52 protein-coding genes and 3 tRNA genes (1 of these 55 only partly in view) are annotated in these 57671 nt (G+C 71.8%); 18 read left to right on the plus strand and 37 right to left on the minus strand.

Annotated elements, in window-relative coordinates; all coding sequences use genetic code 11:
- Window positions 1–9: 9 nt before the first annotated feature.
- From HUN59_RS13155 to rplU, 12 genes are all read right to left on the minus strand, one after another.
- Window positions 10–1527, minus strand: coding sequence for an anthranilate synthase component I family protein (locus tag HUN59_RS13155; RefSeq protein ID WP_174778600.1), 1518 nt, complete (start codon window positions 1525–1527; stop codon window positions 10–12).
- The gene (locus HUN59_RS13160) at window positions 1506–2429 is read right to left on the minus strand and encodes an aldose 1-epimerase family protein (RefSeq protein ID WP_174778601.1); all 924 of its coding nucleotides are present in this window, start codon (window positions 2427–2429) and stop codon (window positions 1506–1508) included. The genes HUN59_RS13155 and HUN59_RS13160 overlap by 22 nt, the downstream gene beginning before the upstream one ends.
- Window positions 2430–2564: 135 nt before the next feature.
- Window positions 2565–2637: transfer RNA gene (locus HUN59_RS13165), tRNA-Ala, on the minus strand.
- A gap of 121 nt (window positions 2638–2758) precedes the next feature.
- Window positions 2759–3151 carry a ribosome silencing factor gene (gene rsfS, locus HUN59_RS13170; protein WP_058741657.1) on the minus strand — a complete coding sequence of 131 codons (393 nt, stop codon included), beginning with the start codon at window positions 3149–3151 and terminating at the stop codon, window positions 2759–2761.
- Between the two features lie 126 nt (window positions 3152–3277).
- Window positions 3278–4459 carry a hypothetical protein gene (locus HUN59_RS13175; RefSeq protein WP_144802150.1) on the minus strand — a complete coding sequence of 394 codons (1182 nt, stop codon included), beginning with the start codon at window positions 4457–4459 and terminating at the stop codon, window positions 3278–3280.
- A gap of 308 nt (window positions 4460–4767) precedes the next feature.
- Window positions 4768–5367: a nicotinate-nucleotide adenylyltransferase gene (nadD, locus tag HUN59_RS13180; RefSeq protein WP_083519913.1), complete on the minus strand. Its 600-nt coding sequence runs from the start codon at window positions 5365–5367 to the stop codon at window positions 4768–4770.
- Between the two features lie 11 nt (window positions 5368–5378).
- Window positions 5379–5579: a hypothetical protein gene (locus tag HUN59_RS13185; protein WP_174778602.1), complete on the minus strand. Its 201-nt coding sequence runs from the start codon at window positions 5577–5579 to the stop codon at window positions 5379–5381.
- Between the two features lie 44 nt (window positions 5580–5623).
- Complete coding sequence (locus tag HUN59_RS13190) at window positions 5624–6889, minus strand: glutamate-5-semialdehyde dehydrogenase (RefSeq protein WP_141860745.1); 1266 nt, start codon at window positions 6887–6889, stop codon at window positions 5624–5626.
- Window positions 6890–7005: 116 nt separating this feature from the next.
- Window positions 7006–7824 carry a glutamate 5-kinase gene (proB, locus tag HUN59_RS13195; RefSeq protein ID WP_254629878.1) on the minus strand — a complete coding sequence of 273 codons (819 nt, stop codon included), beginning with the start codon at window positions 7822–7824 and terminating at the stop codon, window positions 7006–7008.
- Between the two features lie 7 nt (window positions 7825–7831).
- A complete protein-coding gene (gene obgE / locus HUN59_RS13200; RefSeq protein ID WP_174778603.1) occupies window positions 7832–9340 on the minus strand; it encodes a GTPase ObgE in 1509 nt (502 codons plus the stop codon).
- A gap of 86 nt (window positions 9341–9426) precedes the next feature.
- The gene (gene rpmA / locus HUN59_RS13205) at window positions 9427–9678 is read right to left on the minus strand and encodes a 50S ribosomal protein L27 (RefSeq protein ID WP_058741646.1); all 252 of its coding nucleotides are present in this window, start codon (window positions 9676–9678) and stop codon (window positions 9427–9429) included.
- A gap of 14 nt (window positions 9679–9692) precedes the next feature.
- A complete protein-coding gene (gene rplU, locus HUN59_RS13210; protein WP_058741645.1) occupies window positions 9693–10001 on the minus strand; it encodes a 50S ribosomal protein L21 in 309 nt (102 codons plus the stop codon).
- A gap of 179 nt (window positions 10002–10180) precedes the next feature.
- Here rplU and HUN59_RS13215 point away from each other — a divergent pair, with 179 nt between their 5' ends.
- Window positions 10181–10453 carry a DUF4031 domain-containing protein gene (locus tag HUN59_RS13215; RefSeq protein WP_058741654.1) on the plus strand — a complete coding sequence of 91 codons (273 nt, stop codon included), beginning with the start codon at window positions 10181–10183 and terminating at the stop codon, window positions 10451–10453.
- Window positions 10454–10600: 147 nt separating this feature from the next.
- Here HUN59_RS13215 and HUN59_RS13220 read toward each other — a convergent pair whose 3' ends face one another.
- Together HUN59_RS13220 and HUN59_RS13225 are read right to left on the minus strand one after the other, a co-directional pair.
- Window positions 10601–11458 carry a hypothetical protein gene (locus HUN59_RS13220; RefSeq protein ID WP_174778604.1) on the minus strand — a complete coding sequence of 286 codons (858 nt, stop codon included), beginning with the start codon at window positions 11456–11458 and terminating at the stop codon, window positions 10601–10603.
- Window position 11459: 1 nt separating this feature from the next.
- Window positions 11460–14369, minus strand: a complete 2910-nt coding sequence (locus HUN59_RS13225) for an Rne/Rng family ribonuclease (protein WP_174778605.1) — start codon at window positions 14367–14369, stop codon at window positions 11460–11462.
- Between the two features lie 359 nt (window positions 14370–14728).
- On the opposite strand from HUN59_RS13225, the gene HUN59_RS13230 reads away from it, so the two are divergent.
- A complete protein-coding gene (locus tag HUN59_RS13230; RefSeq protein WP_254629879.1) occupies window positions 14729–15331 on the plus strand; it encodes a vitamin K epoxide reductase family protein in 603 nt (200 codons plus the stop codon).
- Between the two features lie 338 nt (window positions 15332–15669).
- Window positions 15670–15819: a hypothetical protein gene (locus HUN59_RS13235; protein ID WP_167510028.1), complete on the plus strand. Its 150-nt coding sequence runs from the start codon at window positions 15670–15672 to the stop codon at window positions 15817–15819.
- 92 nt (window positions 15820–15911) lie between these two features.
- Here the strand turns inward: HUN59_RS13235 and HUN59_RS13240 are convergent, their stop codons facing one another.
- The 5 genes from HUN59_RS13240 to ileS are packed head-to-tail and all read right to left on the minus strand — an operon-like array spanning window position 15912 to window position 22393.
- Complete coding sequence (locus tag HUN59_RS13240) at window positions 15912–16760, minus strand: DsbA family protein (protein WP_174778606.1); 849 nt, start codon at window positions 16758–16760, stop codon at window positions 15912–15914.
- 28 nt (window positions 16761–16788) lie between these two features.
- On the minus strand, window positions 16789–17208 hold the full coding sequence (ndk, locus tag HUN59_RS13245; protein WP_174778607.1) for a nucleoside-diphosphate kinase: 420 nt from the start codon (window positions 17206–17208) through the stop codon (window positions 16789–16791).
- Between the two features lie 36 nt (window positions 17209–17244).
- Complete coding sequence (locus tag HUN59_RS13250) at window positions 17245–17661, minus strand: DUF4233 domain-containing protein (protein ID WP_083519912.1); 417 nt, start codon at window positions 17659–17661, stop codon at window positions 17245–17247.
- Complete coding sequence (locus HUN59_RS13255; RefSeq protein ID WP_174778608.1) at window positions 17661–19142, minus strand: bifunctional folylpolyglutamate synthase/dihydrofolate synthase; 1482 nt, start codon at window positions 19140–19142, stop codon at window positions 17661–17663. Before HUN59_RS13255 ends, HUN59_RS13250 begins: the two co-directional genes overlap by 1 nt.
- Complete coding sequence (ileS, locus tag HUN59_RS13260) at window positions 19139–22393, minus strand: isoleucine--tRNA ligase (RefSeq protein WP_174778609.1); 3255 nt, start codon at window positions 22391–22393, stop codon at window positions 19139–19141. Before ileS ends, HUN59_RS13255 begins: the two co-directional genes overlap by 4 nt.
- 240 nt (window positions 22394–22633) lie before the next feature.
- Between ileS and HUN59_RS13265 the strand changes: the two genes are divergently transcribed.
- Window positions 22634–23668 carry a cation diffusion facilitator family transporter gene (locus HUN59_RS13265; protein WP_174778610.1) on the plus strand — a complete coding sequence of 345 codons (1035 nt, stop codon included), beginning with the start codon at window positions 22634–22636 and terminating at the stop codon, window positions 23666–23668.
- A 1-nt stretch (window position 23669) separates the two neighbouring features.
- Here HUN59_RS13265 and HUN59_RS13270 read toward each other — a convergent pair whose 3' ends face one another.
- Entirely contained in the window at window positions 23670–25145 is a 1476-nt protein-coding gene (locus HUN59_RS13270) for a phospholipid carrier-dependent glycosyltransferase (protein ID WP_174778611.1), read from the minus strand.
- A gap of 125 nt (window positions 25146–25270) precedes the next feature.
- Window positions 25271–25870, minus strand: coding sequence for a TetR/AcrR family transcriptional regulator (locus HUN59_RS13275; RefSeq protein ID WP_058742996.1), 600 nt, complete (start codon window positions 25868–25870; stop codon window positions 25271–25273).
- 31 nt (window positions 25871–25901) lie between these two features.
- Between HUN59_RS13275 and HUN59_RS13280 the strand changes: the two genes are divergently transcribed.
- From HUN59_RS13280 to HUN59_RS13295, 4 genes are read left to right on the plus strand one after another with little or no spacing between them, the layout of a single operon-like run.
- Window positions 25902–27569 carry an ABC transporter substrate-binding protein gene (locus HUN59_RS13280; RefSeq protein ID WP_174778612.1) on the plus strand — a complete coding sequence of 556 codons (1668 nt, stop codon included), beginning with the start codon at window positions 25902–25904 and terminating at the stop codon, window positions 27567–27569.
- A gap of 23 nt (window positions 27570–27592) precedes the next feature.
- Window positions 27593–28621, plus strand: coding sequence for an ABC transporter permease (locus HUN59_RS13285; protein ID WP_254629880.1), 1029 nt, complete (start codon window positions 27593–27595; stop codon window positions 28619–28621).
- Window positions 28618–29508, plus strand: a complete 891-nt coding sequence (locus HUN59_RS13290) for an ABC transporter permease (protein ID WP_254629881.1) — start codon at window positions 28618–28620, stop codon at window positions 29506–29508. Before HUN59_RS13285 ends, HUN59_RS13290 begins: the two co-directional genes overlap by 4 nt.
- An 11-nt stretch (window positions 29509–29519) precedes the next feature.
- Window positions 29520–31124: an ATP-binding cassette domain-containing protein gene (locus HUN59_RS13295; RefSeq protein WP_254629882.1), complete on the plus strand. Its 1605-nt coding sequence runs from the start codon at window positions 29520–29522 to the stop codon at window positions 31122–31124.
- Between the two features lie 186 nt (window positions 31125–31310).
- On the opposite strand, the gene proP is transcribed toward HUN59_RS13295, so the two are convergent.
- Complete coding sequence (gene proP / locus HUN59_RS13300; RefSeq protein ID WP_254629883.1) at window positions 31311–32888, minus strand: glycine betaine/L-proline transporter ProP; 1578 nt, start codon at window positions 32886–32888, stop codon at window positions 31311–31313.
- Window positions 32889–33198: 310 nt separating this feature from the next.
- Between proP and valS the strand changes: the two genes are divergently transcribed.
- The 4 genes from valS to HUN59_RS13320 all read left to right on the plus strand — a co-directional run bounded on the left by valS (window position 33199) and on the right by HUN59_RS13320 (window position 38943).
- A complete protein-coding gene (gene valS / locus HUN59_RS13305; RefSeq protein WP_254629884.1) occupies window positions 33199–35820 on the plus strand; it encodes a valine--tRNA ligase in 2622 nt (873 codons plus the stop codon).
- Between the two features lie 97 nt (window positions 35821–35917).
- The gene (locus tag HUN59_RS13310) at window positions 35918–36169 is read left to right on the plus strand and encodes a hypothetical protein (protein WP_174778613.1); all 252 of its coding nucleotides are present in this window, start codon (window positions 35918–35920) and stop codon (window positions 36167–36169) included.
- A 74-nt stretch (window positions 36170–36243) separates the two neighbouring features.
- The gene (locus tag HUN59_RS13315) at window positions 36244–36906 is read left to right on the plus strand and encodes a TetR/AcrR family transcriptional regulator (RefSeq protein ID WP_174778614.1); all 663 of its coding nucleotides are present in this window, start codon (window positions 36244–36246) and stop codon (window positions 36904–36906) included.
- 9 nt (window positions 36907–36915) lie between these two features.
- Window positions 36916–38943 (plus strand): M3 family metallopeptidase, encoded by a 2028-nt coding sequence (locus tag HUN59_RS13320; RefSeq protein ID WP_174778615.1) that lies wholly within the window; start codon window positions 36916–36918, stop codon window positions 38941–38943.
- Window positions 38944–39131: 188 nt separating this feature from the next.
- On the opposite strand, the gene clpX is transcribed toward HUN59_RS13320, so the two are convergent.
- Window positions 39132–40412, minus strand: coding sequence for an ATP-dependent Clp protease ATP-binding subunit ClpX (clpX, locus tag HUN59_RS13325; protein WP_141860723.1), 1281 nt, complete (start codon window positions 40410–40412; stop codon window positions 39132–39134).
- Between the two features lie 180 nt (window positions 40413–40592).
- Between clpX and HUN59_RS13330 the strand changes: the two genes are divergently transcribed.
- Window positions 40593–41309: a YcnI family copper-binding membrane protein gene (locus HUN59_RS13330; protein WP_174778616.1), complete on the plus strand. Its 717-nt coding sequence runs from the start codon at window positions 40593–40595 to the stop codon at window positions 41307–41309.
- A gap of 56 nt (window positions 41310–41365) precedes the next feature.
- Window positions 41366–41980, plus strand: a complete 615-nt coding sequence (locus HUN59_RS13335) for a copper resistance CopC family protein (protein ID WP_174778617.1) — start codon at window positions 41366–41368, stop codon at window positions 41978–41980.
- A 76-nt stretch (window positions 41981–42056) separates the two neighbouring features.
- Here HUN59_RS13335 and HUN59_RS13340 read toward each other — a convergent pair whose 3' ends face one another.
- The 5 genes from HUN59_RS13340 to HUN59_RS13360 form a co-directional block, all read right to left on the minus strand.
- Window positions 42057–42716 (minus strand): ATP-dependent Clp protease proteolytic subunit, encoded by a 660-nt coding sequence (locus HUN59_RS13340; RefSeq protein ID WP_058728413.1) that lies wholly within the window; start codon window positions 42714–42716, stop codon window positions 42057–42059.
- 26 nt (window positions 42717–42742) lie between these two features.
- Entirely contained in the window at window positions 42743–43369 is a 627-nt protein-coding gene (locus tag HUN59_RS13345; RefSeq protein WP_058742932.1) for an ATP-dependent Clp protease proteolytic subunit, read from the minus strand.
- 159 nt (window positions 43370–43528) lie between these two features.
- Entirely contained in the window at window positions 43529–44836 is a 1308-nt protein-coding gene (tig, locus tag HUN59_RS13350) for a trigger factor (RefSeq protein ID WP_058742931.1), read from the minus strand.
- Window positions 44837–44872: 36 nt separating this feature from the next.
- Window positions 44873–44949: transfer RNA gene (locus HUN59_RS13355), tRNA-Pro, on the minus strand.
- A gap of 54 nt (window positions 44950–45003) precedes the next feature.
- Window positions 45004–45327 carry a hypothetical protein gene (locus HUN59_RS13360; RefSeq protein ID WP_114849060.1) on the minus strand — a complete coding sequence of 108 codons (324 nt, stop codon included), beginning with the start codon at window positions 45325–45327 and terminating at the stop codon, window positions 45004–45006.
- Window positions 45328–45383: 56 nt separating this feature from the next.
- On the opposite strand from HUN59_RS13360, the gene HUN59_RS13365 reads away from it, so the two are divergent.
- A tRNA-Gly gene (locus HUN59_RS13365) sits at window positions 45384–45454 on the plus strand.
- A 13-nt stretch (window positions 45455–45467) separates the two neighbouring features.
- Here HUN59_RS13365 and HUN59_RS19770 read toward each other — a convergent pair.
- From HUN59_RS19770 to HUN59_RS13400, 7 genes are all read right to left on the minus strand, one after another.
- A complete protein-coding gene (locus HUN59_RS19770; RefSeq protein ID WP_254629885.1) occupies window positions 45468–45599 on the minus strand; it encodes a DUF1905 domain-containing protein in 132 nt (43 codons plus the stop codon).
- Window positions 45600–45979: 380 nt separating this feature from the next.
- Window positions 45980–46939 (minus strand): endo-beta-N-acetylglucosaminidase H, encoded by a 960-nt coding sequence (locus HUN59_RS13375; protein WP_174778618.1) that lies wholly within the window; start codon window positions 46937–46939, stop codon window positions 45980–45982.
- Window positions 46940–47031: 92 nt separating this feature from the next.
- The gene (locus HUN59_RS13380) at window positions 47032–50031 is read right to left on the minus strand and encodes an alpha-mannosidase (RefSeq protein WP_174778619.1); all 3000 of its coding nucleotides are present in this window, start codon (window positions 50029–50031) and stop codon (window positions 47032–47034) included.
- 39 nt (window positions 50032–50070) lie between these two features.
- Window positions 50071–51402, minus strand: coding sequence for a glycoside hydrolase 5 family protein (locus HUN59_RS13385; RefSeq protein ID WP_174778620.1), 1332 nt, complete (start codon window positions 51400–51402; stop codon window positions 50071–50073).
- Entirely contained in the window at window positions 51402–52361 is a 960-nt protein-coding gene (locus HUN59_RS13390; RefSeq protein ID WP_144802201.1) for a carbohydrate ABC transporter permease, read from the minus strand. Before HUN59_RS13390 ends, HUN59_RS13385 begins: the two co-directional genes overlap by 1 nt.
- A complete protein-coding gene (locus HUN59_RS13395) occupies window positions 52358–53236 on the minus strand; it encodes a carbohydrate ABC transporter permease (protein WP_058740421.1) in 879 nt (292 codons plus the stop codon). The genes HUN59_RS13390 and HUN59_RS13395 overlap by 4 nt, the downstream gene beginning before the upstream one ends.
- Window positions 53236–54531: an ABC transporter substrate-binding protein gene (locus tag HUN59_RS13400; RefSeq protein WP_174778621.1), complete on the minus strand. Its 1296-nt coding sequence runs from the start codon at window positions 54529–54531 to the stop codon at window positions 53236–53238. Before HUN59_RS13400 ends, HUN59_RS13395 begins: the two co-directional genes overlap by 1 nt.
- Before the next feature lie 102 nt (window positions 54532–54633).
- On the opposite strand from HUN59_RS13400, the gene HUN59_RS13405 reads away from it, so the two are divergent.
- The 3 genes from HUN59_RS13405 to HUN59_RS13415 all read left to right on the plus strand — a co-directional run bounded on the left by HUN59_RS13405 (window position 54634) and on the right by HUN59_RS13415 (window position 56429).
- Window positions 54634–55665 (plus strand): LacI family DNA-binding transcriptional regulator, encoded by a 1032-nt coding sequence (locus tag HUN59_RS13405; RefSeq protein ID WP_174778622.1) that lies wholly within the window; start codon window positions 54634–54636, stop codon window positions 55663–55665.
- Window positions 55666–55852: 187 nt separating this feature from the next.
- The gene (locus tag HUN59_RS13410) at window positions 55853–56176 is read left to right on the plus strand and encodes a hypothetical protein (RefSeq protein WP_058740424.1); all 324 of its coding nucleotides are present in this window, start codon (window positions 55853–55855) and stop codon (window positions 56174–56176) included.
- A 100-nt stretch (window positions 56177–56276) separates the two neighbouring features.
- Window positions 56277–56429: a hypothetical protein gene (locus HUN59_RS13415; RefSeq protein ID WP_174778623.1), complete on the plus strand. Its 153-nt coding sequence runs from the start codon at window positions 56277–56279 to the stop codon at window positions 56427–56429.
- Between the two features lie 92 nt (window positions 56430–56521).
- Here the strand turns inward: HUN59_RS13415 and HUN59_RS13420 are convergent, their stop codons facing one another.
- A complete protein-coding gene (locus tag HUN59_RS13420) occupies window positions 56522–57376 on the minus strand; it encodes an EamA family transporter (protein WP_174778624.1) in 855 nt (284 codons plus the stop codon).
- Window positions 57373–57671, minus strand: partial view of a response regulator transcription factor gene (locus tag HUN59_RS13425; RefSeq protein ID WP_058740426.1) — the 3' portion only. The gene runs 364 nt beyond the window's last position; 299 of the gene's 663 nt are visible here — the last part of the coding sequence; its start codon lies off the right edge, out of view; its stop codon occupies window positions 57373–57375. Before HUN59_RS13425 ends, HUN59_RS13420 begins: the two co-directional genes overlap by 4 nt.

The following is a 57671-nucleotide window of genomic DNA, read 5'->3' on the forward strand; positions in this document are numbered from 1 at the left end:
CCCGCACCCCTACCAGCGCCCGACGATCCCCAGCCCGCCGAACACCGACCGCGTCTTCGCCTCGACCTCGTCCGCCTCGTCCGCCGCCACCGAGGACCACGTCACCGCGCCCCCGGCCCCGAACGTCCTCGTCCGCACCGAGCCCGCATCGTCGAGGACCGTCACCAGTGTGCGGATGGCCACCGACAGGTCGACCGAGCCGTCCGCCGAGAAGTACCCGATCGCCCCCGAGTACACCCCGCGCGGCGCCCCCTCCAGCCGGTCCGCGATCGCCGACGCGCTCGGCTTCGGCGCGCCCGTCATCGACCCCGGCGGGAAGGCCGCGCGCACGACCTCGGCCCGTGACGTCCCGTCCGGCAGCACCGCCGTGACCGTCGACACCAGCTGGTGCACGCTCGCGTACGTCTCGACGTCGCACAGGCGCTCCACCCGGACCGACCCCGGCCGCGCCGAACGCAGCAGGTCGTTCCGGAGCAGGTCGACGATCATCACGTTCTCGGCGCGGTCCTTCGCACTCGCCGCGAGCCCGGTCCGCACGGCCAGATCCCGCTCCGGGTCGGGGTCACGCGGACGCGTCCCCTTGATGGGTTCCGCAACGACCCGCCCGGTCGCCTCGATGCGCAGGAACCGCTCCGGGGACCGGCTCGCGACCCGCAGCGGGCCGAGTCGCAGGTACGCGCCGAACGGGACGGGGTCGACGGTACGCAGCCGCAGGTACTCGTCCAGGTGCGGGTCCGTGCCGGACCCGACCCGCGCCTCCAGGCCGACCGCGAAGGCGGTGGTGAGGCAGACCTGGAACGCGTTGCCCTCGCGGATCTCCGCACGGCACACCTCGACCGCCGTCTCGTACGCGGCGCGCGGGACGCGGCCGGTCGCCGTGCCGGACGGGAGGATCGTGGCGGCGTCCGCCGGTCCCGCTGCGGTCGACGGGACCGGCACCGGCACCGCGTCGAGCCACGCCCGGTTCGCCGCGCTGGCCGCCGCCTCCGCCGGGTCGACGAGGGCGAGGGCCCACGCGCCACCGCGCGCATCGACGACGACCGCCCGGTCGACGAACCGCAGGTCGGCGTCGGCGTGGCCGTCGGCGGTCCGGTCGGGGCCGTCGACCTCGCGGCCGAGCTCGTGGCCGAGGAACCCGATCCAGCCGAGCGCGAAGCCGCAGCCGCCCACCGGGGCGTCGAGCCGCGGCGTCCGGTCGAGCAGGTCGGCGAGCACCGCGAAGGCGGGTCGGTCCTCGGTCCGGGTCCCGTCGAACCAGCGCTCGGCGGCCGGGCTGACGGTGATCCGGGCGAGCCGGTCCTCGTGCCGGAAGCGCGTCGCGAACGGCCCGTCCGTGCACGCGACCACCGACCAGCGGGCGCGATCGTGGGCGGTGTCCGGCGCACCGGCCGGCAGTGCCGAGTCGAGCCAGACGACGTCCGCCGGGGTCGCGGCGCACATCGCCCCGAGGTCCGGCGCGGCGCCCGTGCCGTCGGTCAGCCGACGGACGACGACCCGCGCTCCGGTCAGACCGCCGCGATCGTCCACGAGGCGGCGTGGGACGCACCGGGCTCGAGCACGACGAGGCCCGCGTCCGCGCCGGCGTTGAACGCGTCGGGGGCGCAGGTCATCGGCTCGACGGCCAGGCCGGCGCGGTGGTACTCGGGCACGACGTGGTCGGCCGTGTGGACCTGGACCCACGGGCACTCCGGACCGAACGCGACGCGGACCCCGTGTCCGTCGGCGGCGGTGAGCACGATCGTGGCGGTGCCGGCGTCGTCGCGGTCGAAGTCGGTGAAGGCATGGTCGATGAACCGGTCACCGAGGGGCGTGGGGGTGCGGAGGTCGAACGCGTCGTGCACGTCTGCGAGGCCCGTCGGGACGAGGCGGTCCTCGGTGACCTCGAGCACCCGGGCGGCGGGCAGCGTCAGGGTCCAGTCGTCCACCCGACCGGCACCGCCGACCAGGTACGGGTGCGGCCCGGTCCCCCACGGCGCTGCGGCACCGCCCGTGTTCGTGCCCGTGATCGTGGTGTGGAGCCCGTCTGCGTCGAGGTGGTACGCGACGAGGACCTCCACGCGGAAGGGGTAGCCCTCCTGCGCGGCGACCGTGGTGGCGAGGACGGCCCGGTCGGGCTCGTGGGACACCGTGCGGAAGTCGGTCCACGCGACGAGACCGTGCAGGGCGTGGTGCCGCTTCGGCTCTGTCAGCGCGAGCTCGTGCTCCTGCCCGCCGAACGTGTAGCGACCGTCGACGACCCGGTTCGGCCACGGTGCGAGGACGGCGCCACGGAAGGCCGGGCGGACCTCGTCCGCGTCGAACGGCACGACCAGGTCGCGGCCCTCGTACCGGAGGGTGCGGAGCGACGCCCCCACCGAGGCGATCTCGGCCGTGTAGCCGGCCGCGGTGATCGTCAGGGCGGATCCGGACAGGGGCGCGTCGTTGCTCATGCGCAACAGCGTAGTGGGGCCGCCGGACGCCCTCGGACACGGGCACGGGCACGGGCACGGACACGGGTACGGGCGGCGGGAACGGAACAACCCCGCCGCTCGTGAGCGACGGGGTTGTTCCGTGGTGTGTTCGGGTGGATCTGAGGGGACTCGAACCCCTGACCCCCTGCATGCCATGCAGGTGCGCTACCAGCTGCGCCACAGACCCGTACGGGTGTTGCTGTTGTTCCGTGTCCCCGTTCCCGGAGGCACCATGGAAGCGTACACCACGCGAACGCCGGGTGACGAAATCGGCCTCGTCACCCGGGCGCGTCGCGAGCGGGCGGCGCTCAGGCCGACTGGTCGGCGGCCGCGGTCTGGTCGACCGACAGCTCGAGCGGGATGGTCGGGCAGTCCGACCAGAGACGCTCGAGCGAGTAGTACTGACGGTCTTCCTCGTGGAAGACGTGCACGACGATGTCACCGAAGTCGATGAGGACCCAGCGGCCCTCGGTCCGTCCTTCGCGACGGAGGGGCTTGGCACCGGCCTGGATCAGTCGGTCCTCGACCTCGTCGGCGATGGCGAGCACGTTGCGCTCGTTCCGGCCGGTCGCGAGCAGGAACACGTCGGTGAGCTGCAGTGGGCCGGTCACGTCGAGGGCGACGAGGTCCTCGGCCTGCTTGTCGTCGGCCGCGGTGGCCGCGAGCTGTACGAGTTCCAGTGCGCGTGGGGAGGCGGTCACGGAGTCCTTCCGGTCGGTCGGACCCGCGGTGTGCGGGCCCCGGTGATGGGACCCGATCATAGGCCACCCCGCCGACACCGGCCAGGCCGGGCAGCGGGGTGGGTGATCGGGACGGTGGCGGCTGGGTCAGCCGCCCATGTGCGTGGTGACGAGCGCGACGATGATCACGGCCGCCGCTGCGACGCCGACGGCCCCCACGGTCACGCCGAGGATCACCGGCGTGCGGGACTCCTTGGGCTTCGCGGCCGCGAGGACGACCTGGCGCGTCGACGTGTGGCTCGAGATCGCACGGCTGGCCCGGACCGGGCTGGCGTCCGTCTCGGGCTGCTCGTCGTGCTGTTCGAGCAGACGGTCGACCTCGGCCCCGTCGATCGGCCGGTGCGACCCGGTCGACGACAGCGACGCCGGCAGGTCGATCGAACCGGTGAGGATGACCTCGCCGGTGGCGTTCAGCGCACCGGTGGGGTCCGCGAGGGCCGAGTCGGGCAGGACGATCGAGTTCGTGTTGTGCACGGCGACGCGGCGGGTGCCGGTCTCCTCGTCGTGGACCTCGGCGTCGTTCGAGTCGTGCGCGAGCTGCGACCAGTGACCGGTCGGCGGGGCGAACGCCGTCGTCACGGGCTTCGGCTCGACCGGCCGACGGAACGCGTCGGGGACGGCCGGGGCGTCGAGCTCGTCGTCGGGGTCGCTCGTGACGGTCGGCTGCTGGACCGGGACCTCGTTCGTGTCGTCGTCGAGCGACAGCGGGAAGACCCCGGGGGTCGCGGACGACGGCACGCTCGGGACGGCGGGGACCCCGGGCAACGGCGCCGCGGTGGGCGCGGCGTCGACCGACCCGTCCTCGGCAGGGGTCTCGTCGTCGTGCGCTGCCCAGGTGGACCGGTGACGTCGGGGTTCCTCGGCGTGCGCGGCGGCCTCGCTGAGGGGTTCGAGCGCGTCCGGGGAGCCGTCCGCCTCGGTCGCCTGTGCGATCGCGGCGTCGTCCAGGACGTCGGACTCGGGTTCGGCGACCTGATCCGTCGCGGACTCCTCGTCACGGCGGCCGTCGGACGGCACGACGGCGGGCTGCGGCGCCGAGCCGGGCGGACGCCCGCCGTCGGCACCGCGGTCGAGGGTGTCGACCGACCCGATGACGTCCTGCACGGTCCGGTCCGACGACTGCGGGGTCGGCGCACGGAGGGGGACGGGCTGGACGGCCTGGCCCTCAGCCTCGCGCAGGAGCCGGAGCTGCCGGCGCGTCATGCCGCCGGTCCCGGGGACGATCTCGGTCGCCGACGCCGGCGCCGACGTCACGGGCACGCTGGTCACGGGCACCGACGGGCTCGGCGCGGAACCCACGGGCGCAGGAGCGATCGGCGCCGACGGGACGGAGGAGTTCGGCGCCGACGGGACGGAGGAGTTCGGCGCGGACGAGTCCGGCGCCGATTGGACCGGTCGCTGGGCAGGACCGTTCAACGACGGGGCCACGTGCGAGCCGGGCCGACGCCGAGGCTCCTCGGTCCGGTCGGGGGCGGCGACGGTCGGCGGAGGCGTGACGGGCTGCGAACCCGCTGCGGCGGCACGCTCCCGCTCGCGCGCCTGGCGCCGCGACAGTGGCGGCTGCGCGTCGGACGAACTCATGCAACGCTCCGATACAGATGGTGCTTGGAGATGTACTGGACGACGCCGTCGGGGACCAAGTACCACACGGGGAACCCGCGCCTGACCCGGTCGCGGCAGTCGGTGGACGATATCGCCAGCGCGGGGACTTCGAGCAAGCTTACGTCGCGTTCCGGTAGCCCGGTGATGCTCAGGTCGTGACCCGGGCGTGTGACCGCGACGAAGTGCGCGAGGTCCCACAGTCCATCGTGGTCCTTCCAGTCGAGGATCTGCTGAACGGCGTCTGCGCCCGAGATGAAGACGAGCTGCGCGTCCGGACGCTGCTCGTGCAGGTCGCGGAGCGTGTCGACCGTGTACGTCGGCCCCGGGCGGTCGATGTCCACGCGGCTCACGGTGAACATCGGGTTGGACGCGGTGGCCACGACCGTCATGAGGTACCGGTGCTCGGCGTCCGTCACGTCGGACTTCATGTACGGCTGACCGGTCGGGACGAAGACGACCTCGTCGAGGTCGAAGGCGCGCGCGACCTCCGACGCCGCCACGAGGTGCCCGTGGTGGATCGGGTCGAACGTGCCGCCCATCACGCCGATGCGTGGGCGCCCCGTGCTCTCGAGCATCGAGCCGGGGGTCAGTGCTTGGTGTGACCGAACTCGTCGACACCCGTCTCGTCGTGGCGGGTGGCCTCGAACTTGTGCGAGTGACGGTACGCGACGTCGCGGAAGCTCCAGGTGACGAAGCCGAGGAACGTGAAGAACAGCGCCCCGCAGAGCGGGAACACGAACGCGGGCACCCCGGAGGAGGTCTCTGCAGCTGCAGCGAGTAAGGTCATCGGTCCGGTGCTCCGTTCGGTCGGGTGGGAAGACGCCGCTCAGTCTAGCCGCGGATCTGTCCCTGGCCGCGCACGATCCACTTGGTGCTCGTGAGCTCGGGCAGGCCCATCGGCCCGCGAGCGTGCAGTTTCTGGGTGGAGATCCCGACCTCGGCGCCGAAGCCGAACTCCCCGCCGTCGGTGAACCGCGTCGAGGCGTTGACCATCACCACGGCCGAGTCGACCTCGGCGAGGAAGCGCTCGGCGGTGTCGACGTCGTCGGTCACGATCGACTCGGTGTGGTGCGTCGACCACCGCGCGATGTGCGCCATCGCCTCGTCGACGTCGGCGACGACCCGGATCGACAGGTCGAGGTCCATCGACTCGGTCGCCCAGTCGGCCTCGGTCGCCCGGAGGACACCGGGGACGATCGTCCGCGTGGCGTCGTCACCGCGGAGCGTGACCCCGGCGGCACGCAGCCGATCGGCCAGCACGGGCAGGAGTCGATCGGCCGCTCGCTCGTGCACGAGCAGGGTCTCGAGCGCGTTGCACACGCTGGGGCGCTGCACCTTGCTGTTCAGGACGATGTCCACCGCGCGGCCCTCGGGTGCCGAGGCGTCGAGGAACACGTGCACCACCCCAGCGCCGGTCTCGATCACGGGGACGGTCGACTCGGTGACGACGGTCTGGATGAGCGACGCACTGCCCCGCGGCACGAGCACGTCGACGAGCCCCCGTGCGCGCATCAGCTCGGTTGCGCCGGGCCGCCCGAACTCGTCGATCGTCTGCACCAGGTCGGCGGGCAGCCCCACCGACGACACGGCCTGCCGGATGCGCTCGACCAGGACCGCGTTCGTCCGGAGCGCCGCCGACCCGCCACGGAGCACGACCGCGTTGCCGCTCTTCAGCGCGAGCGCCGCGATGTCGACCGTCACGTTCGGTCGGGCCTCGTAGATCGCGCCGACGACACCGAACGGCACGCGGACCTGGGACAGCTGCAGCCCGTTCGGCAGCCGCGACCCGCGGACCTGCTCCCCCACCGGGTCGGTCAGCCCGACGACGTGCTCGACCGCGGCGGCCAGCGCCTCGATGCGGTCCGGGTCGAGCCGGAGCCGGTCGAGCAGGCCCGACGACAGCCCGTCCGCCTCGCCCGCCACGAGGTCGCCGTGGTTCGCCGCGACGATGTCCGCGGTCCCGGCACGGAGCGCCTCCGCGACCGCGCGCAGCGCGCGGTCCTTGACCGAGGTCGTCGCGGTCGCGAGCGCCGAAGACGCGGCGCGGGCGGCGACGAGCTTGTCGGTCAGGGTCGGGGCGGCTGCGGTCAGCGACATGGGACGATCGTAGTGCGGCCCCTGCCCCCGTGACACGCCGGTGACGGGACCCGTCACGCCGGAGGTGACCCGTGCCTCCCGTCCGGTCTGCCCGAACGACGCCGGGCCGGACAGACCTACGGACGCGGCCCCGCGTGGAACCACGTGCCGACGTGCTCGCCGGACAGCGCCCGGTCGACGAGCGCCGTCGCCGTCACCAGGACGGCGGTCCCGGCCTCGGCCGCGAGCCGCGCGGCGGCGACCTTCGTCCCCGCTCCTCCGGTGCCCACGCCGGCCTTGCCGATCGACCCGAAGGTCACCCCGGCGAGCTCGTCGCCGAACGGCACCGCGTCGATCGGCTCGGCGTCGGGGTGCTCCGGCGGACGCGTGTAGAGCGACTCGACGTCCGACAGCAGCACCAGGGCGTCCGCACCGAGCAGGCGGGCGACGAGCGCCGCGAGCCGATCGTTGTCGCCGAACCGGATCTCGTGGGTCGCGACGGTGTCGTTCTCGTTCACGATCGGCAGCACCCGGAGCGCGAGGAGCCGATCGACGGCCCGCTGCGCGTTCACCCGGTGGGTGGGGTTCTGCAGGTCGCCCGCGGTGAGCAGGATCTGCGCCGCGATCACCCCGTGCCGGTCGAGTTCCTTCTGGTACCGGAACATCAGCACGTTCTGCCCGGTCGCCGCCGCGGCCTGCTGGGTCGCGAGGTCGTCGGGACGTCCTTCGAGCCCGAGGAACGGGAAGCCGGTGGCGATGGCGCCGGAGGACACCAGCACCACCTCGGTCCCGCGGGCGTGCGCCGCGGCCAGGGCGTCGACCAGGGCGGCGATCTGCCCCGTGTTGTCCCCGCTGACCGAGGATGACCCGACCTTGACCACGAGCCGCCGCGCACGCGGGATGTCCTGCCGCCCGGAGACGGGGCCGAGGTCGGTGCGCGCGGTCGTGTCGGTCATGCGGGGATCAGTCCTCGTCGTCGTCGGCCCAGAGACCCGAGACGCGCTCCTGCTCGAGCTCGGCGCGGGCGGCGGCCTTGGCGTCCATGCGCTCGAAGTACTCCTCGCGCCGTTCGTTGCGGGTCGGCCGCGAGGACCCACCGACGCGGGCGTCGGTGCCGCGGGCACTCGTGATGAGCTCCGCGGTCGACGTGAGCGTCGGCTCCCAGTCGAACACCATGCCGCCGTCGCCACCGATGACCACGGTGGACCCGGCGACGGCACCGGCCTTGAACAGGCCGTCCTCGACACCGAGCTTCGCGAGCCGGTCGGCCAGGTAGCCGATCGCCTCTTCGTTGGTGAAGTCCGTCTGCACGACCCAGCGCTCCGGCTTCGCGCCGCGGACCCGGTAGAAGCGGTGCTCCTCGCCGCCCTCCGCACGCACGGTGAAGGGCTTCTCGTCGACGGCCTTCGGGCGGAGCACGATGCGCTCCTGCTCGGGCGCGGCCGGACGAGCGGCACGGGCCTGCTCGACGACGTCGGCGAGCGCGAACGTCAGCTCGCGGAGCCCGGCGCGCGAGGCCGTGGAGATCGGGAACACGCGGTAGCCGCGGGACTCGAGCTCGGCGGTCACGAACTCCGCGAGCTCGGCGGCCTCGGGCACGTCGACCTTGTTCAGCGCGACGAGCTGCGGGCGCTCGAGCAGCGGCGTCTGCCCCTCGGGCACCGGGTAGCGCTCGAGCTCCCCGAGGATGACGTCGAGGTCGCTGATCGGGTCGCGACCCGGGTCGAGCGTCGCGCAGTCGATGACGTGCAGGAGCGCCTCGCAGCGCTCGACGTGACGGAGGAACTCGAGACCGAGGCCCTTGCCCTCCGACGCGCCCTCGATCAGGCCGGGGACGTCGGCGACCGTGAAGCGCGACTCCCCCGACTCGACGACGCCGAGGTTCGGGACGAGCGTGGTGAACGGGTAGTCCGCGATCTTCGGCTTCGCGGCGGAGATCGCGGCGATGAGCGAGGACTTGCCGGCGCTGGGGAACCCGACCAGCGCCACGTCGGCGATGGTCTTCAGCTCGAGGCTGACGTCGCCCTCCCACCCGGGGGTGCCGAGGAGCGCGAAACCAGGGGCCTTGCGCTTCGTGGTCGCGAGCGCGGCGTTGCCGAGACCGCCCTGACCGCCGGGGGCCACGACGACGCGCATACCCGGCTCGGTCATGTCGGCGAGCACCTCGCCGCCCTCGTCGTGCACGACGGTGCCGATCGGGACGGGGAGCTCGAGCGTCTCGCCGCTCACACCGCTGCGCATGTCGCCCATGCCGGGCTGGCCGTTCCTCGAGGATCGGTGCGGCGAGCGGTGGTAGCCGAGCAGGGTCGTCACCTGCGGGTCGGCGACGAGGACGATGTCGCCGCCGTCACCACCGTTGCCGCCGTCGGGTCCGGCGAGGGGCTTGAACTTCTCACGGCGGACCGACACGCAGCCGTTGCCACCGTTGCCCGCGCTGAGGTGCAGGGTCACGCGGTCGACGAAGGTCGCCATGGGTCCACTCCTAGGTACTGCAGAACGAAGAACGGGAGGGGCGGGCACGTGGCCCGCCCCTCCCGCAGAGTCAGATCGTCGCGGTGTTACGCGTTGACGATGTTGACGACCTTGCGGCCGCCCTTGGTGCCGAACTCGACCGCACCGGCCGAGAGGGCGAACAGCGTGTCGTCGCCACCACGGCCGACGTTGGCGCCCGGGTGGAAGTGGGTGCCGCGCTGGCGCAGGATGATCTCGCCGGCGTTGACGACCTGTCCACCGAAGCGCTTCACGCCGAGGCGCTGTGCGTTCGAGTCACGACCGTTGCGAGTGGAGCTCGCACCCTTCTTGTGTGCCATCTTCTACTCCCGCCTTACGCGATCGAGGTGATCTTGACGCGGGTGAGCTCAGCGCGGAAGCCCTGGCGCTTCTTGTACCCGGTCTTGTTCTTGAACTTCTGGATGACGACCTTCGGACCGCGGAGGTCCTCGAGCACCTCGGCGGTGACGGTCACGTTGGCGAGCTCGGAAGCCGCCGAGGTGATCTTGTCACCGTCCACGAGGAGCACCGGGGCGAGGTCGATGTTGCCCTTGTCGTCGGCCTTGGCACGGTCGATCGTGAGGATCGTGCCGACCTCGACCTTCTCCTGACGGCCGCCGGCGCGCACTACTGCGTAAACCACGTGGAAATCCTTACGTACTCTGCTTGAGGGAAGTCTCGGGTGCCCACTTCTGCACGAGCGGCTCCCGGTAGGCCGGGCCCGATCGGCGACGCAGGCAGAACGGCCCGCTGACACCAGGGATCGAGTTTACTCGATGCCCACGGGTCCGGTCAAACGGCGACACACGTACGATGGCACGCGTGACCGTGTTGATCGACCCGCCGACGTGGCCCGCCCACGACACCGTCTGGTCGCACCTCGTCAGTGACGCATCCTACGACGAGTTGCACGCGTTCGCCGAACGGGCCGGGATCCCCCGCCGCGCGTTCGACCACGACCACTACGACGTGCCGCTCGCGCGCTACGACGAGCTCGTCTCGCTGGGGGCGACGGCCGTGACCGGCCGCGAGCTGGTGCTCCGGCTCATCGGGAGCGGCCTGCGGGTCGCGCAGCGGGACAAGCGGGCGCGCTGACGACGGCGGGCTGCGCAGCCCGCGGGGTCGACGGCCTGGAGGCACGACACCGGTCCGACGCGCAGCGCACCACCGGCGCGGCTCGCGTCGGCACTCGATGGGTCGGCGCTGGTCGGAGCAGCGCGGGTCGCGTCAGTGCTGGTCGCGTCAGCGCGGCGCCGGAGGCGCCCAGCGGCCGTCCGACGCCTGCGCGCCGGGCTGCTGCTGAGTGGGCGGCTGGTACTGCGGCGCCTGCGGCTGGTACTGCGGCTGGTGCGGCTGCGGCTGGTACTGCGGCTGCTGCTGCACGGTCGCCGGGGGTACCGCGTCGGCGGGCCGCACGGTCCCCGGACGCCCGACAACCGACGCGCCACGACGGCCGCCGCGGGGACGACCGGTCCAGAGCCACGCGACCGTCGCGGTCCCGAGCAGCATGAGCGTGAACGGCACCCCGTTCTGCAGCGGCCCGGTCAGCACGTCGGTGACGAGTCGGACACCGCTGCCGGTCCGCGTCGCCGCGTACAGCCCGGTGAACACGCCGACGAGGGCGAGCGCCACCGTGCCGGCCGCCCCGGCGAGCACGGCCCGCAGGAGCACGGTGGGCAGCGGGCTGCGGCGCGCGATCGGCGTGAGGAACGCCAGCGCCAGGAAGGCCCCGGCGTAGAACGGGAACGGGGACGCGAAGACCCCGGAGACGAAGCTGCCGATCAGGCTCGCCCCGGTGCCGGACGTCGTGAAGGGGTGCACGACGAGCGACGTCCCGAGGAGCCCGAAGACCCCCGACACGAACTCGACGACCACGATCGAGACGACCGCGATGAGCGCGCCCGTGGTGTTCGCGAGCGAGGCCCCTGGGGCGAAGGCCCGACGCGGGTCGGCCTCGGCGCGGTCCCGGGGTCCCCGGGCGGGCGGCAGCGGCGGGACGTACCCGCCCTGCGGCGCCGGGGCCGACGGCGCGGGCTGCTGCCAGCCCGCACCGTAGTACCCGCGGTCCTGCTGCCCGCTCGGCTCCCCCGGTCCCGTCACGTCAGTTCCCCACGATCACGGAGCCGTCGTCGTCGCCGTCCGTGCCGTCGTCCTTCGTCGCCGGTGCGCTGATGCTCGGCGAGGACACCCGGCGCGAGCGCGAGCGGCCCTGGCCGGGCTGCTTCGGCTCCGGGAGCGCCTGCAGCACGGAGTCGAGCAGGGACTCGGCGTCGCCGGAGACCGGGCGGGGTGTGCGCTGGGTCACCGCGACCGGGATGTCCAGGATCGCGACGGTGTTCTCCGTCGGGGTCACCGGCGCGCTCGAGCTGACGCGGCGGCGAGCAGGGGCCTTGGCCTTCGGCTCCGTAGCGGCGGGCTCGGACTCCGCGGGTGCAGCGGCTGGCTGCACGACCGACTCCTGGGCTGCAGCGGGCACCTCCGCGGAGGCGTCCGTGCTGCTCGACCCGGTGCTGCTCGACTCGGTGGTCGTCGACTCGGTCTGCGCCGAGCCCCCGTTGCCACCGCGGCCACCGCGGCGACGACGACGCTTGCCCGAGGGCTGATCGCCGTTCCGCTGCTCGGACTCCTCCGGCGCGGAGGCGGGCGTGGCGGTCGAGACGGGCGACAGCGGGGTCTCCGACGCGGCGTCCGGCGTCGCGGCACCGCGCGCCGGAGCGGCGATGCCGGTCAGCGGCTCGTCGTGCGGGAGCGTCGAAGCGGCGATCCGCGAGAGGGCGTTCTTGACGTCCTCGGTGATCTGGTGCGCCTGCGCCGCGTGCGACGAGCCGGTGCCGGACGAGGAACCGCCGCCGTTCGACCCGTTGCCGCCGTTCGACCCGCCACCGTTGCCGCCGGTGGAGCCGTTGCCCGAACCGCTGCGGCTCTTGCGACGGCCCTTGGTCGGCCCCGGGTCGGCGTTGTTGTCGTTGACCTTGGCGTTGACCTCGTCGAGGGACTCGCGGAGCCCGACGCCGATCTTCTTGCGGGTCATCTGCACGAGGCCGAGCGACGTGACCTCGGCGACCTGGTGCTTCGTCCGGTCGCGGCTCAGGCACTCGACGAGTCGACGGAGCACGAGGTCCCGGTTCGACTCGAGCACCATGTCGATGAAGTCGATCACGATGATGCCGCCGATGTCCCGCAGGCGGAGCTGCCGGACGATCTCCTCGGCCGCCTCGAGGTTGTTCTTCGTGACGGTCTCCTCGAGGTTGCCGCCGGAGCCGACGAACTTCCCCGTGTTGACGTCGACGACCGTCATGGCCTCGGTGCGGTCGATCACGAGCGATCCACCGGAGGGCAGCCACACCTTGCGGTCGAGGGCCTTCTCGATCTGCTCGTTCAGGCGGTGCTCCTCGAAGGAGTCCGGGCCGTCGTAGATCTCGACGCGATCCTTGAGGTCCGGGGCGACGGCGTCGAGGTACTCCTCGATCGTGCCGCGCGCGGCGTCGCCGTCGATGATCAGCTTCGTGAAGTCCTCGTTGAAGACGTCGCGGACGATCTTCACGAGCAGGTCCGGCTCCGAGTGCAGCATCACGGGCGCGTGGCCGGCGGCGACCTTCTTCTGGATCGCCTCCCACTGGCTGGTCAGACGCTGCACGTCGCGGGTCAGCTGCTCCTCGGTTGCGCCCTCGGCCGCGGTGCGGACGATGACGCCGGCGCGCTCGGGGAGGATCTCCTTGAGGATCTTCTTCAGCCGGGCACGCTCGGTGTCCGGGAGCTTGCGGGAGATGCCGTTCATCGAGCCGTTCGGCACGTACACCAGGTACCGACCCGGCAGCGAGACCTGGCTCGTCAGACGGGCGCCCTTGTGGCCGACCGGGTCCTTCGTGACCTGCACGAGCACCTTGTCGCCCGGCTTGAGCGCGGCCTCGATGCGACGGCCGTGGTTGCCGGTGTCCACCGACGCCCAGTCGACCTCGCCCGCGTAGAGCACGGCGTTCCGACCGCGGCCGATGTCGACGAAGGCCGCCTCCATCGAGGGCAGCACGTTCTGCACCTTGCCCAGGTACACGTTGCCGATGAGCGACACGTTGTGCGACTTCGTCACGTAGTGCTCGGCGAGGATGCCGTCCTCGAGCACGCCGATCTCGATCTTCGACGAGCTCGACCGGACGATCATCTGCCGGTCGACGCTCTCGCGGCGGGCGAGGAACTCGTCCTCGGTCACGACCGTGCGGCGACGGCCGGCGTCACGCCCGTCGCGGCGGCGCTGCTTCTTCGCCTCGAGTCGGGTGGAACCCTTGATGCGCTGCGGCTCGGTGATGAGCTCGGGCTCGCGACGACGCGGCTCGAGGTGGTCGCGCGGTCCGCGCTGCTCGCGGTCGGCGCTGGTGCCGCGGCGACGCGACCGGCGCCGACCGGCGCCCTGCTCGTCGTCCTCGTCGTAGCGGTCGTCCTGGGCGGAGCGCGCGGGCAGCTCCGGCAGGACCGGCGCGTGGAAGATCAGGCTGAGGGTGCTCGTCGCCTTCGGGACGACGACCTCCGGGGCGGGCTCCGGGGTCGGCTCGCCGCCCTCCGGCTCGTCGGACCACGGCAGGGAGGCACGGGGCGCATCCGTCTCGCGGGTCGCCGCGGCGGCGCTCGGCTCCGCGACCGTCGCACCGTCGGTGCCCGACGCCTCGGTGCCCGTCGCCTCGGTGCGGGTCTCCCCGGTGCCCGGCTCCCCGAGCTGCTCGACCACGGGCAGGTCGCCCGTGACCGTCGAGACGGCCTCCGGGGTGTCCGAGCCACCCGCGACCGGGGCGACCTCGACCGGCACCGCTGTGCCGTCGACGTCGACGGTGGTGACCGGCGTGGTGGCGTCGGCCGTCTCCTCCGTCAGCGCGACCGTCTCGTCGACGTCCGTCGTCTGGTCGACGTCACCACGGGCCTCCTGGCCGGTCGAGCGGGCGCGACGCCCGCCGAACAGGCGACCACGACGCTTCGGGGTGGTGTCTTCGTTGTTCGTGTTGTCGGTGTTCTGCTCCACCATGTCCTGGTGCACTCCTTGACCCCGCTCGCGCCCGGACGGGCGGCGGGAACTCTGTCCGCGACCGCTGTGGCCGCGGGAACTCTTCGGTTGTGACGGGTGGCGTCCACGCCCCCGTCGTCGTGCTCTCGTGACCGGTGTGCGCCGTCTTCAGGTGGTCCGCGACCGATCCGTGTCGGGCACCCGGCCCGTGCGGCTCGGCGTCGGAGTGACGCACGTCCGACCACGGTGCGCTCTCACCGCACCTGATCGTCCGGGCTGGGCCCGGAAAGCTCTGCTCGCCGCGCAGCGGACCGCGCGACCTCGTCATTGTCGCACGCCCTGCCAGGGAAGGGCCGGAACCGGCATGCGAAGATGACGCCGTGAGCACGAGCGCAACCACGCCCCGCCGCCCGATCGCCATGGGGATCTTCCTGCTGGTGACCGGTCTGGTCGGTCTCTACGCGTCCTTCTCCCTGGTCCTCGACGAGTTCGCGAAGTACGAGAACCCGACGAAGGCACTCAGCTGTGACGTCAGCCCGTTCGTCAGCTGCTCCCAGGTCATGACGAGCTGGCAGGGTCACCTCCTCGGCTTCCCGAACCCCTTGCTCGGCGTCATGGGCTTCGTGGCCCCGGTGGCCGTCGGAGTGATGCTCCTCGCCGGTGCGCAGAACGGTCGTCGGTGGTTCTGGGTCGCGTTCAACACCGGCGTCTTCCTCGCCTGGGTCTTCGTGACGTGGCTGTTCACCCAGACCGTGTGGGTGATCGGCTACCTCTGCCCATGGTGCCTGCTGGTCTGGTCGATGACCATCCCGATGTTCTGGGTGTTCACGATCTGGAACGCGGCGCAGGGGCGCTTCGGCGCCGGGCTCCAGCGGGTCGGTCGGACGCTGCTGCCCTACTCGTGGGCGTTCGTGCTGGCGAACTACGCCGTGATCGTCGTGTCGATCCTGATCATGTTCCCGCGCGTGCTCGCCACTCTCTGAGTCCTCAGGGCGGACCACCCTCGGCCGCTTCCGACCACGACTCCCACAACCTCGCCGCCGGTTCCAGTTGTGGCGTGCAACTACGACGCGCTACGGTCGCCCTGCGGCGTCCGTGCAAGAGGCCGAAGGGGGCTCGGGGACGCCCGATGGAGGGAAACACGATGATGAAGAAGATGCGCGCACGACGGATCCTGACCGCCGCGTTGATCGGATGTGCGCTCGTGGGGGGCTCCGTTGCGATGGCTGCCCCGGCGTCGGCTGCCGCGAAGGGGTGCCAGAACGCAGCGTGGACGCCGCTGGATGGCTACGCGAGCGCGACGTGCTGGAACATGACGAGCATGAAGTTCACCGCACACTGCGATGGGTGGGTCGGCTTCCCGTCCTGGACGAAGTCCAGCCCGGCGATCGCTGTCGGGACCGGGAAGAGCGTCATCTACAAGTTCCCGAAGTGCCTGTCGACGGGTTGGATCAAGGCGGGACCGGCGTGATCTCGATCGCGTGAACGTGGTCGGACCAGTGTGAGGGCAGGGCCCCGTTCCCGAGGGAACGGGGCCCTTCTGGCTGCTCAGGCAGCCACTGGCTACTTCGCTGCGGACTCGATCGCGGTCATGACGTCGGTCAGGTTGTCGAGGCGCTTGCCGTCCACCACGATGGTCGGCGTGCCGAAGCCCTGGGCACCTTGCAGGGAGGTGTCCGCAAGCACGACGTTCGTGGTCTTCGTGACCCAGCCCTTGAAGGACTCGTCGGCGACGCACGACGCCACCTGGGAGGAGGTCGCTCCGCCGGCCTTGACGAGGTCCTCGATCTCGGCGTTCGTCAGGCCCTTCGTGCCCTCCTCCGGCTGCTTGTCGAAGAACTGCGTCTGCACGTCCAGGAACTTGTCCGGCTCGTAGTTCGCGACGCACATCGCGGCGTTCGCGGCACGGCTGGCGTACCGGGAGCCGGCGTAACTGTGGTCGAGGATCGACACGGGGTGGATCGCGAGCGTGACCTCGCCGGACTTCACCTTGTCCAGGATCTGGTCGGCGTAGGCGCCCTCGAATTGCTTGCAGATCGGGCAGGCCCAGTCGACGTACTCGGTGACCTGCACGGAGCCGTCGACGCCCTTGGTCGGCACGGCGGACTCGGTCCCCGAGGCGCTGACGGCCTTCGAGGTCACCGGGGTGACCTCGCCGTTCTGCCCGGTGAACTGGATCGCACCGGTCGCCATGTTCTTCGGGCCGGCGGCCGAGGTGGTCCCGCCGCTGTTCACGTTCACCACGACGATCGCGATGATCGCCGCGACGGCCACGATGCCCAGGCCGATGCCGCCCTGCAGGAACCACTTCTTCCGGCGCTTGCGGCGCTTCTCGGCCTCGGCGCGCTCCCGGGCGACCTCGCGGGCGTGCTGCCGGCGTTCGTTCTTGGTCGGTCGGTCGTTGTTCGTCATCGCTTCGATGTCCTGTCGGGCCGGAGGATCAGGCGAACCAGAGGGCGAGCTCGCGCGCGGCGGACTCGGGCGAGTCGGAGCCGTGCACCAGGTTCTGCTGGACCTTCAGGCCCCAGTCGCGGCCGAGGTCGCCACGGATGGTGCCGGGAGCGGCGGTCGTCGGGTCGGTGGTGCCGGCGAGCGAGCGGAAGCCCTGGATCACCGCGTTGCCGCCGACGCGCACGGCGACGACCGGCCCGGACTGCATGAACTCGACGAGGGGCTCGAAGAACGGCTTGCCCTGGTGCTCCTCGTAGTGGGCCTCGAGCAGGTCGCGCGGCGCGGTCAGCATCTTCAGGTCGACGATCTCGTAGCCCTTGGCCTCGATGCGCCGGAGGATCTCTCCGGTGAGCTGGCGGGCGACGCCGTCGGGCTTGACGAGGACGAGGGTCTCTTCGAGGTCGGACACGCAGTTGCTCCTAGTGTTCGGTCGCGGGGGTGCTGGTCACTCCTCGCCGAGAGCGGCGCGCCGCGCGGCGTTCTGCCGGTCGAGCTGACCGCCCTTGACGAAGCAGAACACCCACAGCGCCAGGAACACCACGCCCACCGCGTACATGAACGGTTCGATCAGCCCGGTGGCGAGGATGGCCGCCTGCAGCAGCCACCCGAACCATACACCGGCCGACTTGCCCGTCAGGCGTGAGGCAGCTGCGAGGACGATCATCGCCGCGATGCCCCCGCCGAAGGCCGCGAGGGGCGGCAGGGTGCCCTTGCCGTACACGACGAGCATCGGGAAGAAGAACATGATCGCCTCGAGCACGAGGGTGATCGAGAGCAGGCTCTCCTGCGCCCCGCGTTCGCGACGCGGCTTCCGCACCCGGGGCGGTCGACCCGGCCTGGAGGCGCGTGGTGCGTCCGTCATCACCGCTCACCTTCTGCGTGCACCAGGTCCATGACCCGGCCCACCATGACGATCGAACCGGCGACGAGCACGAGCGCGTCCTCGGCGTCCGCCTCGTCCGCGAGGTCTCGGGCCTCGTGCAGGGCCTGTTCGAGCGAGGGCTCGACGACGACGCGGTCCTCACCGACCTCGGCCACGACGATCCGGGCGAAGGCGTCCGCGTCGAGCGCCCGGTCCCCCGGCGGCTGCGTGACGACGAACGTCTGCACGGTGTCCCGGAGCGCGCGGACGAACCCGCGGGCGTCCTTGTCGCCGAGGATGCCCACGACGCCGACGACGTGTCCCGACGGGAACGCCACGGGCAGCGCCTCGGCCAGGGCGCGGGCACCGTGCGGGTTGTGCGCGGCGTCCACGACGACCGTGGGGTCCTGCGCGATCGGCTGGAGTCGGCCGGGGCTCGTCGCGGCGGCCAGGCCCTCGGACAGCACGTCCTCGTCGAGCGCCTGCGACCCGCGGCCGAGGAACTGCTCGACCGCGGCGATCGCGAGCGCCGCGTTGTGCGCCTGGTGCTGGCCGAACATCGGGACGAACAGGTCGTCGTAGCGCCCGGCGACGCCCTGCACGGTGACGAGCTGCCCGCCCACCGCCGGGGTGTCGGACACGACGGAGAACCCGGTGCCCTCGACCGCGAGCGTCGACTCGGTGAGCTCGGCCGCCCGCTCGAGCTCCGCGAGCGCCTCGGGGGTCTGCGCACTCGACACGACGGCGGAGGACGGCTTGATGATGCCCGACTTGGTGCGGGCGATCTCGGCGACGGTGTTGCCGAGCTGCTTCGCGTGGTCGATCGCGATCGGGGCGAAGACCGCGACCTGGCTCTGCACGACGTTGGTGGAGTCCCACTCGCCGCCCATGCCGACCTCGATCACGGCGACGTCCACCGGCGCCTCGGCGAAGCACGCCAGGGCGAGGACGGTGAGCGCCTCGAAGAAGGTCAGCGGGAGCTCGCCCTTCGCGGTGAGCTCGGCGTCGGTCATCTCGAGGATCGGGACGATGTCGTCCCAGTTCTCGACGAAGCGGGCCGCCGCGATCGGTTCGCCGTCGACGACGATGCGCTCCCGGATCGACACCAGGTGCGGGCTCGTCATGAGCCCGGTGCGCAGCCCGTGGGCGCGGACGATGCTCTCTGCCATCCGCGCGGTCGAGGTCTTGCCGTTCGTGCCCGTGACGTGGATCACCGGGTACGCCAGGTGCGGGTCGCCGAGGAGCTCGACGGCGCGGCGGGTCGCGTGCAGCCGCCGTTCGGGTGCCTGCTCGCCGACCCGGGCCAGGAGCGCGGCCTCGACACGGCGGACCTCGTCGTCGTCCCCGCCGTAGGGCAGGGCGTCGGCCGGGGAGATGTCGCTCGCCGGTCCGACCGGGATCTCCACGCCGTCGGCACCGTCGTGGTCGACGCCGTCGTGGTCGTCGTACCGGTCGTCGTCGTACTGGTTGCCGTCGCTCATGCGCGTGCCACCTCCACGGACACCGTCGCTGCGTCGCCGACGGCCGAGCCCGCACCGGGCGCGAACGTCGTCGGGGTCACGGTCACGCTCGTCGACAGGGTCTCCGCCGCGATGAGCTGCTCGTGCGTGCGGACCGCCGCCTCGGCCTCGGTGGAGACCCGGAGCGTCAGGGCGATCCGGTCGCTGACGTCGAGGTCGGCGTCGCGACGGGCCTGCTGCACGGCCCGGACGACGTCGCGCGCCAGGCCCTCGGCCTCGAGCTCGGGGGTCGTCACGGTGTCGAGCACCACGAAGCCGCCGCCGTCGAGGAACGCCACCGCCACGGAGTCGTCCGCGACCGTGAGGTCGAGCGTGTACTCGCCCTCGACGAGGTCGACGCCGCCGACGGTGACGCCGGTCTCGGTCGCGGCCCAGTCGCCCTTCTTGGCGGCCGGGATCACCTGCTGGACCTGCTTGCCGATGCGCGGACCGGCGGCCCGGGCGTTCACGGTGAGCTTCCGCTCGATGCCGTACCGGCCGAGCGAGGACTCCTCCTGCTCCTCGAGCACGACCCGCTTGACGTTGAGCTCGTCGCGGAGGATGTCCGCGAACGGCTCGACGGCGGCGGGGTCCGGCACGACGAGGGTCAGGGTGGCGAGGGGCAGACGGACGCGCTTGCCGGTGGCCTTGCGGAGCGCGAGGCCCTTCGAGGCGACGTCGCGGACGCGGTCCATGGCGGCGACGAGGGCGTCGTCCGCGGGGAACTCGCCGGCGTCCGGGAAGTCCGTCAGGTGGACGCTGCGTCCGCCGGTCAGGCCCTTCCAGATCTCCTCCGTCACGAGCGGCGCGAGCGGTGCGGCGACGCGGGTCAGCGTCTCGAGCACGGTGTACAGCGTGTCGAACGCGGCGCGGGCCTCGGGCGACGAGTCCGCCCCGAGCCAGAACTTGTCGCGCGAGCGCCGGACGTACCAGTTCGTCAGCACGTCGGCGAAGTCCCGGACGGCCTGGGCAGCGAGTGGGGTGTCGAGCGCGTCGAGGTGCGTCGTGACGTCCTCGACGAGCACGCGGGTCTTCGCGAGCAGGTACCGGTCGAGCACGTCGGTGCTCGCCGTGCTGCGCGAGGCCTGGTACCCCGTCTCCCCCGACGCGTTCGCGTACAGCGTGAAGAAGTAGTAGGTCGACCAGAGGGGCAGCAGGAACTCGCGGACGCCCTGCCGGATGCCCTCCTCGGTCACGACGAGGTTGCCGCCGCGGATGACCGACGACGACATGAGGAACCAGCGCATCGCGTCGGCGCCGTCGCGGTCGAAGACCTCCGACACGTCCGGGTAGTTCCGGAGCGACTTCGACATCTTCTGCCCGTCCGAGCCGAGCACGATGCCGTGGCTGATGACGTTGCGGAAGGCCGGGCGGTCGAACAGCGCGGTGGACAGCGCGTGCATGACGTAGAACCAGCCGCGGGTCTGCCCGATGTACTCGACGATGAAGTCCGCGGGGCTGTGCGCGTCGAACCACTCGCGGTTCTCGAACGGGTAGTGCACCTGGGCGTACGGCATCGAGCCGGAGTCGAACCACACGTCGAAGACGTCGGTGATGCGGCGCATGGTCGACCGCCCGGTCGGGTCGTCGGGGTTCGGCCGGGTGAGCTCGTCGATGAACGGACGGTGCAGGTCGACCTCGCCGTCGGCGTTCGTCGGCAGCCGGCCGAAGTCGCGCTCGAGTTCCTCGAGCGAGCCGTAGACGTCCTGCCGCGGGTACGCCGGGTCGTCGGACACCCACACCGGGATCGGCGTGCCGAAGTAGCGGTTGCGGGAGACCGACCAGTCGATCGCGTTCCCGACCCACTTGCCGAACTGGCCGTCCTTGACGTTGTCCGGCACCCAGTTGATGTCCTGGTTCAGCTCGCCCATGCGATCACGGAACGCCGTGACCCGGACGAACCACGACGAGACCGCCTTGTAGATGAGCGGCTTCCGGCAGCGCCAGCAGTGCGGGTAGCTGTGCTCGTACGACGCCTGGCGGAGCAGGCGCCCCATCTCGCGCACAGCCTTCGTCAGCGGCTTGTTCGCGTCGGACCAGAGCATGCCGGCGACCTCGCCGAACTGGGCGGTGAACAGGCCGCCCTCGTCGAGGGAGAGCACGACGGGGATGCCCGCGGCCGCGCAGACCTCCTGGTCGTCGGCGCCGTACGCGGGGGCCTGGTGCACGATGCCCGTGCCCTCGCCCGTCTCGACGTACTCGGCGACGAGGATGCGCCAGGCGTGCTCGTAGCCCTCCTGGTCGGCCAGGTGGTCGAACAGCCGCTCGTACTCGACGCCGTCGAGCTCCGCGCCGACGACCGTGCGCAGCACGGCGGCGAGCGCGTCCTCGGCGCTCGCGTAGCCGAGGTCCTTCGCGTGCGCGGCCACGGTGTCGGACGCGAGCAGGTACCGGGCGGAACCGGCGGGACCGCCGTCAGCCGCGCCTCCAGGCCCTGCCGGCACGACCGCGTAGGCGATCTCGGGTCCGACCGCGAGCGCCGCGTTCGTCGGCAGCGTCCAGGGGGTCGTCGTCCAGGCGAGCGCGCGGACTCCGTCGAGTCCGAGCTCCGTCGCGCGGGTCCCGCGCAGCGGGAACGCGACGGTGACCGACTGGTCCTGGCGCATCTGGTAGACGTCGTCGTCCATGCGGAGCTCGTGGTTGGACAGCGGCGTCTGGTCGTTCCAGCAGTACGGCAGGACGCGGAAGCCCTCGTACGCGAGGCCCTTGTCCCAGAGCTGCTTCCACGCCCACAGGACGCTCTCCATGAAGGTCACGTCGAGGGTCTTGTAGTCGTCCTCGAAGTCGACCCAGCGCGCCTGGCGGGTGACGTACTGCTGCCACTCGTCGGTGTACTGCAGCACGGACTTCTTGGCGGCGGCGTTGAAGACGTCGACGCCCATCGCGTCGATCTCGTGCTTCTCGGTGATGCCGAGCTGGCGCATCGCCTCGAGCTCGGCGGGCAGGCCGTGCGTGTCCCAGCCGAAGCGGCGGTGGACCTGCTTGCCGCGCATGGTCTGGTAGCGCGGGAAGACGTCCTTCGCGTACCCGGTCAGCAGGTGGCCGTAGTGCGGCAGGCCGTTGGCGAAGGGCGGGCCGTCGTAGAACGTCCACTCGGTGCACCCGTCGCGCTGGTCGATCGAGGCCTGGAAGGTGTCGTCGCCCTTCCAGAACGCGAGGATCCCCTGCTCGACGGCGGGGAATGCCGGCGACGGGTCGACGCCGTCTGCGGGGACGTTGAGGGGGTAGGCCACGAGCTGCTCCTGTGGGTTCGGTTCGTCTCCACGAGGACGGAGCGCGCTCCGCGGTACCACCTCGCTTGCCGGCCGCTGCTCGCGCTGCGACCGACCGCTCGTTCGCCGGATGGGACGCGGTCCGGTCCGCCCGGTTCTACTGACGGCGGTGGTGCTGCCGCGTTCTGCCGGAGGCTCCCCGGTGATGGCCGGTTCGACGCCTGTGGGGCCGAGTCTACAAGACCGGAGCATGCTGGAGCGATGCCCTCGTCTGAGAAGCAGGACCGTCCCGAGTCCCTGCTCACCGTCGTCATCGCCTTCGCCGCGAACCTGCTCGTCGCGATCGCCAAGACCGTCGCCTCCCTGTTGTCCGGCTCCGCGTCGATGACCGCCGAGGCCGCGCACTCGTGGGCGGACACGGGCAACGAGGTGTTCCTGCTCGTCGCCGAGCGGCGCGGGGCGAAGCCGCGGGACACCCGCCACCCGCTCGGCTACGGCCGCGAGACCTACATCTGGTCGATGTTCGCCGCGTTCGGGCTGTTCACCGCCGGCGCCGTCGTGTCGATCTGGCACGGCATCACGCAGCTCAGCGAGACCGGTCCGGCCGAGGACCTCCTGCTCAACTACCTCGTGCTCGCCGTCGCCTTCGTCCTCGAGGGCACGAGCTTCGTGCAGGCGTTCCGGCAGGCCCACGGCGCCGCGACCAAGCGCCGCGTCCCCGTCCTGCGGCACGTCCTGCAGTCGTCGAACCCCACGCTCCGCGCCGTCTTCGCCGAGGACGCCGCCGCCCTGATCGGCCTCGTCATCGCCTTCCTGGGCGTGTTCCTGCACCAGGTCACGGGCCTGGCGGTCTTCGACGCGATCGGCTCCATCGCGGTCGGCGTGCTGCTCGGCGTCGTCGCGATCGTGCTCATCGAACGCAACCGCCGGTTCCTGCTCGGCGAGGCCACCTCGCCGGAGCTCGAGGACGCCGTGCTCACGGAGCTGCTCCGCCGCGACGAGGTCGAGCGCGTCACGTACCTGCACCTCGAGTTCGTCGGACCGTCCCGGGTGTTCCTCGTCGCGGCCGTCGACCTCGAGGGCAACGAGGACGAGGAGCACGTCGCGGTCCGGCTGCGCCGCGTGGAGGCCTCACTCGAGACGAGTCAGTACATCGAGGAGGCGGTGCTCACGCTGAGCATCCCGGGTGACGCGTCGCTCCGGTCACGCGGGGACGGGCAGGTGCCCTCGACGGTGCGCGACGGCACGGTGGAGGACGTCGCGGCCGGGGGCGCGGGCACGTTGCGCACCGAGTGATTCACGGCACCAGTCGCACGGCGTCGCCCCGCGCCTCGACGGCACCGCTGCGGACGACCCACACGCGCAGCTGGTCGACGCGGAACGCGTCGAACGCGTGCGGGTGGTCCCGCAGCACGGCGGCCACCCCGGTCGTCATCGGGAAGCGCGGATCGGTGTCCTCGACGATCGCGACGAACCGCCCGTCGGTGCCCTGCATCCGCCCCTCGGCCCGGAACGCCGTGCTGTACGTCTGCCGGGCGGCACCGACGAACAGGATGGAACCGCCCCGGTAGCCGTGGTCGGCCAGCGCACCGCCGAGCACCGCGTACCCGGTCGCCCGGGCCTGGGAGACGGCGACGACGAGCTGCCCGACGGGGACGACCGCGACCGTGAGCACGAGCGCAACCGCCACCGCCGTCAGCGGCGGACGGAGCCGCGCGAGCCGGGTGCCGCCGACCGCGGCGAGCGCGACGACGAACGGCATCCACGCGTAGTAGTAGTGCGGCAGCGCGACGGCCGAGGTCGAGTAGAAGACGACGAGCACGCCGAGACAGAGCGCGAGGAACACGACGAGACGGTCCGGCCGGACCACGAGTGCTGCGAGCACACCGAGCCCGAGGACGACAGCGAGCGGCCACCCGATGCCCTGGACGGCCCAGAGCAGCCCGGTCCACCACGGCGCGACGAGGTAGTCCCGCCCGAGGACGGTCACCAGGTGCCCGGTCGTGTCGTGCGCCGTCTGGAAGCGCACCATGTAGCCGATCGCGTCGAGTCCGCCCACCGGCAGGTAGAGCAGCGCGGCGACGACCGTACCGACGCCGGCCGCGAGCACTCCACCGAGTGCGAGGTCCCGCCACCGGCGGAACAGCACGGGCAGCAGCAGGAGCGGCAGGACGAGGACCGCCGTCGACACCTTCGACGTCGCCGACAGCGCGAGCGCTGCCCCGGCGAGCGCCGCCCACCACCACCGGGACGACCGCCCGTCCGACGCGGCGACCATCCACTGCCACGCGGCGGCGACGGCGACCACGGCGAAGCAGGTCATCACGGGGTCGAGCAACGCGATCCGGTCGATGCGGGCCGGGACCCCGCTCGCCACGTCGTACCAGGTCGGCCCGTTCCCCCGCGGGGTCAGCCACCAGAGACCGGCCGCGGCGAGGGCACCCCAGTAGCCGACGGGACGCCGGAGCAGCAGGAAGAGCACAAGTCCGACGACCAGCCCGCCGACCGCGACGACCACCCGCGGCCCCAGCACCCCCTGACCGGTCATGAGCTGAGCGAGTCCGAACAGGTACTTCGCCGTCGGTGGGTGCTCGAGGTTCGCGGTCACCACACCGTGGACGTAGTCCCAGCCCGTGTTGACGTAGGTGATCTCGTCGGTGATCCGGGTCGTCCGGCCGATGCGGCGGAGTGCGACGTAGGCGCCGAGCAGGGCGACGATCGCGAAGGCCGCCGTCCGGACCACGAGCACGGGGACAGGACGACGCGAGGGCACTGGAGGATGATCCCACAGCGGGACGACGCGCCACTGCGGAGCGGCCGGGGCTCGGTGCGCGCCGAGCGACCGGGCTCAGTGCCCGCCCGAGCGACCGGGTTCAGTGCGCGTCGAGCGACCGGCGCTCAGTGCGCGTCGAGCCCCACCGCGACCGGTGTCAGGGCCGCCCCGACGTACTCGACGAGCGCCCGGCGCCCGACCCCGTCGGCCACCCAGACCCCGAACGCGGCTGCGGCCGCGCCGAGCATCGCCCCGGACACCGTCTGCGGCCACAGCGACATCGGGTGCTCCCCGGTCCGGGACCCGACGAACGCCGCGACCGCCCCGTGCTGCGCCATCACCCGGGCCGCCACGCTGGCGACGAGCTCGGACCCGATGTCCATCACCTCGGCCTGCGCGATCGCCCAGGGCACACGCTCCGGGTCGTGCGCACGGGCGGCCGCGAGCAGGGCCTCCTCGACGGCGCGGACCGGGCTCGCCTCGGTCGACGCGGCGAGGAACCGCGGGACGTCGGCCACCGCGGCGTCGAGCTCGAGCCAGAGCACGTCGGACTTCGCGGCGAAGTAGTTGAAGAACGTCGCACGACTGACCCCGGCTCGGGCGGCGATGTGGTCGACCGTCGTCCGCGCGTAGCCCTGCTCCAGGAACAGCTCCGCGGCGGCGTCGGCGAGCACCTCGGCGCTCGACCGTCGGGGGCGGCCACCGCGCCTGGTCGTCTCGTCCATGCGCACAGTAAACCGCTAGACTCGACCAGCCATGATCTTGGACCGAGTACAGAAAACAGCCCGCGCGCGCCGAGCCAGCTCCCGTCGCACCGTCCTCCGGAGCACCACGACCGCCGTCGCGGGGGCCGCAGCGGTCCTGCTGGCGCTGACCGCCTGCACGGGCGGCGGCGCCCCGACGTCGAACAGCACGCCGGTGTCCGGCGGCACCCTGACCTACGCGTCCGGGGACGCCGAGCCGACCTGCCTCGAACCGCACGTCGGCGGGAACTACCCGCAGGCGCTGCTGTCGACGCAGTACATCGAGGAGCTGACCGCGCTCGACGACGGCAAGCCGGTCCCCGCGCTGGCGGAGTCCTGGACGACGAGCGACGACGGGAAGACCCTGACCTTCCGGCTCCGGGACGACGTGCGGTTCTCGGACGGCACGGCGTTCGACGCGGCGGCGGTCGTCGCGAACATCGAGCACGTGCAGGACCCGGCGACGGCGTCGAGCACGGGCTACCTCGCGCTGCAGTCGATCACGAAGGCCACCGCGACGGACGACCACACCGTCACGCTCACCCTGAGCCGCCCGGACAGCGCCCTGCTCGAGTCCTTCTCGCAGCCGTGGGTGGGCATGGAGTCCCCGAAGGCCCTGCAGCGCCCGCAAGCCGAGAACTGCGAGTCACCCGTCGGCACCGGCCCCTTCACGATCACCGGCTGGAAGCACGGCGACCGGGTCACTCTCGCGAAGAACGACGACTACTGGGGCAGCACGAAGCCGCGGCTCGACGGCATCACCTGGCGCTTCCTGCCCGACTCGACCTCGCGGTACGCGGCGCTGCAGTCCGGTCAGGTGGACGTCATCGACAACGCGCAGCCCGACCAGCTGAAGGCCGCCTCGGCGAAGGGCGCGATCCGCGACCTCGACGCCCCGCGGCCCGGCGCCTCGAACCGTCTCGAGCTCAACTCCGGCCACGGCGTCTTCCGCGACGAGGCGGTCCGCAAGGCCTTCATCGCCGGTGCGGAGATCGACCCCGGGCTGCAGAGCCTGTTCCTCGGGACCGCGAAGCGCTCGTACTCGGTGCTGTCGAGCGTCGAACCGTTCGGGTACTCCGACCCGAGCCTGTTCCGGTACTCCCCCACGAAGGCGAAGCAGCTGCTCGACGAGGCCGGCTGGAAGGTCGGCAGCGACGGCGTGCGAGAGAAGGACGGGCAGCGCCTGACCGTCACCTTCCCTGTGTCGACGAACCAGTCGGTGCCCGCCGAGCGCAGCCTGTTCCAGCAGGTCCAGGCGTCGGAGAAGGCCGTCGGGTTCGACGTCCGCCTGCAGGAGCTCGACCTGTCGAGTTGGTACGCCGCCCTGGCGAAGAACGAGTACGACGTCGTCAGCGCCCCGTACACGAAGGTCGGCGCGGACGTCCTGCGCATCCTGTACGACAGCGCGAGCATCGAACCGGCACCGTCCGGCTACTTCGCGAACCTCGCCCAGCTCGACGACCCGCAGGTCGACCGGCTCCTGCAGCAGGCCGCGCAGACCGCCGACACGGCCGAACGCGGGAACCTCTACGAGCAGGCGCAGCGGCTGATCCTGGCGAGCGGCACGGTGCTCCCCCTGTACGACCAGCAGAACCACTTCCTGTACCGCTCGTCGGTCCACGGCATCCGCACGACGGCCGTCTCGACGCCGTGGTTCGGCACGGCGTGGATCGACCGCTGACGCGGTCACCGGACGGGAGGCCCGTGGTGCGTCGTGCGCGCGGCGGCCTGCCCGTCGGCTGGTCCGGCTGGGCGCTGTGGGGAATCCGTCGCGTCGTCGGCGGGATCGGCGTGCTCTGGGCGGTCGCCACGGTCGTGTTCGTCGCGATCCGGCTCATCCCGGGTGACCCGGCGCTCGCGATCCTCGGCGGGCCCGGGTCGCAGGCCTCCGCCGAGGCGGTCGCGCAGGTCCGCAGCGAGTACGGGCTCGACCGACCCGTGCTCGTGCAGTACGCGGTGTTCCTCGGCCGGCTCGCGACGGGCGACCTCGGCGACTCGTACGCGTTCCGGACACCCGTGGCGACGCTCCTCGGGCAGCAGCTCCCCGTGACGCTGACGCTCGCGGTGACGGGGCTGGTCGTCGCGTGGGTCCTCGCGGTCGTCGCCGCGTGGTGGTCGACGCAGCGGGGCCGGGTGGCCGCGGCGCTGACCGGGGCGATCACGGTCACGGCGAGCGTCGTGCCGCACTTCTGGCTCGGCAGCGTGCTCATCGTGGTGTTCGCGAGCGGCCTCGGCTGGGTCCCCGCCGTGTCCGACGGCAGCGTGGCGGGCTGGGTGCTCCCGGTCCTGACGGTGGCGGTGCCGGTCGCCGGCTACCTGGCCGAGACGGTCCGGGACGGCGTGGTGGACGCCCAGCGGTCGGCGTTCGCGCTCGCCGCGCTGGGTCGCGGCGAGTCCCGCCTCGGGCTGTTCGGCCGTCACCTGCTCCGGCACGCCGCACTCCCCGGCATCGCGCTGTCCGCGTGGGCCTTCGGCTCGCTCGTGTCCGGCGCGGTCGTCGTCGAGTCGGTCTTCGCGCTGCCCGGGATCGGCCGCGCCCTGGTCGCGGCGGTGACGCAGCGCGACATGCCCCTCGTCGTCGGCATCGCGATGGTGTCCGCCGTGGCGTACGTGGTCGTGCTCGCGGCGGCCGACCTCGTCGAGCGGGCCGTCGACCCCCGCGGTCGCGACGGCGCAGCGCGCAGCGGTGCCCGGCGACGGGTCGGGACGGGCCACGGGGCGGTGGCGCGGTGAGCGGCATCGTCGACCCGCGCCTCCCGGCCGGTGGTGCCGTGGAGCGCCCCGGCGACCGTGCCCGCCGGTCCGAGCGGTCCCGTGGGGGGACGCTCGGGCCGGTCGGCACCGTCGCCGCGGCGGTCGTCGTGCTCGCGGTCCTCGCGGCGGCGTTCCCCGCGCTGCTCGGCGGCGGGGACCCGCTCGCCGTGCACCCGACCGACGCGCTGCAGGCGCCGTCGTGGGCGCACCCATTCGGCACCGACGAGTCCGGGCGCGACGTGCTCGGGCGCGTCGTCGCGGGCACCCGGGCGTCGCTCCTGGTCGGTGTGCTCGCGACCCTCGTCGGCGGGGTCGCCGGCGTCGTCCTCGGCACGGTCGCCGGGCTCGGTGGCCGGCTCGTCGACGCGGTCATCGGACGGATCACCGAGGTGGCGTTCGCGCTGCCCCTGCTGCTCGTCGCCCTCGTGGTCATCGCGGTGACCGGACCGGGTCCGGTGCCCGCGACCCTCGCGGTCGGGGCGGCGACCGCGCCGGGCTACGCACGGATCGTCCGCGGACTCGTCCGCACGGCCCGGCGCTCGCAGGTCGTCGAGACGGCCGTGCTGCAGGGCCGCTCCCCCGGCGTCGTGCTGGTGCGGCACGTCCTGCCCGCCGCGCTGTGGCCCGTGGTCGCGGTGGCGACCCTCGGCGTCGGGCAGGCCGTCGTGTGGGCGTCGGCCCTGAGCTACCTCGGTGTCGGGACCCCGCCGCCGGCCCCGGAGTGGGGCGCGATGCTCGCCGACGGTCGCACCTACCTGCTCACGGCACCGTGGACGAGCACCTTCCCCGGGCTGGCGATCGTCGTGCTCGCGACCGCCGTGACCGTGCTCGGCCGTGCCGTCCGACGGAGCGGGGCGCCGCGGTGAGCGGGCCCGGCGTGGACGAGCTCGGCGCGAGCGTGCTCGACGTGCGCGGCCTGACCGTCCGGGCGGGTGACGCGGTGCTCGTGCACGACGTCGCGTTCACGGTGGCGCGCGGGGAGTGCGTCGCGCTCGTCGGGGCCTCCGGTTCGGGCAAGACCGTCACCGCGCGGGCGGTGCTCGGGCTCTCGGCGGCCGGGACCTCGGTGGACGCCGAGGTACTCAGGCTGGCCGGACAAGACGTCCGGGGGTTGTCGGAGCGGCAGTGGCGGCGACTCCGCGGTGACACGGTCGGCTACGTCGGGCAAGAGGCCCTGGGCGCCCTCGACCCGCTCCGCCCGGTCGGCCGCGAGGTCGGCGACGCCCTGCGGCTGCACACCCGGATGACCGCCGCCGAGCGGGTCGACGCCGTCCGGGCAGCACTCGCGGCGGTCGACCTCGACCCGGACCTGGCGCACGACGGCCGGCTCGCGGGCACGCTCTCGGGCGGGATGCGGCAGCGTGCCCTGATCGCCGCGGCCACGGTCGGCGCTCCGGACCTCGTGGTCGCGGACGAGCCGACGACGGCCCTCGACGCGGCCGTCGCCGTCACCGTGATGGAGCAGCTGCGAGCCGCGCAGCGCCGCGGGGCCGGGCTGCTCGTCATCACGCACGACCTCGGGCTCGTCGCGGGGTGGGCGGACCGGGTCGTCGTCGTGGACGACGGCACGGTGGTCGAGCAGGGTCCGACCTCGGCGGTGTTCGCCGCACCGGACCACCCCGCGACGCAGGCACTGGTGCGCGCGGCCCGGGCCGACCGGTCCCGCGACGGCGCCAGCGACGATGCTGGTGACGGGCCCTCGGCGACGGGCGGCCCGGCGATCCTCGCGGGGCGCGGCCTCTCCCGGTCCTTCGCGGGCGTTCCCGCGGTGCAGGACGTCTCGTTGTCCGTGCGGCCGAGGCGCGTCCTCGGCGTGATCGGGGCCTCCGGATCCGGCAAGACCACGGTCGCGCGGATGCTGCTCGGCCTCGAGGAACCGGACGCGGGCACGGTCACGCTCGACGGCGCGCCGTGGGTGCCGCTGCCCGAGCGCGACCGTCGGGCACGCCGGCACCGCGTGGCCGCCGTCGTGCAGGACCCCGGTGCCACCTTCGACGAGCGGTGGACGGTGGACCGGGTGCTCGCGGACGCGCTGTCCGACGGCCGCGAGCGCCGCGCGCGCGGGGCACTGGGCGGACGTGTCGACGAGGCGCTGCGGCAGGTCGGACTCGACCCCGCGCTGCGCCCACGGTCGCCGCGGACGCTCTCAGGCGGGCAGCGGCAGCGGCTCGCGATCGCCCGGGCGCTGGCGACCGCGCCCGAGGTGGTGGTGCTCGACGAGCCCGTCACCGCCCTCGACGCGACCGTGCAGGACGCGGTGCTGACGCTCCTCGAGCGGCTCCGGGACGAGACCGGGGTCGCGATGGTCTTCGTGTCGCACGACCTGCGGGCCGTCCGGCGGACGGCGGACGAGGTGCTCGTCGTGCACGGCGGCCGGGTCGTCGAGCACGGTCCGGCCGCGCGGGTGTGGGCCGCGCCGGAGCACCCGGAGACCGCGCGCCTGCTGGCCGCGGCCGCGCGGCTGGCCGCCGGCCCGGCCTGAGCGCGCACCGGACCGCTCTGGTCTGCGCCGAGTCTCGTGCTCGGCGACGGGTCCCGGGCCTCCCGGCCCGGGACTCGTCGCCCTGCCCGAGACTCGGATCCGGGGCGCGCGCACGACGCGACCACACGCAGGAGGCGCGGTGCGGGACGTACCCGCACCGCGCCTCCAGGCCGGTGGACGTGACGCCTACGCGCCCGTCGTCTCCTTGTCCTGCCCCGGCTTCGGGGCGTCACCCGAGATGATCGGGATCTCGCTCGTCGAGAAGTCCTTCGCCCAGTCGGACTGCGCGAGCTCCGAGGTCGGGTCGTTGTAGTCCTTGATGACGTCGGCGATCTCGTCCTCGTGCGCGACCGTCGGGCCCGAGCCCATCAGCGGGGTCGCGGCGGTCTCCTTGGTGAAGTACACCGCGACGAGGCCGATCACGGCCGCGGCCATCAGGTAGAAGGCCGGGATGTCCTCGGCCCACGACAGGCCCGCGTCCTTCGCACCGGCGATGAGCGCCTGCGTCGCGAGCGGGGTGGTGCCGCCGAACAGCGAGACGGACACGTTGAACGCGATCGCCAGGGCGCCGTAGCGGATGATCGTCGGGAACAGCGCAGGGAGCGTCGACGGCATGGTCGAGGTGAAGGTCACCAGGACCAGGCCGAGGAGCAGCAGACCCGTGAAGACGCCGACACCGGTGCCGGTCTGGACCAGTTTGAGCGCCGGCCAGGACAGCACGAGGAAGCCGATGCAGCCCGCGGCGAGGACCGGACGACGACCGAACTTGTCGGAGAGCCGACCGCCGAACGTGATGACGACCATCATCAGGATCATCACGATGACGATCAGGATCAGGCCGAACGTCGCGTTCTGGCCGAGGTTCGTCTCGAGGTAGGTCGGCATGTACGACAGCAGCATGTAGTCGGTCACGTTGAAGACGAGCACGAGGCCGATGCACACGATGAGCGAGCGCCAGTTCTCGGCGAACAGCTTGAGGAACGGCGTCTTCTGCGACTCGCGCTCGGCGGCCTGCTCCTGCTGCTTCTGGAAGGCCGGGGTCTCCTCGAGCTTCAGGCGCAGGTAGAGCCCGATCAGGCCGAGCGGGCCGGCGACGATGAACGGGATGCGCCACCCCCAGCTGAGGAGCGCGTCCTCGGGCATGGCGTACTGCAGGACGGTGACGATCGACGCACCGAGGACGTAGCCGGCCAGCGTGCCGAACTCCAGCCACGAGCCCATGAACCCGCGGCGCTTGTCCGGCGAGTACTCGGCGATGAAGGTCGCGGCGCCGCCGTACTCACCACCGGTCGAGAAGCCCTGCACGAAGCGCGCGACGAGCAGCAGGACCGGGGCCCAGAAGCCGATCGTCGAGTACGACGGGATGAGGCCGATCATGAGCGTGCCGGCGGCCATCAGGATCATCGTCAGCGCGAGGACCTTCTGCCGGCCGATCTTGTCACCGATCGGGCCGAACACCGCGCCACCGATCGGGCGGACGATGAACGCCGCGGCGAAGAAGCCGAACGTCGCGACGAGGTTCGAGGTGGGGTCGCCCTCGGGCAGGAAGACCTTCGAGATCGTGACCGTGAGGTACGCGAAGATGCCGAAGTCGAACCACTCCATCGCGTTGCCGAGTGCGGCGGCGGCGACCGCGCGCTTGAGCAGTGACTCCTCGACGACGGTGACGTCGTCCTCGGTCAGCTTGCGTCGCGCGCGCTTCGCGGCGGCCTTCGTGCGCAGCGGGCGGTCGCCCTGCTGGTTCCGTGCTTCGTGCGGTGCCAAGTTCGTTCCTCCGGTAGTGCTGAGTCTTGCCTTCGGGCGTCCGGCGGAGAGCAACGGTGCGGTCCCGACGGAACCCACGTTCGCCGGACAAACTCCGACAGACTACCAGGCGCTCTCCAGCGTGTCCCGGCTCCTCCTGTGGTATGCGCAGTCAGGACCGACCGCCGCAGGTCCCACGGCCGGTGCCGACCGCCGCGGGTGCGCCGCCGCACGTGCTGGCGATACCATCGACTCGCCGCGCAGTGCGCGCGGATACTCAGGCACCTCACCACGGACTCGGTGCCGCACACATCGATCGAGAGGCCCCGCCATGTCGAAGCCCATGCCCGAGAAGCCCACCGTCGACGGACTCGAGCAGGTCTGGGGTCCGGTCTGGGAGCAGGACGGCACCTACCGGTTCGACCGCGACAGCGCGACCAAGGACGCGGTGTACTCGATCGACACCCCGCCGCCGACCGCCTCCGGTTCGCTGCACATCGGCCACGTGTTCTCGTACACGCACACCGACCTCAAGGCCCGGTACGAGCGGATGCGCGGCAAGCACGTCTTCTACCCGATGGGCTGGGACGACAACGGGCTGCCGACCGAGCGTCGCGTGCAGAACTACTACGGCGTCCGCTGCGACCCGCAGCTCCCCTACGACCCCGCGTTCGTCCCGCCGTTCGAGGGCGGCGACAACAAGTCGTCGAAGGCCGCCGACCAGCTGCCGATCTCGCGCCGCAACTTCATCGAGCTGTGCGAGCGGCTGACCGTCCAGGACGAGCAGCAGTTCGAGCACCTGTTCCGCACCCTGGGCCTGTCGGTCGACTGGACGCAGTCGTACCGGACGATCGACGACACGTCGCGTGCGAGCGCCCAGCGCGCCTTCCTCCGCAACCTCGAGCGCGGCGAGGCCTACCAGGCCGACGCCCCGACGCTCTGGGACGTCACCTTCCGCACCGCGGTCGCACAGGCCGAGCTCGAGGACAAGGAGATGCCCGGCGCGTACCACGGCCTGGCCTTCCACCGCACCGACGGCGGCGAGGACGTCGTCATCCAGACCACCCGCCCGGAGCTGCTCCCCGCGTGCGTCGCCCTCGTCGCACACCCGGACGACGAGCGCTTCCAGGACCTGTTCGGGAGGACCGTCCGCTCCCCCCTGTTCGACGTCGAGGTCCCGGTGCTCGCACACCACCTCGCGCAGCAGGACAAGGGCGCCGGCATCGCGATGGTCTGCACCTTCGGCGACACCACCGACGTCGTGTGGTGGCGCGAGCTGCAGCTGCCGAACCGCGCGATCATCGGCTTCGACGGTCGCGTCCGCTCCGACGAGCCGACCTGGATCGAGAGCGCCCGCGGCAAGGAGCTCTACGCCGAGATGGCCGGCAAGACGGTGTTCTCCGCCAAGAAGGTCCTCGTCGACGCCCTCACCGAGTCCGGTGAGCTGGTCGGCGACGTCAAGACCATCAACCACCCGGTGAAGTTCTTCGAGAAGGGCGACAAGCCGCTCGAGATCGTCTCCACCCGCCAGTGGTACATCGCGAACGGCGCGCGCGACGAGCAGCTCAAGAACACCCTCCGCCAGCGCGGCGAGGAGATCGCGTTCCACCCGGACTTCATGCGGGTCCGCTACGACAACTGGGTCGGCGGCCTGTCCGGTGACTGGCTCATCTCGCGCCAGCGCTTCTTCGGCGTGCCGCTGCCGGTCTGGTACCCGCTCGACGCGGACGGCAACCCGGTCTACGACCAGCCGATCGTGCCGACCGAGTCGCAGCTGCCGGTCGACCCCGCGTCTGAGCCGGCCCCCGGCTACGAGGAGTCGCAGCGCGGCGTCGCCGGCGGGTTCCAGGGCGAGCTCGACGTCATGGACACCTGGGCGACCTCGTCGCTGACCCCGCAGCTCGCCGGCAAGTGGGAGACCGACCCGGCGCTGTACGACCTGGTGTTCCCGTACGACGTCCGCCCCCAGGCGCAGGACATCATCCGCACGTGGCTGTTCACGACCGTGCTGCGCAGCCAGCTCGAGGCCGACGTCGCTCCGTGGAAGCACGCCAGCATCTCGGGCTTCATCGTCGACCCGGACCGCAAGAAGATGTCGAAGTCGAAGGGCAACGTCGTCACGCCGCTGTCGATCCTCGAGCAGCACGGCGCGGACGCGGTCCGGTACTGGGCGGCCTCGTCGAAGCTCGGCACGGACGCGGCGTTCGACCCGCAGAACCCGAAGCAGATCAAGGTCGGCCGTCGTCTGGCGATCAAGGTCCTCAACGCGGCGAAGTTCGTCTACGGCTTCCCCCTGCCCGAGGGTGCCACGAGCGTCACCGAGGCGCTCGACGTCGACATGCTCGCCGAGCTCGGCGCGGTCGTCGACCAGGCCACCGCGGCCTTCGACGGCTTCGACCACGCCCGTGCACTCGAGGTCACCGAGCGCTTCTTCTGGACCTTCTGCGACGACTACCTCGAGCTCGTGAAGGAGCGCGCGTACGGCACGGCGTCCGACGCGACGCACGAGACGCAGGCGAGCGCCGTCCTGGCGCTCCGCGCCGCGATCGACGCGCTGCTCCGGCTGCTCGCACCGTTCCTGCCGTTCGCGACGGAAGAGGTGTGGGCCTGGACCCACGAGACCAGCGTGCACCGAGCGCAGTGGCCCACGGCGAGCGGCCTGGCGGCCGCCGCGGGGCCGAGCGCGGCGAACCTGATCGCTCAGGGCCCGACGGGGCTGCTGGGTGCGGTCGGGCAGGCGCTCATCGGGATCCGCGGGGCGAAGACCGCCGCCAAGGCGTCCCAGAAGACGCCCGTGACGCGTGCCGTCATCGCGGCGCCGACCGAGCAGCGGGCGCTCATCGAGCGCGCGGCGGTCGACCTGGCGGCCGTCGGCCGCATCGAGAACCTGTCGTTCACCGACGGCGACGAGCTCGCCGTCACCGAGATCGAGCTCGCCGAACAGCAGGCGTAGCGTCGGCTCCCGGGGCCGGTCACGTCGTCGACGCGGCCGGCCCCGCGCCGGTCGCGTCGTGCCGATGCGGCCGGTCCACACCGGACTGGAGGCACGGATGCAGTTGGGCACACGCTGGAACGTGGGTGGGCAGCCACCCGAGCGACTCCCCGAGGCGATGGTCGTCGCCGTGCGCGGGGTCGAGGACGAGCTCGCCGCCGCGTCCGTCGACGCGTCGTCGTGGCGGTGGACGATGACGTTCCTCGAGGGCAGGCCGATCGTCGAGCTCGACGACGGCACGTCGATCCGGCTCGACCCCGCCGGCCACGCGCAGGTGACCGACCCGGACGACGCACCGGAAGAGGACTAGCCGCCGCGGCGTAGAGTGAGAACCGTCGTTCCCGACGCAAGGCCGGGACCGCTGGACCAGGGATCGGGACCGTCATGCCCACCACCGTCGACCCGGACACCCGGGACCGCATCGTCGACGTCGCCGACGAGCTCTTCTACGCCCGCGGGATCCAGTCGGTCGGGATGGACGAGATCCGCACCGGTGCCGGCGTCTCGCTGAAGAAGCTCTACGCGGCCTTCCCCGGCAAGGACCAGCTCGTCGTGGCGGTGCTCAGCGGTCGGCACGACCTCTGGGAGCGGGGCGTCCGCGGGGCCGTCGACGCCGCGACCACCCCGCGCGACAAGCTCCTCGCCGTCTACGACTTCCTCGAGGACTGGTTCGGCGACGCGTCCTTCCGCGGCTGCGGCTTCATCAACGCCTTCGGCGAAGTCGGTGCGACCTCCCCCGAGGTCGCCGAGATCGCCCGCGCGCACAAGGCGTCCTTCCAACGGTACGTCGCGGACCTCGCGGCGACCGTGGTCGCCGACCGGGACGCCGCCGAGACCCTCGCCGCGCAGCTCGCGCTCCTCGCCGAGGGCGCGCAGACGACCGCGGCGATCTCCGGCGAGACGACGCCGGCGGCAAACGCGCGGAGCGCGGCCGCCGTGCTGGTCGACGTGGCGACGGACGCCGGGCGCGTGGCGGCGGACGGGAGGCGCGTGGCGGCGCCGCCACGATCCTCCCGTCCGGCTGTGGACCGGACCGACGGTCCGTAGGGTGGGGCCATGGCCAACCCGTTCGACGCACCGAGCACCCTCCCCTACGCCCTCCCGCCGTTCGACGACGTCCGGCTCAAGCACTTCCGTCCGGCGTTCGACGCCGGCATCGCCGAGCAGCGCGCCGAGGTCGAGGCGATCGCCACCGACCCGGCGCCGCCGACGTTCGAGAACACCTTGGTGGCACTCGAGCGCTCCGGCCAGCTGCTGACCCGCGTCAGCCACGTGTTCTTCACGCTGTCATCCGCCGACTCGACGCCGGAGCTGCACGACCTCGAGGCCGAGGTCGCCCCGCTCCTCGCCGCGCACCGGGACGCGATCACGCTCGACTCCCGCCTGTACGCGCGGGTCGACGCGGTGCGGTCCGCACTCGGCGACCGCTCGGACCTGACCGACGAGGACCGTCGCCTGGTCGAGCGGGTGCACACGGAGATGACTCTCGCCGGCGCAGGGCTCGACGACGCCGGCAAGGAACGACTGACGGCGATCAACCAGGAGCTGTCGACGCTGACGACGACCTTCGAGCGCAACCTGCTCGAGGACACGAACGACCTCGCGGTGCACGTCACCGAGGAGCGCGAGCTCGACGGGCTCGACGACGGCGCGAAGTCGGCCGCCGCTGGCGCCGCGTCCGACCGCGGGCTGGACGGCTGGCTCGTGACGCTGCCGCTCTACACGGGCCACCCGTGGCTCGCGTCGCTGACCGACCGCGGGCTCCGCGAGCGGATCATGCGCGCGTCGCTCTCGCGCGGCCGCCGCGGCAACGAGCACGACAACCGCGACGTGCTGCTCCGCATCGTCCGGCTCCGCGCCGAGCGTGCCGAGCTGCTCGGGTTCCCGAACCACGCGGCGGTCGTCACGGCCGACGAGACCGCGCGGACGCCCGAGGCCGTCGAGGGGCTGCTGTCCTCGCTCGTGCCCGCCGCGGCGGCCAACGCCGAGGACGAGCGCGCCGTCCGCTCCCGCACCGTCGGCTTCGAGGTCGAGGCGTGGGACTGGGCGTACGCCACCGAGGTCCTGCGCGGCGAGCAGTTCGCCGCCGACAGCTCCGCGCTCCGCCCCTACCTGGAGGCCGACCGGGTCCTGCACGACGGGGTGTTCCACGCCGCCGGTGCCCTGTACGGCCTGACCTTCACCGAGCGCCCCGACCTGCACGGGTACAACGACGAGGTCCGCGTCTTCGAGGTGCGCTCCGAGGACGGCGCAGAGGTCGGCCTCTACCTGCTCGACCTCTACACGCGGGACGGCAAGCGCGGCGGCGCGTGGATGAACCCCGTCGTCGAGCAGTCGCACCTGCTCGGCACGCTCCCGGTCGTCGTGAACAACCTCAACGTGGCGAAGCCCGCACCGGGATCGCCGACGCTCCTGATCCAGGACGAGGTCGAGACGCTCTTCCACGAGTTCGGGCACGCGCTGCACGGGCTGATCGCCCGGACGACCTACCCGCGGTTCTCGGGGACGAACGTCGAGCGCGACTTCGTGGAGTTCCCCTCGCAGGTCAACGAGATGTGGGTGACCTGGCCGTCCGTGCTCGCGAACTACGCCAAGCACCACGAGACCGGGGAGCCGCTGCCGCCGGAACTCGTCCTCGGCCTGAGCGATTCGGCCGGCTTCAACGAGGGCTTCGGCACGACCGAGTACCTCGCCGCGGCACTGCTCGACCAGGCGTGGCACCGACTGTCGGCTGAGGAGGCCGCCGCGGTCACGTCCGTCGAGGACTTCGAGCGGGACGCCCTCGCGGCCGCCGGGATCGACGTCGCCGCCGTCCCGCCGCGGTACTCGTCGACGTACTTCGCGCACACGTTCTCGGGCGGGTACGACGCCGGGTACTACGGCTACATCTGGTCCGAGGTGCTCGACGCCGACACCGTGGAGTGGTTCCGCGAGCACGGCGGGCTCTCCCGGACAGCCGGGGAGCGCTTCGCGACGATGGTGCTCGGCGTCGGCGGGGCGCAGGACCCGCTCGAGGCCTACCGCGCGTTCCGGGGTCGCGACGCCGAGGTCGGGCCGCTGCTGCGCCGCCGCGGGCTGGCGTAGGGGGCGGGGGCGCGGGCGGCCGCGGGGGCGGCACGGAGCGCTGCCGCTCAACCGGAAGCACATCACGCCACGGATCGCCGCGGTGCGGTGTGCTTCTGGTTGTGCGGAGCGCCTCCGCTCCTGCCCGCCCCCCCCGCACACGACGACGGCCCGGTCCCCGAGGGGACCGGGCCGTCGTGCGACGCGACCTACGCGGACTTCTCGACGCGCTTCGCCCGCGGCCGCGGCACGATCGTCGGCGCGGCGTTCTCGAGCACGGACTCGCGGGTGATCACGACCCGGGCGACGTCGTCGTCCGAGGGCACGTCGAACATGACCGGCCCGAGCACCTCCTCGAGGATGGCGCGGAGCCCGCGGGCACCGGTCTGCCGCAGGACGGCGAGGTCCGCGATCGCCTCGAGCGCACCACGGTCGAACTCGAGCTCGACCCCGTCGATCTGGAACATCCGCTGGTACTGCTTCACGAGGGCGTTCTTCGGCTCGGTCAGGATCTGCATGAGCGCCGACTGGTCGAGCTGCGACACCGTGGTCACGACGGGCAGACGCCCGATGAACTCGGGGATGAGCCCGAACTTGTGCAGGTCCTCCGGCAGGACGTCGGCGAACAGGTCCTGCTGGTCGAGCGGGCTGTGCAGCGGGGCGCCGAAGCCGATCCCCCTCTTGCCGACCCGGGACGACACGATGTCCTCGAGCCCGGCGAACGCCCCCGCCACGATGAACAGGACGTTCGTCGTGTCGATCTGGATGAACTCCTGGTGCGGGTGCTTCCGACCGCCCTGCGGCGGGACCGAGGCCGTGGTGCCCTCGAGGATCTTGAGCAGGGCCTGCTGCACGCCCTCGCCCGAGACGTCGCGCGTGATCGAGGGGTTCTCGGCCTTGCGCGCGATCTTGTCGACCTCGTCGATGTAGATGATCCCGGTCTCGGCACGCTTGACGTCGTAGTCCGCGGCCTGGATGAGCTTGAGCAGGATGTTCTCGACGTCCTCGCCCACGTAGCCGGCCTCGGTCAGCGCGGTGGCGTCGGCGACGGCGAACGGCACGTTGAGGCGCTTCGCCAGGGTCTGCGCCAGGTAGGTCTTGCCGCACCCCGTCGGGCCGATGAGCAGGATGTTCGACTTCGCGATCTCGACGTCGTCGCGGTCTTCCGCCGCGGTGATCTGCCCCTGCGCCCGGATGCGCTTGTAGTGGTTGTAGACGGCCACGGCCAGCGCGCGCTTCGCGGGGTCCTGCCCGATGACGTACTCCTGCAGGAAGTCGAAGATCTCCCGCGGCTTCGGGAGCTCGAAGTCCCCGCTCGCGGTGTCCTCGCCCGCCTCGGCCAGACGCTCCTCGATGATCTCGTTGCAGAGCTCGACGCACTCGTCACAGATGTAGACGCCCGGCCCGGCGATGAGCTGCTGGACCTGCTTCTGGCTCTTGCCGCAGAAGGAGCACTTCAGCAGGTCGGCGCTCTCTCCGATGCGTGCCATGGCGGTGCCCTCCCTGGTTGACCTCCGCGCGGGTGACCCGCCCGGTGTGACCGAGCCTAACCGCATCCGGCGACACCCACCGCGACGCCGTCCGGCCTGTCCCGCGGCGTTCGCCCACGGCGTCGTCTCCTGGTACCGTTGCACCGCTGCTCTACAAGTTGTAGAAACCGGAAGGACCCCATGACCAAGCGCCTCGCCCTCGTCGGCACCGCCACCCTCGGCGTGACCGCCGCGATCGTCCTCGGCACGGCGGCCGCCGCCAGCGCCCACGTCGAGGCCGACGCGACCTCCACCGCGGCGAGCTCCTACACCACGGCGACCTTCTCCGTGCCGCACGGCTGCGACGGCTCCCCAACCACGAAGCTCGAGTTCCAGGTGCCGAAGTCCGTCATCGAGGTCACGCCGACGGTCAACCCGAACTGGACGATCACCAAGACGACCGAGCCGTACACGAGCGGGGCGTCGAGCAGCAACGACGAGGACGAGGCCGGCGCCGTCCGCGTCACGAGCGTCACCTACACCGCGAAGACCCCGCTCCCCGCGGACGAACGCGACACCTTCTCGCTGTCGTTCTCGCTCCCCGACGGCAAGCCCGGCGACCGCGTGTCCTTCCCGGTCGTGCAGACCTGCGAGCAGGGCACGACCGACTGGGACCAGGTGCAGCAGACCGGCAAGGCCGAGCCGGAGCACCCCGCCCCGTCGATCGTCCTGACCGCCGCGACCGCCACGAGCGGTGACGACGACGACGCCCCCGCCACCACGGCCGCCGCGTCGACGAGCACCGCCGCCCAGCCCGACCTGGTCGGTCGCTTCCTCGGCCTCGGCGGCCTGGTCGTCGGCGCCGTCGGCCTGGTCGTCGCGGTCGCGGCCACCCGCCGCCGGGACGCCGCGAAGTGACCCGTCCCACGCCCGGCCGTCGGTCCGCCCCGGGTCGGCGGTCGCCCGGGAGGATCGTGGCCGCGTCCGCCACGGCCCTCGCGATCGCGGGCGGTGCGGTCCTCGGGCTCGCCGCCCCCGCCAGCGCGCACAACTACCTGGTGTCGTCGACGCCACAGGTCGGCGGGACGCTCACCGCGCTCCCGGACCGGTTCGACATCACCACGAACGACCGGCTGCTCGAGATCGGCGGCTCGGACTCCGGCTTCGCGTTCCGGGTCCTCGGGCCGGACGGCCGGTACTACGAGGACGGCTGCGTCACGGTGGACGGCCCGTCGATGACCACGAAGGCCTCCCTCGGGAAGTCCGGGAAGTACGCGGTCGAGTGGCAGATCGTCTCCGCCGACGGCCACACCGTGTCCGACCGGTACGACTTCACGTGGGACGCCCCCGCGGGCTTCTCCCCCGCAGCCGGCACGACCGACCCGCCGGTCTGCGCCACCGACCGGGCGAGCGCGGGGTCCGGCGCGGACGAGTCCGGCACCGCGACCAGCGCCGGCGACTCGACGGCGACCGACGCGCTGTGGATCGGCGCCGGCGGGGTCGTGCTCGTCGGCCTGGTCGTCGCGGTCCTGCTGCTCCTGCGACGCCGCCCGGCCCCGACCGCCGACCCGCACGACGACGAGGACTGACCTGCAACACGACGACGGCCCCGCGACACGACGACGGCCCCGCACCGGGAGGTGCGGGGCCGTCGTGGTGCTGGTGCTACTTGACGAGCGCCGGCAGGTTCTTGCGGCTCGTGAGGACCTGGTCGATCAGGCCGTACTCGAGTGCCTCTTCGGCGGACATGATCTTGTCGCGCTCGATGTCGTTGTTGACCTGCTCCGGCGTGCGGTTCGAGTGCTTCGACAGCGTCTCCTCGAGCCAGGTGCGCATGCGGAGGATCTCCGCCGCCTGGATCTCGATGTCCGACGCCTGACCGCCACCCTGCTGGGTCGCCGGCTGGTGGATCAGCACGCGGGCGTTCGGGAGCGCCAGACGCTTGCCCGGGGTACCGGCAGCGAGGAGCACCGACGCGGCCGAGGCCGCCTGGCCCAGGCACACGGTCTGGATCTGCGGACGGATGTACTGCATCGTGTCGTAGATCGCCGTCATCGCGGTGAACGAGCCACCGGGCGAGTTGATGTACATCACGATGTCGCGGTCCGGGTCCATCGACTCGAGCACGAGCAGCTGGGCCATGACGTCGTCGGCGGACGCGTCGTCCACCTGCACGCCGAGGAACACGATGCGGTCCTCGAACAGCTTCGCGTACGGGTCCTGGCGCTTGAAGCCGTAGGCCGTGCGCTCCTCGAAGCTGGGGAGGATGTAGCGATCGGACGGAGCCGGGACGTTCTGCGCGCCACCGAGCATGGGGAGGTGCATTCTCGTTTCCTTCTCTTCGGTGGTGGTCAGTGGGACTCGGGCTCGGCAGCCGCGGTCGGCGTCTCGCCGTCGCCCACGGTTCCGCCGCCGCCGACGACCTCGTTCGAGGACGCACGGAGGTGGTCGACGAAGCCGTACTCCAGGGCTTCCTGCGCCGTGAACCAGTTGTCGCGGTCGTTGTCCTTGAGGATCTGCTCGATCGACTTGCCGGTCTGCTCGGCCGTGAGCTCCGCCATCCGCTGCTTCATGTCGAGGATGACCTTGGCCTGCGTCTGGATGTCGGCAGCGGTGCCGCCGAAGCCACCGGACGGCTGGTGCAGGAGCACGCGCGCGTTCGGGGTGATGTAGCGCTTGCCCGGGGTACCCGAGGAGAGCAGGAACTGCCCCATCGAGGCGGCGAGGCCGATGCCCACGGTGACGATGTCGTTCGGCACGAACTGCATCGTGTCGTAGATCGCCATGCCCGCGGTGATCGAGCCACCGGGCGAGTTGATGTAGAGGTAGATGTCCTTCTCAGGGTCCTCGGCGGCGAGCATCAGCAGCTTCGCTGCGATCTCGTTCGAGTTCTCGTCGCGGACCTCAGAGCCGAGCCACACGATCCGGTCTCTCAGAAGGCGGTCAAAAACACTGGGGTTCAGTGTCGCTTCGGCCATGGAAAAGCTCCCGTTCAGTTGTCGCTTGATGTCGAACTTATCGGGTGCAACGCGGCTGTTCGCGTCTGTTCGCTCTGGGCGGTCGGGCCGGCCCGCCAACGGACAGGAGGCGCGGTGCCAGCTGGCACCGCGCCTCCTGTTGCGGAACGTGGTCGCGGACTACTCCGCGTCCTCCGACGGGGTCTGCGCGACGCCCGCCGTGAAGGCGGAGAGGTCGACGTCGCCGCCGTTGGAGTCCTTGACGGTCACCTTCGACAGGACGGTCGCGACCGCCTTCGAGCGGGCGACCTCGCCGACCATGCCCGGGATCTGACCGTTCTGGTCGATCACCTTGATGAACTCGGCGGGCTCCATGCCGTACTGCGCCGCAGCCTGGATGAGGTACTGGGTCAGTTCCTCCTGGGAGACCTGGATCTCCTCCTTCTCGGCGATCGCGTCGAGCAGGATCTGCGAACGGAAGGCCTTCTCGCTGGACTCGGAGACCTCCTTGCGGTGCTCCTCGTCCTCGAGGCGGTTCTCCTGCTCGAGGTGACGGTGCACCTCGTCCTCGATGAGCTGCTCCGAGATCGGGATGTCGACGTCCTCGATGAGCTTCTCGACGAGCTTGTCGCGCGCAGCAGCACCCTGGCCGAAGGTCTTCGACTTGGCGATCTGCTCCTTGAGGTCCGCCTTGAGCTCGTCGATGGTGTCGAACTGGCTGGCGATCTGGGCGAACTCGTCGTCGGCCTCGGGGAGCTCGCGCTCCTTGACGGCGGTGACGGTGACGGCGATCTGGGCGGTCTCGCCCTCGCGGTCGCCGCCGACCAGCGTCGACTCGAAGGTCGTCGACTCGCCGGCGGTCAGGGACTCGAGCGCCTCGTCGATGCCCTCGAGCAGGTCGCCCGAGCCGATCTCGTAGGAGACGCCGGTGGCCGAGTCGACCTCGTCGTCACCGATGGTGGCGGTCAGGTCGATCTGGGCGAAGTCGCCGGTCTTGGCCGGACGGTCGACCGTCACGAGCGTGCCGAAGCGGGTGCGCAGGTTCTGCAGCTCCTCCTCGACCTCGTCGTCGGAGACCTCGACCGCGTCGACCGTCAGCTCGTACTCGTCGTACTTCGGCAGGTCGAACTCGGGGCGGACGTCCACCTCGAAGGTGAGGACGAGGTCGCCCGTGAAGTCCTTCACGTTGGGGAGCTCGGCGACGTCGGCCTCGGCGCGGCCGAGGATGCGCAGCTCCTGCTCCTCCACCGCCTGGCGGTAGAAGGTGTCGATCGCGTCGCCGACGGCGTGGTTCAGGACCTCGCCGCGGCCGACACGCTGGTCGACGATCGCCGGCGGGACCTTGCCCTTGCGGAAGCCGGGGATGTTGATCTGCTCGGCGATGTGCTTGTACGCGTGGTCGATGCTCGGCTTGAGATCTTCCGGCGTCACGTTCACGGTGAGCTTGACGCGGGTGTCGCTCACCTTGTCGACGGTGCTGGTGGCCAAGGGATGTACTCCTGTTGGTTGACGTTCGTGTGGACCTGGTCGGGGCGACAGGATTTGAACCTGCGACCTCCCGCTCCCAAAGCGGGCGCTCTACCAAGCTGAGCTACGCCCCGTGACTGGGCCAGGGTGGCCGCGCACACCCGAGGGCACGCACGACCGCGACGAGTCTAGCGGTCCGCCGGTGACTGGTTCCCGGGCGGCGTGCCGCGCTGTGGAGGAGCCGGGTCGGCCGCCCGACGGAGGCCCTGCCGCCAGCGGACCCCGACGGCCACCTGCACCGCTCCCGCGCCCAGGACGAGCAGGAGTCCGACGACGATCCGCCACACGTGCAGGAGCGCGTGCCACGGCTGGGCCTGCGGGTCGCCGAAGACCTCCGGCCGGAGCGAGAACACCACGGCGGCGAGGGCCAGCAGCACGAACGACACCACCCGCGAGCGGCGGATCCGCCGGGTGTCGCCCGGGTCGGGCTGCGGCAACACGTTCGATGGCATGTCGGGGGTCGTTCGTCCGCTACGATGGTGGCGCTGCGCAACCAGTGCTGCAGCGCGGGGATGTAGCTCAATGGTAGAGCCCCAGTCTTCCAAACTGGCCACGCGGGTTCGATTCCCGTCATCCCCTCCGTACTTCCTGCTCAGGGGGCGCCGAGCGTCAGGGTGAGGTGCACGGTGTCGCCGAGGCCGACCCCCGCCCGGGTCCGCTCCGCCTTCCGCAGCGGCACGAGGTATCCGCCGTCCTTCGGGAACAGCGACGTCGTCCACCGCACTCGCCCGATCGCGACACCCGCCGGGGACGACGCCCCAGCCGTAGGTCAGCTCGGACGCGAGCTCGTGGACGAGGTCGGCGACGTCGTCTGGCACCACCGCGTACACGTACGGCGCCGGACCGCGCCACTCGATCACCTCGGCCTCGAACGCGAGCTCCACGCCGCGATCGTACGTCGGGCCTTCCACAGGCACGACCTCCGCGGCCGATCTGGCCGTCCTGGTTCCCGATCCCCGGGATCCGCGAACCAGGACGGTCACGATCCGGGCGGAAGTGCGCTTCTCCGAGCCGGTTCGGACCGGACCGACGCGACGGGCGCGCCCCGCGCCTCCAGGCCGGAGCCGGAGAGCGCGGGGCGCGGGCCGCCGTGCGGAGGCGAGGTCAGCGGTACGACGCGGCCTGCCCGTAGAGCACTTGCGTGAACGACGACACGTACGGCGAGACGTCGCCGTCCGGCAGGTTGTACGTCATGAAGACGCCGTAGCCGTCGGCCTTGGTGCGCTGCGCCAGGGACACCGCCGTCGACTGCGGGGTGTTCTGGATGTCGACCGCCGCCGCCGACAGCCGCGACTTCCCGATCCCGGGGATCGACGGCGCCGAGTACGTGCCGTAGTAGGGGTTCCAGGCGTAGTCGAGCTGCGACCCGATCGCCGGGCTCGACGACGACAGCGCGTCGGACGCCGGGCCGATGTCGTAGAACGAGACGAGCTTGCCGGGCATGTCGGCGCGCAGCGCGCTGATGAGCCAACCGATGGACTGCTGGTTCGGCTGCGGGGTGCCGTTCGTGCCGTAGTCGGAGTACTCGTCGTCGAGGTCGACGCCGTCGAGCCCGTACTTCGCGACGGTCGCGGACACCTGGGCGGCGAAGTCCTCTGCGGCGGCCTGTGTCGGGAAGTTCGCGATGCCGGCGCCCTGGTGGTTGCCGAGGATCGACAGCGAGACTTTGATGCCCTTCGCCTGCAGCGGCCGGATCTGGGTCGCGGCGTCGTCGAGCGTGCGCTGCACGTTCTCGTTGTTGTACAGGACGGCTTTCGACCCGTCCCAGTTGATGTTCGCGGCGAAGATGATCGCCACGTCGAACGCGTTCGCGCCGTCGGCGAGTGTGTAGCGGCCGACGTTCGCGAGCTGGTCGTTGTTGACCTCGACGTAGGCGATGCTCGTCGGTCCGTCCTTCGTCGGGGCGGCGTGCGGCTGCTTCCCGTGCCCGACCCCGCGGGATGCCCCGACACCGTGGGACAGGCCGGTGGGCGACGGTGCGGCGGACGCGGCCGCCGGGACCATCGGGACGGCGAGCGCCGCGGCGAGCGCCGCGACGATCCCGAGCTTCGTTGAGTGCTTCATCTCGTTCCTCCTCGAACAGGTGGGACTGCGACCGCTGGTGGGACTGCGACCACTGGTGGGACTGCGACCGCTGGTGGGACTGCGAGCGGTGGTCAGGCGCGCGCGAACCGGACGGTGCGCACCTCGTAGGCGCTGACGGCGAACGCGGACGGGTCGATCGCCGCGAGTGGTTCCTCGAGCAGGGTCACCTCGGTCGGGTCGCCGAAGGGTCCGTCCACGGCGACGTGGCCGGTCCCCCGGCGCCCAGCGGGCTCGTACACGCGGACGACCAGGTCGCCCGAGCGGTCGTCGGCGAGCTTGACGCTCGACAGGACGACGTCGCCGGCGACCCGCACGAGCGGCGCGAAGCCGTGCCCGCCGGTCACCGTACGGGCGCCGGCGTTCATCACGACGCCGGCCGCCGTCGCCCCGAGCTGGTCGGTGCCGACGACGATGCCGTACCGGTGCGTCTGCACGCCCTGGTCGGTCTCCGGGTCCGGGAACCGCGGCGCGCGCAGCAGCGAGAGCCGCACGGTCGTGGTGACGTGGCCGTCGACCGCGTCGCGGGTGGTGTCGAAGCCGTGGATCGAGTCGTTGACCAGGGCGACCCCGAAGCCGGGCTCCTCGACGAGCACGTAGCGGTGCATCGAGGTCTCGAACTTCGCGGCCTCCCACGACGTGTTCGTGTGCGTCACGCGCTTCTGCGCGCCGAACTGCGTCTCGGCGACGGTGTGCTCGGCGCGGACGTCGAGCGGGAACGCCACCTTGAGGAACTTCTCGGTCTCGTGCCAGTCGGTGACCTGGTCGAACTCGAGCGTCCGGGAGCCGGGCGCCAGGACGATCTCCTGCGTCACGGTCGAGTCGCCGAACGCCCGCTCGACGACCACCCGGGCGGCACCGGTGTCGTCGACGGCGGCACGCAGCCCGGTGACGTCGGTCAGGTCCTCGACGCGGTTGCGGTAGTAGCGGTCGACGTCCCACGCGTCCCACATGTTCGGGAAGTCCTGGTGCAGCCGCAGCAGGTTCGCGACGCGGCCGGGCGCGATCGCGTCGCGCCCGGTCGACAGGTCGACCGCGCTCGTGACGAGCCCGCGCGCGTCGACGACGACCCGCACCAGGTCGTTCGCGAGCTCCCACCCGCCGTCCCGCTCGGTCAACGACACCGGGGTCGCCGCCGGCACGTCGGCCGCGGTGGTCGCCCCCAGCGCGGGTGCGCCGGCCTGGAGGAACGGGGCCGGGTTGACGACGACCGGCACGTCACCGGGACCGGCGAGCGCCGCCAGCGCGCGCTCGGTGATCGCGGTCAGCGCGGCGGCCGTCTCGGCGTACTTCGCCACCGCCTCGCGGTGCACCCAGGCGATCGAGGTGCCGGGCAGGATGTCGTGGAACTGCTGCAGCAGGACCTGCTGCCAGAGGGCGTCGAGTTCGTCGTACGGGTACGCGAAGTCGGTGCGGGCCGCCGCGGTCGTCGCCCAGAGCTCGGCCTCGAGCAGCAGCTGCTCGCACCGGCGGTTGCCCTGCTTCGTCCGGTGCTGGCTGGTCAGGGTCGCCCGGTGCAGCTCGAGGTACAGCTCCCCCACCCACACGGGCGGGTCCACGAGCTCGGACTTCGCCCGGTCGAAGAACGCGTCCGGGTGCTCCCACCGGACCTTCGCGCTGCCCTCGAGGTCGGCGAGCCGCGCGGCCGTGCCGGTCATCTCGCGCGTGGTGCCGCCGCCACCGTCGCCCCACCCGACGGGGGCGATCGAGCCGGAGGCCAGGCGGTTTTCGCGGAACTGCCGGGAGGCCTTCGCGATCTCCTCCCCGGAGAGCCGCGAGTTGTACGTGTCCATCGACGGGAAGTGCGAGAACACGCGTGAGCCGTCGATGCCCTCCCAGAGGAACGTGTGGTGCGGGAACTTGTTCACCTGGTTCCACGAGATCTTCTGCGTGAAGAACCACTCGAACCCGGCACGGCGCATGAGCTGCGGCAGGGCCGGCGAGTACCCGAAGCTGTCCGGCAGCCAGACGCCCTTCGGACGGATCCCGAACTCGCGCTCGAAGAACCGCTGCCCCTGCGAGAACTGCCGCACGATGCTCTCGCCCGTCGGCATCACGGTGTCCGACTCGACCCACATCCCGCCGAGGGGCAGGAACCGACCGGCGGCCACGGCGTCCCGGACCCGGGCGTACACCTCGGGGCGGTGCTCCTTGATCCAGGCGTACTGCTGCGCGCTGGACATGCCGTACAGGAAGTCGTCGGTCTGGTCGATGAGCTCGGTCATCGTCGACGTGGTCCTGGCGACCTTGCGGATCGTCTCGCGCACCGGCCAGAGCCACGCGGAGTCGATGTGCGCGTGGCCGATCGCCGAGACGGTGTGCGCGGACGCCTCGGCCGGGGCGGCGAGGACGTCGACCAGGGCTGCCCGGGCGTCCGCGGCGGTCTCGGCGATGCGCTGCAGGTCGAGGCGGTCCAGGGCGTCGTCGAGCGCCTGCAGGATGCGCATCCGCCGCGGCCCGTCGGGGAGCTGGGCCTGGAGTTCGAGCAGCACCTCGAGGTCGAGCGACAGCTCGTGCACCTCGGACGCGAACACCGCGAGGTCCATCCGGCGGCTCGTGTAGAGGCGCTTCGACGACGAGGTCTGCACGTCCCCCTCCTGCGTCGGCAGGAAGGGGTGGTAGTCGAGCAGGACGGGGTTCGACGCCGCCTCGACGAACAGCTCGACCGTCTCCCCGCCCTCGGCGCGCTCGGTGACGAGCACCCACTGGTTCCGGGGGTTGATCGACTTCACCGGGGTCCCGTCGGCGCGGTACACGAGCCCCTCGCACTGGAACCCCGGCATGTTCTTGTCGAAGCCGAGGTCGACGACCGCCTCGACACGCTGCCCGGCGTACGCCGCCGGCACGGTCCCGGTCAGGCGGAACCAGGTCGTCCCCCACGCGGCGCCCCACGGCGTCCCGACCTCGTACGGCGTCCAGTCGAGCGCGAGCCCCTCGGCGGGCGGGACCGGCTCCCCCGGCAGCTCGTGCCAGGCGACCTCGAGCGGGACCGACGTGGCGTGCACGGCCGGCATGATGCGCTCGTCGAGCACCCGGCGGGCGCGTCCGGTGGTGAGGGGGATGTCGTCGTGCATGGGGTCCTTCCGGGTGGAGCGGTGTGGGAGGTCGGGCGCTCAGGCGCCGGTGGCGGGGTGGGCGACGGCGAGGACGGTGCCGTCCAGGCCGTCGGGCACGTGCTCGATCGTCGTGATGCCGCGTGCTGCGCGCAGGACGTCGTCGTGGAGCCGGGACCGCAGCAGCACCTGCGGACCGCGACCGTCCGGCGCGGCCTCGGCGAGTGCGAGCCAGCCGGCCGCGAACCGTCCACCGGGGGCGCAGTCGGCCCGGACGCCGGGGCGCGGGGTGCCGTCCGGCCCGACGTCGTCGAGGACGATCCCGGTGGCGGGCGGTGCGGCCGGCGACGCGGTCGCGGATCGAGCGAGAGCGGCGAACGCTTCGCCCGCGGGCTTCCGCCGACCGTCGTTCGTGAACAGCCCGAGGTCGTACTCGAGCTCGGGGAAGTCGGCGAGGGACCGGGCGACGTCGTGCGAGCACCACCACGTCACGCCGAGCACGTCCTGCGCCCCGAGGACGTGGCGGATGGTCTGCTCGGTGAAGGACGCGGCGTCGGCGGGCGGGACGACGTTCGTGGGGGCGCCGACCTCCTGCAACCAGTTCGGCCGGTGCGGGTCCCGGTTCCAGGCCGCGGCGAGCTGCAGCAGGTACTCGCCGTGCCGCACCGAACCGGGTCCGAGGGCGCCGTGGAGCTGCGCCGCGCCGTTGAACACCCACGAGTGCGTGACCGTCGCGTCACCGTGGTCCGCCGCGTGCTCCGGGCCGAAGGGCTGCGCGTCGTCGTACCAGGCCGCGTCGTACTGCGCGACGGTGACCAGCGGGGCGGACCCGCGCCGTGCCTCCAGTCCGGTCTCGCCGTCCGTCCCCAGGCCCCGCCGGGCGGCGGCGACCATCGTCGCCGCCCATGCGTGCCCCTGCTCGGCGGTGACGCCGAACGGCGCGGGGTGCGGTGCGTGCGCGAACTGGTTGACCTCGTTGCCGATCGTGATGCCGAGCAGGTTCGGCCGGTCCGCGACGGTCCGGGCGAGCGCCTCGACGTAGGCGGCGGTCGAGGCGACGACGTCCGGGTCGGTGAACAGGTTGCGGCGGTGCCAGGTGTCGAGCCAGGCCGGCACGAAGTCGAAGCTCGACAGGTGCCCCTGCAGCGCGTCGACGTTCACGTCGAGTCCGAACGACCCGGCGATGTCGACGACGGTCGCGACGTCGTCGAGCGCCCGCTGCCGGATCATCGTCCGGTTCGGCTGCACGACCGGCCACAGGGGGAAGATCCGCACGTGGTCCGCGCCGAGCGACGCGATCTGCTCGAGGTCCCTGGCGGTGTCCGACGGCGAGAAGTCGAGCCACGAGTGGAACCACCCGACCGACGGCGTGTGGTTGACGCCGAAGCGCATCAGCCCTTCACCCCGCCCTCTTCCACGCCCTTGAAGAAGAAGCGCTGCAGGACGGCGAAGACCACGGCGATCGGGATGAAGGCGATCATCGTGCCGGCGGCGATCATCCGCTGGTCGGTGGCGAACGTGCCCTGCAGGTACTGCAGCCCCACGGTCAGCGTGAGGTTCTGCGGGGACTGCAGGACGATGAGCGGCCACAGGAAGTCGTCCCACGCCCCGATGAAGGAGAAGATCGCGATCACGGCGATGGTGCCCTGCACGGCGGGCAGCGAGATGTACCGCAGGCGCTGCATCGCGTTCGCGCCGTCGACGACGGCCGCCTGGTCGATCTCCTCGGGGATCTGCCGGAACGCGTTGAACATGAGCAGGACGTTGAGCGCCGCGATCATCCCGGGCAGGGCGACGCCGACCAGGTTGTCGGCCAGGCCGAGGTCCTTCACGGTGACGAACTGGCTGATGATCGTGGCCTCGCCGGGGAGCACGAGCGTCGCGAGGAACAGGCCGAGCACGAGCTTCCGGAACCGCCACTGCAGTCGGGCCAGGGCGAAGCCGGCGAGCGTCGCGAAGACGATGTTCCCGACGACGTCGATCGCCGCGACGAGCACCGAGTTGCCGATGTACCGCCAGACCGGGATCGCCGCCGCGACCTTGAGGTAGTTCTCGATCGTCGGCTCGGACGGGATGAACGACGGGTTCGCCGTGTAGATGTCCTCGCCGGCGCCCTTGAGCGACGTCGAGAGCTGCCAGAGGAACGGCCCGATCGTGATGAACAGCACCACGACGAGCAGGACGTAGCGGACGACCTTCTCGCGGGTGGACATGACGCCCCAGACCGCGCGGCGGCGACGCGGGGGCCGGGCCCGGCGTGCGTCCGTCGCGCCGGTCAGGTCCGGCGCGGGTGCGGCTGCGCCCGCGGCGCCGCCGAGGGCCGGTTCGGTCGTGCTGGTCGTGTTCGTCACTTGTCGGCCTTGCTGTTCATGCGGGCGAGGGCGAGCATCGGCAGGAGCGTGACCACGAAGAGCAGCAGGCTCAGGGCGGACGCGTAGCCGAGGTTGCCGGTGAACCCGCGGGCGTACTGCTGGATGAGCATGACGAGCGAGTTGTCCTGCCCGCCCGGACCGCCGGTGCCGTTGGTGAGGATGTAGAGCTCGCTGAACACCCGGAGCGCGCTGACGCAGACCAGGATCCCGACGAGCGTCATGGTGCCCCGGACCCCCGGGACCGTGACCGACCAGAACCGGCGCACCGCTCCGGCACCGTCGAGCGCAGCGGCCTCGTGCAGGTCCTTGCCGACGTTCCCGAGTGCCGCCAGGAAGATGATCATGTAGTACCCGAGGCCCTTCCAGACCGTCAGGCTGATCGCGCTGAACAGCAGCAGCCACCGGTCGGTCAGGAACGGGATCGCGCCCTGCACGACGCCGAGCGCCTGCGCCATCTCGTTGACGACGCCGCGGTCGTCGAGGATCCAGGTCCAGATGAGCCCGACGACGACCGCGCTCGCGATCACCGGCGTGTAGAACGCGGTCCGGAAGAACGCGATGCCGGGGAGTTTCTGCTGCACGAGCACCGCGATGAGCAGCGGGCCGATAGTCAGGAGCGGCAGGCAGACCGCCATGTAGACGACGCTGTTGAGCAGCGCCTCCCACACCTGCGGGTCGGCGAGCAGGGTCTCGAAGTTCCGGAAGCCCACCCACTGGCTCACGCCCCCCAGCGGGCTGGCGTTCGTGAACGACAACCGGACGGTGTTGATCGACGGCCAGAGGCTGAACGCGAGGAGCCAGACGAGGGCCGGCAGGACGAGCAGCCAGGGCGTGAACCAGCGGTTGGCGCGCATCAGCCGTTGGCCAGGAGCGAGTTCATCTTGTCCTGCGCGGTCTGCAGGGCCTGCTCCGGCGCGACCTGCCCCTTCATGGCGAGGGCGATCTGCTGGTCGAGGAAGTCGGTCATCGCGGAGTTCGCCTCGACCGGGTTGAGCACCTTCGCCTGCTTCAGGGCCTCGTTCGCGAGGACGCGTGCCGTGCCGTTCACGGTGCCGTCGTCCTTCGAGAAGTACGGGTCGGACTGCGACGACGTGGTCGACGGGAAGATGTTCACCTGGTGGGCGAACGCCTCCTGGTTCTTGGCGTTCGTCATGAACTGCGCGAACGCCTCGGCGGTGGCGAGGTGCTTCGACTTGCTGGACACCGACAGGCCCTGCACGTACAGCGGCGGGGTGTCGAGCGCCGGGCTGACCACGACGTTGCCCTTGAGCGACGGGTTGTTCTTGATCATGTCCGAGAGCGCCGTCGCGCCACCGGTCGTCCACGCGACCTTCTGCTGCGTGAACAGCGTCGAGTTGCCGAGGTAGTCGCTGTTCAGGACGTTCGAGGGCATGTAGCCGTCCTGGTACGCCTCCTTGTAGCGGTCGATGAGATCGACGGCCTTCGACGAGTCGGCGAAGGTGAACTTCGTGCCGTCCGAGTTCAGCACCTTGACCCCGGCGAGCGTGAAGTCACCGAGACCCGGCTTGCGGCTCATCAGGTAGTCGTCCGGGCAGTTGCTGTGCATCGTCTTGGCCTGCGTGAACAGCTCGTCGGTGGTCTTCGGCGGGTTGTCCGCGTCGAGGCCGCACTTGTCGAACATCGACTTGTTCCAGTAGTCGACATCCGTGTTGAGGTACCAGGGGTAGCCGTACGTGCCGTCGAGCCCCTTGTACCGGTACGAGTCCAGTGCGCCGGCGACGTACGTGCTGCCGAGCTTGCTGTCGTCCTTCGACACGTCCTGCAGGAAGCCCCGCTTGGCGAGCGGCAGTGCGATGTCCGGCGGCAGGTTGATCACGTCCGGCAGCGTGTTCGAGGACGCCTGGCTGAGCACCTTGTCGGCGTAGCCGTCGCCCGGCTGGTCCTGGAGCTTCACGGTCGCCTTCGGGTGCTCCTTCTCGAAGGCCGAGATGACGCCCTGCAGGTAGTCCGTGTACGTCGGCGTGAGCGCCCACGTCTGCAGGGTGATCGTCCCGTCGATCGCCCCGCTCCCGCCGCCGCTCGCGCCGCTGCTGCCGCTCGAGCAGCCCGTCAGGACGAGGGCGGTCGCCGCCGCCGTCGCGAGCAGCGCTGCCGCGCGGCCCCTCGTCACCCGTGTGGTGGTCCTCATCGCAACCGACTCCTTCGTCATCGTGCTCAAGCGGTTCAGTTGGTGGTGCCGAACCGGCGTGTGGCTGCCACTGTCCATGACTAAAGCGCTATAGTCAATCCCGTGGCCAACAGACGTCGCACGACCATCGCCGACATCGCCGCACGCGCCGGGGTGTCCATCAGCGCGGTGTCGTTCGCGCTCAACGACCGGCCGGGGGTGTCCGCCGACACCCGCCGCCGCGTGCAGGAGATCGCCCGCGAACTCGACTGGCAACCGCACACCGCCGCCCGCGCCCTCGGTGGCGCCCGCGCCGGGTCGATCGGCTTCGTGTTGAACCGGCCGGCACGGACGCTCGGCACCGAGTCGTTCTTCGGCGACCTCATCTCGGGGATCCAGCTCGGGCTCGCCGGGACCCACGTCGGCATGACCCTGCTCGTCGCCCGGGACGCTGCCGAGGAGCTCACGACCTACCGCGACTGGTGGCGCGGGCACCGGGTGGACGGCGTGGTCGTGATCGACCCGCGTCGCGACGACGAGCGTCTGACCCTGCTCGCCGAGCTCGGCATGCCCACCGTGGTCGTCGGCTCGCACCCCTCGCCGGACGGCGCCGCCCCGAGCGTGTGGATCGACGACTCGGACGCGACGGACACCGTGCTGCGGTACCTGCACGCGCTCGGACACCGGCGGATCGCGCACGTCTCCGGTCGGCCGGAGTTCGAGCACACGGCGATGCGGGTCGAGCGGCTCCGGGCCTTCGCGGCGGACGCCGGGCTCGAGGACACCGTGTCGATCCCCACCGACTACTCCGCGGACGAGGGCGCCCGGGCCACCCGCGCACTGCTGTCCCGCACGGTGCGACCGACGGCGATCGTGTACGACAACGACGTGCTCGCCGTCGCGGGGCTCGGCGTCGCGAGCGAGATGGGCGTCGCGGTCCCGGGCGCCGTGTCGATCGTGTCGTTCGACGACTCCGCGATGATCCGGCTCGTCCGCCCCGCGATCACCTCGCTGACGCGCGACACCGTCGAACTCGGGCAGCGCGCGGCGGTGCTGCTGCGCGAGCAGATCGACGCCCCGGCTCCCCTGCCGTCCCGGCCCGGACCGTCGCTGACCCTGAGCGTGCGCGAGTCGACGGGCCGCGCGGCCACCTGACGCCGGTGACCCGGTGGCTGCGCTGTGCGCTGACACATCCGCGGCCGGGTCGGGGTGCGCAGCGCGCCGACACACCCGCGGCCGGGTCGGGCCGCGCAGCGCGCCGACACGCCGGCGGCCGAGTCGAGGTGCGCAGCGTCCGCGCGGCGGACTTGACGCACGTTCGAACACACGTTCGAATACCGTCGTGGGACGGCGTCGCGAGAACCGGTGGCAGCCCCCGGAACACCCGGAGGTCGAGCGTCCGCGCGCCTACTCGCTGTCCGAGGAAGCGCGCGGGCCCGACGTCTGCCACGCGGTGACGCCCGTCCCGGTCTGGGCGTGGATCCAGTTCCCGACCTTCCACATCCGGGTCAAGGGCTTCGCGTCGAGCTGGACGCGGGACGCCGTGCACGTCGAGTGGGCGCAGTTCGGGCAGCAGGCCGACGCCTGGGTCTGGCGCTCAGCGGTCAAGCACCGCGCGCTGCGGACGGACCGCGCCGAACGGCATCCAGGGAACGCACCGCATTGACATCCGGACCCGATCCGAGGATCGTTCCGGGAACCCCGCCTCGCCGAACTACTCACCGATCAAGTGGTTCGACGGACGAACGACAGGAAGGAGGCCCACCGTGAACCAACGCGACGTGCCGTCCTGGGTCGCCCACGTGCTCACTCCGCCGGAGGTCATCGCCGCCTACGTCGAACGCCGGATCAACGACCCGGCGCTCCTGGCGGTCGAGCAGTCGGAACCCACCTACGCGGACTTCCTCAGCGCCGAGTAGCTGACGACCGACCCAGAGGCGGGTCGTGGCGCGTCCAGTGGTCGGGAACGGCCTGGAGGCGCGTCACGGCTCCGCCGGTCGGCCCGCCGCCGTCAGGGAACGGCTCGGCGGCGACGTCCCGACAGGGTCACCCCGATGCTCGCCGCGGTCACGCAGGCGAGCGCCACGACCTCCTGCACCGAGAGCGCCTCGCGCAGGACCAGGAGTCCCGCGAGCGCGGCGATCGCGGGACCGAGGCTCTGCAGCACGCCGAACACGCGGGTCACCATCCGGCGGAGCGCCGCCATCTCGAGCGCGTAGGGCAGCACGCTCGACAGCAGGGCGACGCCCGCGAAGACGAGCAGCAGCGTCGGGTCGTCGACCACGCCGGCCACGGCGGAGTGCAGTCCGAACGGCAGGGAGACGAGCATCGCGACGACCATCGACAACGCGAGACCGTCGATGCCGGGGATCGCCGCCCCGACGCGCTGGTTCATCACGATGTAGCCGGCCCAGCACACCGCCGCCGCGACGGCTGCGGCGACGCCGGCGACCGCGGTCACGGCCGTCGGTCCGACGCCGAGGAGCACGACGCCGGCGAGCGCGAGCACGGCCCACGACACGTCCCGCCAGCGACGGGTGTGCGCGAGCGACAGGACGAGCGGCCCGAGGAACTCGATCGTCACCGCGACACCGATCGGGATGGTCGCGAAGGCCACGTAGATGAAGACGTTCATGCCGCCGAGCGCCAGGCCGAGCAGGACCGCGGCCGTCCACTGCGCGCGGGTCCAGTGCCGCACGCGCGGGCGGACGACGAGCGCGAGCACCAGGGCACCGATCACCAGGCGCAGGGTCGCGGCGCCGACCGAGCCGACCTCGTCGAAGCGCGTCTTGGCGATCGCGGCCCCGAGCTGCACGGACACCATCGCCGCGAGCGCCAGGAGCGGCGCGGGGACCCGCGTCGTCATCCGAGGTAGGCGAGGACGGCGAGGACGCGGCGGTGGTCCTCGCCGGTGTCCTCGAGCGCGAGCTTGCCGAAGATGCTCGTCACGTGCTTCTCGACCGCGCCGGTGCCGATGACGAGCGCTCGGGCGATGGCGGCGTTCGTGCGTCCCTCGGCCATCAGCCCGAGGACGTCGCGCTCCCGCGGGGTCAGCGCCTCGAGCGGGTTGCGTCGACGGCTCATGAGCTGCGTCACGACCTCGGGGTCGAGCACGGTGCCGCCGGCGGCGATGCGGCGCACGGCGTCGTCGATCTCCTCGA

Source organism: Curtobacterium sp. Csp2, assembly GCF_013347165.1.

Bases quoted from the DNA above. Each gene is read 5' to 3' on its own strand.
- HUN59_RS13160 (WP_174778601.1), bottom strand. From the start codon at position 2,429: ATGAGCAACGACGCGCCCCTGTCCGGATCCGCCCTGACGATCACCGCG.
- nadD (WP_083519913.1), bottom strand. From the start codon at position 5,367: ATGCTCGAGAGCACGGGGCGCCCACGCATCGGCGTGATGGGCGGCACG.
- HUN59_RS13185 (WP_174778602.1), bottom strand. From the start codon at position 5,579: ATGACCTTACTCGCTGCAGCTGCAGAGACCTCCTCCGGGGTGCCCGCG.
- HUN59_RS13190 (WP_141860745.1), bottom strand. From the start codon at position 6,889: ATGTCGCTGACCGCAGCCGCCCCGACCCTGACCGACAAGCTCGTCGCC.
- proB (WP_254629878.1), bottom strand. From the start codon at position 7,824: ATGACCGACACGACCGCGCGCACCGACCTCGGCCCCGTCTCCGGGCGG.
- obgE (WP_174778603.1), bottom strand. From the start codon at position 9,340: ATGGCGACCTTCGTCGACCGCGTGACCCTGCACCTCAGCGCGGGCAAC.
- rpmA (WP_058741646.1), bottom strand. From the start codon at position 9,678: ATGGCACACAAGAAGGGTGCGAGCTCCACTCGCAACGGTCGTGACTCG.
- HUN59_RS13225 (WP_174778605.1), bottom strand. From the start codon at position 14,369: ATGGTGGAGCAGAACACCGACAACACGAACAACGAAGACACCACCCCG.
- HUN59_RS13235 (WP_167510028.1), top strand. From the start codon at position 15,670: ATGAAGTTCACCGCACACTGCGATGGGTGGGTCGGCTTCCCGTCCTGG.
- HUN59_RS13240 (WP_174778606.1), bottom strand. From the start codon at position 16,760: ATGACGAACAACGACCGACCGACCAAGAACGAACGCCGGCAGCACGCC.
- HUN59_RS13250 (WP_083519912.1), bottom strand. From the start codon at position 17,661: ATGACGGACGCACCACGCGCCTCCAGGCCGGGTCGACCGCCCCGGGTG.
- HUN59_RS13255 (WP_174778608.1), bottom strand. From the start codon at position 19,142: ATGAGCGACGGCAACCAGTACGACGACGACCGGTACGACGACCACGAC.
- HUN59_RS13265 (WP_174778610.1), top strand. From the start codon at position 22,634: ATGCCCTCGTCTGAGAAGCAGGACCGTCCCGAGTCCCTGCTCACCGTC.
- HUN59_RS13275 (WP_058742996.1), bottom strand. From the start codon at position 25,870: ATGGACGAGACGACCAGGCGCGGTGGCCGCCCCCGACGGTCGAGCGCC.
- HUN59_RS13280 (WP_174778612.1), top strand. From the start codon at position 25,902: ATGATCTTGGACCGAGTACAGAAAACAGCCCGCGCGCGCCGAGCCAGC.
- valS (WP_254629884.1), top strand. From the start codon at position 33,199: ATGTCGAAGCCCATGCCCGAGAAGCCCACCGTCGACGGACTCGAGCAG.
- HUN59_RS13310 (WP_174778613.1), top strand. From the start codon at position 35,918: ATGCAGTTGGGCACACGCTGGAACGTGGGTGGGCAGCCACCCGAGCGA.
- HUN59_RS13315 (WP_174778614.1), top strand. From the start codon at position 36,244: ATGCCCACCACCGTCGACCCGGACACCCGGGACCGCATCGTCGACGTC.
- HUN59_RS13320 (WP_174778615.1), top strand. From the start codon at position 36,916: ATGGCCAACCCGTTCGACGCACCGAGCACCCTCCCCTACGCCCTCCCG.
- clpX (WP_141860723.1), bottom strand. From the start codon at position 40,412: ATGGCACGCATCGGAGAGAGCGCCGACCTGCTGAAGTGCTCCTTCTGC.
- HUN59_RS13330 (WP_174778616.1), top strand. From the start codon at position 40,593: ATGACCAAGCGCCTCGCCCTCGTCGGCACCGCCACCCTCGGCGTGACC.
- HUN59_RS13340 (WP_058728413.1), bottom strand. From the start codon at position 42,716: ATGCACCTCCCCATGCTCGGTGGCGCGCAGAACGTCCCGGCTCCGTCC.
- HUN59_RS13345 (WP_058742932.1), bottom strand. From the start codon at position 43,369: ATGGCCGAAGCGACACTGAACCCCAGTGTTTTTGACCGCCTTCTGAGA.
- HUN59_RS13360 (WP_114849060.1), bottom strand. From the start codon at position 45,327: ATGCCATCGAACGTGTTGCCGCAGCCCGACCCGGGCGACACCCGGCGG.
- HUN59_RS13375 (WP_174778618.1), bottom strand. From the start codon at position 46,939: ATGAAGCACTCAACGAAGCTCGGGATCGTCGCGGCGCTCGCCGCGGCG.
- HUN59_RS13380 (WP_174778619.1), bottom strand. From the start codon at position 50,031: ATGCACGACGACATCCCCCTCACCACCGGACGCGCCCGCCGGGTGCTC.
- HUN59_RS13385 (WP_174778620.1), bottom strand. From the start codon at position 51,402: ATGCGCTTCGGCGTCAACCACACGCCGTCGGTCGGGTGGTTCCACTCG.
- HUN59_RS13395 (WP_058740421.1), bottom strand. From the start codon at position 53,236: ATGCGCGCCAACCGCTGGTTCACGCCCTGGCTGCTCGTCCTGCCGGCC.
- HUN59_RS13400 (WP_174778621.1), bottom strand. From the start codon at position 54,531: ATGAGGACCACCACACGGGTGACGAGGGGCCGCGCGGCAGCGCTGCTC.
- HUN59_RS13420 (WP_174778624.1), bottom strand. From the start codon at position 57,376: ATGACGACGCGGGTCCCCGCGCCGCTCCTGGCGCTCGCGGCGATGGTG.